35 protein-coding genes, 1 tRNA gene and 1 pseudogene (2 of these 37 only partly in view) are annotated in these 57,671 nt (G+C 71.6%); 26 read left to right on the top strand and 11 right to left on the bottom strand.

Translation table 11 applies throughout. From position 1 onward, the window contains the following. The 8 genes from AC230_RS29935 to AC230_RS29900 form a co-directional block, all read left to right on the top strand. A protein-coding gene (locus AC230_RS29935) for a hypothetical protein (protein WP_049719444.1) crosses the window boundary here: on the top strand, positions 1–612 show its 3' end. The gene continues 855 nt to the left of window position 1, outside the view; 612 of the gene's 1,467 nt are visible here — the last part of the coding sequence; its start codon lies off the left edge, out of view; the stop codon is at positions 610–612. Further along, entirely contained in the window at positions 609–1,649 is a 1,041-nt protein-coding gene (locus tag AC230_RS29930) for a glutamate ABC transporter substrate-binding protein (protein WP_049719443.1), read from the top strand. The genes AC230_RS29935 and AC230_RS29930 overlap by 4 nt, the downstream gene beginning before the upstream one ends. 147 nt (positions 1,650–1,796) lie before the next feature. Next, positions 1,797–3,125 (top strand): hypothetical protein, encoded by a 1,329-nt coding sequence (locus AC230_RS29925; protein ID WP_049719442.1) that lies wholly within the window; start codon positions 1,797–1,799, stop codon positions 3,123–3,125. Beyond that, positions 3,122–5,614 (top strand): tetratricopeptide repeat protein, encoded by a 2,493-nt coding sequence (locus AC230_RS29920; RefSeq protein WP_049719441.1) that lies wholly within the window; start codon positions 3,122–3,124, stop codon positions 5,612–5,614. Before AC230_RS29925 ends, AC230_RS29920 begins: the two co-directional genes overlap by 4 nt. Positions 5,615–5,617: 3 nt before the next feature. Then, positions 5,618–6,775, top strand: coding sequence for a PP2C family protein-serine/threonine phosphatase (locus tag AC230_RS29915; RefSeq protein WP_049719440.1), 1,158 nt, complete (start codon positions 5,618–5,620; stop codon positions 6,773–6,775). Between the two features lie 106 nt (positions 6,776–6,881). Continuing rightward, on the top strand, positions 6,882–8,192 hold the full coding sequence (locus AC230_RS29910; RefSeq protein ID WP_049719439.1) for a VWA domain-containing protein: 1,311 nt from the start codon (positions 6,882–6,884) through the stop codon (positions 8,190–8,192). Positions 8,193–8,257: 65 nt separating this feature from the next. After that, a complete protein-coding gene (locus tag AC230_RS29905; protein WP_049719438.1) occupies positions 8,258–9,103 on the top strand; it encodes an FHA domain-containing protein in 846 nt (281 codons plus the stop codon). A 106-nt stretch (positions 9,104–9,209) separates the two neighbouring features. Continuing rightward, positions 9,210–9,614 carry a globin gene (locus AC230_RS29900; RefSeq protein ID WP_049719437.1) on the top strand — a complete coding sequence of 135 codons (405 nt, stop codon included), beginning with the start codon at positions 9,210–9,212 and terminating at the stop codon, positions 9,612–9,614. Positions 9,615–9,665: 51 nt separating this feature from the next. Here the strand turns inward: AC230_RS29900 and AC230_RS29895 are convergent, their stop codons facing one another. From AC230_RS29895 to AC230_RS29865, 7 genes are all read right to left on the bottom strand, one after another. Then, on the bottom strand, positions 9,666–10,337 hold the full coding sequence (locus AC230_RS29895; protein WP_049719436.1) for a DUF8185 domain-containing protein: 672 nt from the start codon (positions 10,335–10,337) through the stop codon (positions 9,666–9,668). Further along, positions 10,334–10,753 carry an acyl-CoA thioesterase gene (locus tag AC230_RS29890; protein ID WP_049719577.1) on the bottom strand — a complete coding sequence of 140 codons (420 nt, stop codon included), beginning with the start codon at positions 10,751–10,753 and terminating at the stop codon, positions 10,334–10,336. Before AC230_RS29890 ends, AC230_RS29895 begins: the two co-directional genes overlap by 4 nt. A 41-nt stretch (positions 10,754–10,794) precedes the next feature. Continuing rightward, entirely contained in the window at positions 10,795–12,459 is a 1,665-nt protein-coding gene (ettA, locus tag AC230_RS29885; RefSeq protein WP_049719435.1) for an energy-dependent translational throttle protein EttA, read from the bottom strand. Between the two features lie 156 nt (positions 12,460–12,615). Continuing rightward, a complete protein-coding gene (locus tag AC230_RS29880; RefSeq protein ID WP_049719434.1) occupies positions 12,616–14,082 on the bottom strand; it encodes a Cys-Gln thioester bond-forming surface protein in 1,467 nt (488 codons plus the stop codon). A 263-nt stretch (positions 14,083–14,345) separates the two neighbouring features. Then, entirely contained in the window at positions 14,346–14,801 is a 456-nt protein-coding gene (locus AC230_RS29875) for a single-stranded DNA-binding protein (protein WP_049719433.1), read from the bottom strand. A gap of 170 nt (positions 14,802–14,971) precedes the next feature. Continuing rightward, on the bottom strand, positions 14,972–16,888 hold the full coding sequence (locus AC230_RS29870; RefSeq protein WP_049719432.1) for a GTPase: 1,917 nt from the start codon (positions 16,886–16,888) through the stop codon (positions 14,972–14,974). Further along, positions 16,885–18,540 carry a dynamin family protein gene (locus AC230_RS29865; RefSeq protein ID WP_049719431.1) on the bottom strand — a complete coding sequence of 552 codons (1,656 nt, stop codon included), beginning with the start codon at positions 18,538–18,540 and terminating at the stop codon, positions 16,885–16,887. Before AC230_RS29865 ends, AC230_RS29870 begins: the two co-directional genes overlap by 4 nt. A gap of 304 nt (positions 18,541–18,844) precedes the next feature. On the opposite strand from AC230_RS29865, the gene AC230_RS29860 reads away from it, so the two are divergent. Beyond that, positions 18,845–18,920, top strand: a tRNA-Arg gene (locus AC230_RS29860). A gap of 1,289 nt (positions 18,921–20,209) precedes the next feature. Here AC230_RS29860 and AC230_RS33225 read toward each other — a convergent pair. Then, positions 20,210–20,571 (bottom strand): annotated as a pseudogene (locus AC230_RS33225) (IS5/IS1182 family transposase); the annotation flags it as partial. Positions 20,572–21,394: 823 nt separating this feature from the next. Between AC230_RS33225 and AC230_RS29845 the strand changes: the two are divergent. From AC230_RS29845 to AC230_RS29785, 13 genes are all read left to right on the top strand, one after another. Continuing rightward, entirely contained in the window at positions 21,395–21,817 is a 423-nt protein-coding gene (locus AC230_RS29845; RefSeq protein ID WP_049719429.1) for an ester cyclase, read from the top strand. Between the two features lie 167 nt (positions 21,818–21,984). Continuing rightward, entirely contained in the window at positions 21,985–26,298 is a 4,314-nt protein-coding gene (locus AC230_RS29840) for a type I polyketide synthase (RefSeq protein ID WP_078871673.1), read from the top strand. Beyond that, positions 26,295–32,837 carry a non-ribosomal peptide synthetase gene (locus AC230_RS29835; RefSeq protein ID WP_049719427.1) on the top strand — a complete coding sequence of 2,181 codons (6,543 nt, stop codon included), beginning with the start codon at positions 26,295–26,297 and terminating at the stop codon, positions 32,835–32,837. The genes AC230_RS29840 and AC230_RS29835 overlap by 4 nt, the downstream gene beginning before the upstream one ends. Continuing rightward, on the top strand, positions 32,821–35,805 hold the full coding sequence (locus AC230_RS29830; protein WP_049719426.1) for a type I polyketide synthase: 2,985 nt from the start codon (positions 32,821–32,823) through the stop codon (positions 35,803–35,805). Before AC230_RS29835 ends, AC230_RS29830 begins: the two co-directional genes overlap by 17 nt. Then, positions 35,802–40,160 (top strand): non-ribosomal peptide synthetase, encoded by a 4,359-nt coding sequence (locus tag AC230_RS29825; RefSeq protein ID WP_078871672.1) that lies wholly within the window; start codon positions 35,802–35,804, stop codon positions 40,158–40,160. Before AC230_RS29830 ends, AC230_RS29825 begins: the two co-directional genes overlap by 4 nt. 35 nt (positions 40,161–40,195) lie before the next feature. Then, positions 40,196–41,038, top strand: coding sequence for a methyltransferase domain-containing protein (locus tag AC230_RS29820; RefSeq protein ID WP_049719424.1), 843 nt, complete (start codon positions 40,196–40,198; stop codon positions 41,036–41,038). Beyond that, a complete protein-coding gene (locus AC230_RS29815) occupies positions 41,035–41,244 on the top strand; it encodes an MbtH family protein (RefSeq protein ID WP_049719423.1) in 210 nt (69 codons plus the stop codon). The genes AC230_RS29820 and AC230_RS29815 overlap by 4 nt, the downstream gene beginning before the upstream one ends. After that, the gene (locus AC230_RS29810) at positions 41,241–43,007 is read left to right on the top strand and encodes a fatty acyl-AMP ligase (RefSeq protein WP_078871671.1); all 1,767 of its coding nucleotides are present in this window, start codon (positions 41,241–41,243) and stop codon (positions 43,005–43,007) included. The genes AC230_RS29815 and AC230_RS29810 overlap by 4 nt, the downstream gene beginning before the upstream one ends. A 53-nt stretch (positions 43,008–43,060) precedes the next feature. Then, positions 43,061–44,395, top strand: coding sequence for an aspartate aminotransferase family protein (locus AC230_RS29805; RefSeq protein ID WP_049719422.1), 1,335 nt, complete (start codon positions 43,061–43,063; stop codon positions 44,393–44,395). 98 nt (positions 44,396–44,493) lie between these two features. After that, on the top strand, positions 44,494–45,282 hold the full coding sequence (locus AC230_RS29800) for a thioesterase II family protein (protein ID WP_053161426.1): 789 nt from the start codon (positions 44,494–44,496) through the stop codon (positions 45,280–45,282). A gap of 74 nt (positions 45,283–45,356) precedes the next feature. Beyond that, positions 45,357–46,400 carry a TauD/TfdA family dioxygenase gene (locus tag AC230_RS29795; RefSeq protein WP_049719421.1) on the top strand — a complete coding sequence of 348 codons (1,044 nt, stop codon included), beginning with the start codon at positions 45,357–45,359 and terminating at the stop codon, positions 46,398–46,400. Beyond that, positions 46,397–47,440, top strand: a complete 1,044-nt coding sequence (locus tag AC230_RS29790; RefSeq protein WP_049719420.1) for a TauD/TfdA family dioxygenase — start codon at positions 46,397–46,399, stop codon at positions 47,438–47,440. The genes AC230_RS29795 and AC230_RS29790 overlap by 4 nt, the downstream gene beginning before the upstream one ends. Next, positions 47,440–51,294: a non-ribosomal peptide synthetase gene (locus AC230_RS29785; RefSeq protein ID WP_049719419.1), complete on the top strand. Its 3,855-nt coding sequence runs from the start codon at positions 47,440–47,442 to the stop codon at positions 51,292–51,294. The genes AC230_RS29790 and AC230_RS29785 overlap by 1 nt, the downstream gene beginning before the upstream one ends. A gap of 258 nt (positions 51,295–51,552) precedes the next feature. Here the strand turns inward: AC230_RS29785 and AC230_RS29780 are convergent, their stop codons facing one another. After that, positions 51,553–53,055, bottom strand: a complete 1,503-nt coding sequence (locus AC230_RS29780) for an MFS transporter (protein WP_157868688.1) — start codon at positions 53,053–53,055, stop codon at positions 51,553–51,555. Between the two features lie 156 nt (positions 53,056–53,211). On the opposite strand from AC230_RS29780, the gene AC230_RS30500 reads away from it, so the two are divergent. Next, entirely contained in the window at positions 53,212–53,922 is a 711-nt protein-coding gene (locus tag AC230_RS30500; protein ID WP_053161423.1) for a TetR/AcrR family transcriptional regulator C-terminal domain-containing protein, read from the top strand. Positions 53,923–54,024: 102 nt separating this feature from the next. On the opposite strand, the gene AC230_RS29770 is transcribed toward AC230_RS30500, so the two are convergent. Beyond that, complete coding sequence (locus tag AC230_RS29770; protein WP_078871697.1) at positions 54,025–55,050, bottom strand: threonine aldolase family protein; 1,026 nt, start codon at positions 55,048–55,050, stop codon at positions 54,025–54,027. A gap of 752 nt (positions 55,051–55,802) precedes the next feature. On the opposite strand from AC230_RS29770, the gene AC230_RS33220 reads away from it, so the two are divergent. Genes AC230_RS33220 through AC230_RS30490 form a run of 3 tightly spaced genes read left to right on the top strand, consistent with a single transcriptional unit; the run spans position 55,803 to position 56,907 of the window. Continuing rightward, entirely contained in the window at positions 55,803–56,174 is a 372-nt protein-coding gene (locus tag AC230_RS33220; protein WP_198535634.1) for a hypothetical protein, read from the top strand. After that, positions 56,149–56,556 (top strand): HNH endonuclease, encoded by a 408-nt coding sequence (locus AC230_RS33215; protein ID WP_053161421.1) that lies wholly within the window; start codon positions 56,149–56,151, stop codon positions 56,554–56,556. Before AC230_RS33220 ends, AC230_RS33215 begins: the two co-directional genes overlap by 26 nt. A gap of 39 nt (positions 56,557–56,595) precedes the next feature. After that, positions 56,596–56,907, top strand: a complete 312-nt coding sequence (locus AC230_RS30490; protein WP_053161419.1) for a hypothetical protein — start codon at positions 56,596–56,598, stop codon at positions 56,905–56,907. 314 nt (positions 56,908–57,221) lie between these two features. Here AC230_RS30490 and AC230_RS29755 read toward each other — a convergent pair whose 3' ends face one another. Further along, positions 57,222–57,671, bottom strand: the 3' portion of a protein-coding gene (locus tag AC230_RS29755) for an endonuclease NucS domain-containing protein (RefSeq protein WP_049719417.1). It continues 441 nt past the right edge of the window; the window shows 450 of its 891 coding nt (coding positions 442–891); its start codon lies off the right edge, out of view; the stop codon is at positions 57,222–57,224.

Genomic DNA, 57,671 nt, shown 5'->3' with positions numbered 1-57,671 from the left:
CTGACGGTGGCCCACGGCGTGGCCCGGGCGGACCTGGAGAGTTCGTACGACCACGGCGCGAAGTCGCTCCAGGTCCTCAACACGGCCCGGATCAGCTCCCTCCAGGCCCGCGGCGCGGAGAGCCTGACGCTCGTGGCGCGCGGCGCCGTCCTCACCCCCGAGGGCAAGGACGCCTACGAGGAGGGCTACCGGTCGACCATGCGCTCCCTGTTCGGCTCCGGCACCGGGGAGCCGGGCGAGGGCAGCCTGCTGGGCCGCGCCCGCTCCCTGGCGGACGGCGCCGCCGGCCGCGAGCCCGTGGAGCGGGCGATCGCCGGGGTACGACAGTGGCAGGCGCGGCACGCCGCCGCCCGGGCGACCGACGACGCGGGGGACTACGACCGGGCCCTGCCGCAGGTGATCGGCCCGTCGCACAGCACGGGCGAGGCGTCCGACCACGTGGACCGGGCCCTGCGGGAGGCGCTGGACCACGAGCAGCACGTCTTCCGCAGCGCGGCCGACGACGGCCGGGGCGCCCTGTCCGGCCTGGCCGTGGGCGCCGCGGTGCTCGCGCTGCTGGGCGCGGCCGGAGCCGTCCTGGGCATCGGCCGCCGGCTGTCGGAGTACCGATGAGCGCAGTACCGACGAGCGCAGTACCGACGAGGGGGGAGAACACGGCCGTGCGGCACCGGAGGACGACGAGGACGACCAGGAAGTCCCGGACGACCAGGGCGACGGTACGGGCCCTGGCCGCGGCGCTGGCCGCGTTCGCCCTGCCCGGCACGGCGGCCGCGCGCGGCACCCCGCACGCCCCGCCCCGCCCCGCCGCGGCCGCCACCTCCGCCGCCTCCGCCGCCGCGGCCGAGTGCGCCGACCCCGAGGCGAGCCTGCGCCCGTCCACCGCCGACGGCCCCGCCGTGCTCCGCATCAAGAAGCGCGGCCGCCTGATCGCGGGCGTCGACCAGAACAGCTACCGCTGGGGCTACCGCGACCCGGCCTCGGGCCGGCTCAAGGGCTTCGACATCGACCTCGTCCACGCGATCGCCAAGTCCCTCCTGGGCGACCCGGAGAAGGTGGTCTTCCTCGCGATCCCCACCAATCAACGCATTCCCGCCCTGAAGTCGGGCAAGGTGGATATCGTCGCCCGTACGATGACCATCAACTGCGCCCGGATCAAGGAAGTCGCCTTCTCCACCGCCTACTTCGAGGCGGGCCAGCAGCTGCTCGCCCCCAAGGGCTCGCCCGTCACCGGCTTCGACGACGGCAGCCTGACCGGACGGACGGTCTGCGCCGCCTCCGGCTCCACCGCCGAGACGGAGCTGGCGAAGAAGGGCCGTTCGGTCCGGGTGACGACCGTCCCCAACCAACTGGACTGCCTGGTGCGCCTCCAGCTCGGCCGGGCCGACGCCGTCCTCACGGACAACGCCCTGGCCGCCGGGCAGGCGGCCCAGGACCCGTCCGTGGGACTCGTCGGCAAACCGTTCACCACCGAGTACTACGGCGTGGCGATGAACCACGACTCCGCAGACCTGGTACGCCGGGTCAACGCGGTTCTGGACGACTACCGCAGGGGCGGCGCCGACAGCCCCTGGATGGTGTCCTACCGCACCTGGCTGGACCGGGCCAATCTCGGGATCACGGCACCGCCGGAGCCCAAGTACAGGGACTGACCCGGCCTGCCGCACACTGAGGACGAACGGGACGGGCAGAACGGGGAGGGAGACCGGCGGGACGGCCGCCCGCGCAGCGGCGGCCGGCGGGCAATCGGCACAGCACCGGCAGGAGCGGCGGCGCGCCGCGGACAGGAGAGGGGACCGATGGCGGTCGCGGGGCCCACCGGGCCGGTCTTGAGCCGCGAGGAGGTGGACCGCGCGCTGGCGCGGCTCGGCGCGGAACACGAGGCCGTCGAATCCTCGCTGCTCGCCCTCCAGGACCACGCCGGCCGCCGGCTGCTGGAGGGCGCCGCGCTCACGGGCGAGACCCACGACCGCTGGGCGGTGGCCGAGCAGCTCATCAACCGGCTCTGGACGTACTTCGACGCCTACACCGACGCCCTCACCGCGGCCCGCGAGCTCCGGGCCCGCCGCCGCTGGCCCACCCAGGCCGAACTGGGCGAGCTCACCGACCTGCTGACCGGCGCCCGGGTCACCCTGCCCGGCGGCGACCCGGCCGCCACCGCCGCCCTGGGCACGGCCGCCCGGCTCAGCGAGCAGCTGACCCTCCAGGAGCTCGTCGACCGGATGAACGGCTGGTACGCCCAGGCGCTGGACGTCGTCGTCATCGCCGACGCCGTCTGGTCCGCGCTCCCCGCCCGGATCGACCTGCTCGCCGCCGAACTGCGCCGCACCCGGTCCCTGGCCCACTCGGTCGGCGTGCGCCCGGGCGAACACCCGGCGGGCGACGACCTGGAGGACATCACCCGGGAGCTGGCCGCCCTGCGGGCCGCGGTGGTGACCGACCCCGTCGCCTTCTGGACCGGCGCCTCGCCGAGCTCCGCCCCGGGCGGCGGCCGGCCCGACACCGACCGCTACGACCGGGCCGCCCGCGCCCTGGAGGACGTCCGCCGGGAGATCGAGGCGGTGCTGACGGTCCGGCAGGACGCCGAGCAGCGGCTGATGCGGGTGCGCGACGTGCTCTCCCGGGCCGACCGCACGCTCGCCGAGGCCCGGCAGGCCCGCGTCGAGGTGCTGTCGAAGATCGCCGCGTCCGAGGTGCCCGCCGTCTCCGGCCCGCCGACCGCGCTCTACGAGCAGCTCTCGGCCGCCGCCGAGCACCGCAGAAGGGCCCGCTGGCACCGGCTGTCGCCGCTGCTGGAGGGGCTGGAGCAGCGCGCCGACGAGGAGCTGGCGCGGGCCCGCGAGTCGCTGACGGCCGTCACCGCGCCGCTGGCCGTCCGGGCCGAACTGCGCGGCCGGCTGGACGCGTACCGGGCGAAGGCGGCCCGGCACGGCCTCGCGGAGGACCCCGTCCTGGGCGAGCGGTACGACGCGGCCCGGCGCAAGCTGTGGAGCGCGCCCTGCGACCTGGTGGCCGCCGAGCAGGCCGTGCTGCGCTACCAGCACGCCCTGGCCGAGGCCCTCTCCCCGCCCGCGGGCGGAACCGGAGGCTTCGGCCCGGGTGTCATCGACCGCAGGGGGGATTCATGAGCGGCAACACCACAGGAGCCACACCGGCCGGCACCGCCGTCGGCGCCGGCTGCCAGCGGCCCGGCTGCACGGGCGTGTACGAGGACATGGGCGGCGGCGAGACGTACTGCGACACCTGCGGCCTCGCGCCCGTCGTCGCGCCGGACGGCACGGTGTCCTCGCCGCCCACCGGCATCACGCACGGTGCCCCGGGCAGCACGCCCAGCTCCCGCACCTCGGCCCGCTCCTCGTCCTCGCGCCGCTCGGTCCCGGGCCGGCTCTCGCGGACGGCCTCCGGCGAGGGCGGCTCCCGCTCGGTGTCCGTGCGCAGCGCCCAGTCGAACACCTCCTCGTCCGGCCGCAACCGGCTCGGCGCGGGCCTGGTCAGCGTCCCCGGCGTGCCGCGGCCCGACCCGCGCTCGGCGGTGCTGGCGAACCCGGAGGTCCCCGAGCGGAAGCGGTTCTGCTCGCGGAGCGACTGCGGGGAGCCGGTGGGCCGTTCGCGCGGCGACCGCCCCGGCCGCACCGAGGGCTTCTGCACCAAGTGCGGCCATCCGTACTCGTTCGTCCCCAAGCTGCGCCCCGGCGACGTGGTGCACGGCCAGTACGAGGTGGCGGGCTGCCTGGCGCACGGCGGCCTCGGCTGGATCTACCTGGCGATAGACCGCGCGGTCTCCGACCGCTGGGTCGTCCTCAAGGGCCTGCTCGACACCGGCGACGAGGACGCCCTCGCGGTCGCCCTGTCCGAGCGCCGCTTCCTGGCCGAGATCGAGCACTCGAACATCGTCCGGATCTACAACTTCGTCGAGCACCTCGACCAGCGCACCGGCAGCCTCGACGGCTACATCGTCATGGAGTACGTCGGCGGCAAGTCCCTCAAGGACATCGCCAACGAGCGCCGCCTGCCGGACGGCCGGCGCGACCCGCTGCCCGTGGAGCAGGCGTGCGCCTACGGCCTGGAGGCGCTGGAGGCCCTCGGCCACCTGCACAGCCGCAACCTGCTGTACTGCGACTTCAAGGTGGACAACGCCATCCAGCAGCAGGACCAGCTCAAGCTGATCGACATGGGCGCGGTCCGGCGGATGGACGACGACGAGAGCGCGATCTACGGCACGGTGGGCTACCAGGCCCCCGAGGTCGCCGAGACCGGCCCGTCGGTCGCCTCCGACCTCTACACCGTCGCCCGCACCCTGGCCGTGCTGACCTTCGACTTCCAGGGCTACACCAACGTCTTCGCCGACAGCCTCCCCGACCCGGACAACATCGAGGTCTTCCGCCGCTACGAGTCCTTCTACCGGCTGCTGGTGCGCGCCACCGACCCGGACCCGGCGCGCCGCTTCTCCTCCGCGGCGGAGATGGCCGAGCAGCTGACGGGCGTGCTGCGGGAGGTCGTGGCGCTGCAGACGGGCCGGCCGAGGCCGGCCCTGTCGCAGCTGTTCGGCCCGGAGCCGCGGGTGGTGGACACCGTCCTGTTCCCCGGGCGGACCGAGGACCCGTCGGCGCTGGGCGGGCGCTCCCCGCGGGGCCGCCGCGGGACGGCGCCGCCCCTGCCGGCCGCCGGCGCCGCCGCGCCCGCCGTCGCCCCCCTCGACGTCCCCGCGGCCGCCCTCGCGCTGCCCGTCCCCCTGACCGACCCGGCCGACCCCAACGCCGGCTTCCTCGCCGGCCTGCTCTCCTCCCAGCCCGCCGAGCTGTACGCCGCGCTCCAGGCGGCGCCGGTCGTCTCCCTGGAGCTGCGGCTGCGCCGCCTGCGCGCCGAGCTGGAGCTGGGCGAACTCGCCGGGGCGAAGCGGGCGATGGACGCCCTGGAGGCCGAGCACCCCGACGACTGGCGGATCGTCTGGTACCGCGGGCTGCACTCCCTGGTCACCGGGGACGAGGAGACCGCCGCGGTCTCCTTCGACGCCGTCTACGACGCGTTCCCGGGCGAGCCCGCGCCCAAGCTGGCGCTGGGCGTGTGCGCCGAGGTGCTCGGCCAGCTGGACAACGCCGCCGAGTACTACCGCCTGGTGTGGGCGACCGACCCCAGCTTCGTCAGCGCCGCCTTCGGGCTGGCCCGGGTGCGGCTGGCCGCCGGGGACCGCGCGGGCGCGGTGGAGACGCTGGAGTCCGTGCCCGAGGCGTCCATCCACTTCACGGCGGCCCGGGTGGCGGCCGTGCGCGCCCGGCTGCGCCGGCGCTCCCCCCGGGAGCCGCTGTTCGACGACCTGAGCGCCGCCGCCGGGCAGCTCGAGCGGCTCGACGCCCTCGGGCTGGACCCGGTGCGCCGCGAGCACCTCGCCACGGAGGTGCTGGGCACCGCGCTGGACTGGGTGCTCTCCGGCGGTACGGGCGCGCCGGCCGGCCCGGACGCCCGCCCGGCCCTGCTGGGCGGCGGCGTGGACGAGCGGAGCCTGCGCCTCGGGCTGGAACGCTCGTACCGTGTGCTCGCACGCCTCGCCCGGCGCGGGGAGGAACGGATCGAACTGGTGGAGCGGGCCAACCGTTTCCGCCCCAGGACATGGGTGTGATCGATGTCGCAACTGCCGCAAGCCGCCCAGCGGACGGCCTGCCCCGTCTGCCAGGAGCCGCTGGAGCCTGCCGACAACTACTGCGGCGGATGCGGTGTGGACCTCGCCGCGGCCCCCGCGTCCGCCGCCGGCGCCCGCCGGCCGGAGGGCGCCGTCCGGCTGCGCGAGGCGGAGGGCCACCGGCCGGCGCCGGCCGGCGTTCCGGTGCAGACGGCCCATGCCACGAGCGGCACGGCCGGCCGGCGCCCCTGCGCCGCCTGCCGGTCCGGCATGATCGACGACGACGGGTACTGCGAACACTGCGGGCACGCACAGCCGCGCGAACGGGATCACATGGAGCACGAGACGGCAGGCGTCGCCGCGGTCAGCGACCGCGGGCTGCGCCACCACCGCAACGAGGACGCCTACGCCGTGGCCACCACGGCCCTGCCGGACGGCGGCTCCGCCGTCCTCGCCGTCGTCTGCGACGGCGTGTCGTCGGCGGCGCGCCCGGACGAGGCGTCGGCCGCGGCCAGTTCGGGCGCCCTGGCCGCCCTGGAGAGCGCGCTCGGCGCCGGCACCCCGCCGCGCGAGGCCACCCAGCGGGCCATCCTGGCGGCCGCCGAGCGCGTCGCCGCGCTGGCCGGCGGCGGCCACCGCCCCCGCGAGCACCAGCGCTACCAGCAGGAGAACGCCCCGGCCTGCACCATCGTCAGCGCGGTGATCACCGGTGAGCTGCTGACGGTCGGCTGGGTCGGCGACAGCCGGGCCTACTGGGTGCCCGACGACCGCACCACCCAGCCGGCCCGGCTCACCGAGGACGACTCCTGGGCCGCCCAGATGGTGGCCGCCGGCCTGCTGTCGGAGGCCGAGGCGTACGCGGACGAGCGCGCCCACGCCATCACCGGCTGGCTCGGCGCCGACGCCTACGAGGTGGAGCCGCACACCGCCGCGTTCCACCCCGACCGGCCCGGCGTGGTGATCGTCTGTACCGACGGCCTGTGGAACTACGCCGAGACGGCCGAGCAGATGGCCTCCGTCATCCCGGCCGACGCCCGCGACCGGCCGCTGGAGACCGCGCGTCAGCTCGTCGGCTACGCCCTTGACGGCGGGGGCCACGACAACGTAACCGTTGCGGTACTGCCGTTCCCCGCCCGTACGGAAGGGGCTGCGGCCGACTGACGCCGCACGGCGTCACGGGGGGATCAGCACGCCGGTGCCGGGGGGCACCGGGCGTGCCCGTCCGCCCTGCCACCAGGATCAGGTGAGTTGCGAAGGAGCGGTACGGATGTCCCAGTTCTCCAAGCCGGACGCGCCGCGGTTCTCCGTCGACGTCTACCAGAACGAGTTCCTTCCCGAGGGCGGCCGGGAGGTCAACGCGATCGTCACGGCCACGTCCACCGGAGGCGGCACCTCCGCCGCGTCCGCCCCCGACACCGCGGTGGTCGTCATGGTGGACTGCTCGGGCTCCATGGACTACCCGCCCACCAAGATGCGCAACGCCCGCGAGGCCACGGCCGCCGCCATCGACGTCCTGCGCGACGGCGTCTCCTTCGCGGTGGTGGCCGGCACCCACCAGGCCAAGGAGGTCTACCCCGGCGCCGGGCGGCTGGCGGTGGCCGACGCCACCACCCGCGCGCAGGCCAAGGAGGCGCTGCGCAAGCTCAGTCCGGGCGGCGGCACGGCCATCGGCACCTGGCTGCGCCTGGCCGGCCGGCTGCTGTCCACGGCCGACGCCTCCATACGCCACGGCATCCTGCTCACCGACGGGCGCAACGAGCACGAGGAGCCGGACGCTCTGCGCGCCACCCTGGACTCCTGCGCCGGGCGGTTCACCTGTGACGCCCGGGGGGTGGGGACGAACTGGGAGGTGAAGGAGGTCACGGGCATCGCCTCGGCGCTGCTCGGCAGCGCCGACATCGTCGCCGACCCCGCCGGACTCGCCGCGGACTTCACGGGGATGATGGAGAAGGCGATGGGCAAGGAGCTCGCGGACGTCTCCCTGCGGCTGTGGACCCCGCAGGGCGCCGAGGTGCTCTTCGTCAAGCAGGTCGCCCCGTCCGTACAGGACCTGACGGACCGTCGGGTCGAGGCGGGCCCGCGCGCGGCCGACTACCCCACGGGCTCCTGGGGCGACGAGTCCCGCGACTACCACGTCTGCGTGCGCGTGCCCGACGCCGGAGTGGGCCACGAGATGCTGGCCGCCCGCGCCTCGCTCGTCAGCCCGCTTCCCGACGGCCCGCCGCGGGTGCTGGCGCAGGGCCTGGTGCGCGCGGTGTGGACGGACGACCTGGCGGCGTCGACCACCATCAACCCGCAGGTCGCCCACTACACCGGCCAGGCGGAGCTGGCGCAGGCCATCCAACAGGGCCTGGAACTGCGCAAGTCGGGCGATCTGGACGGGGCGACGGCCAAGCTCGGACGCGCCGTCCAGCTCGCCAACCGCTCGGGCAACGAGGACACCGCCAAGCTGCTGGCGAAGGTGGTGGACGTGGTGGACGCGGTCAACGGTACTGTGCGGCTGAAGACGAAGGTCTCCGCCGAGGCGGAGAAGACACTGGAGACGCGGTCCACGAAGACGGTCCGCGTGAAGAAGTAGCGCCGTTTCCGGCCCTGTTGAACGAATTCGTCGAACGACCGGCGCAAGAGGGGGAGACAACCGACATGCCGACCTGCCCGAACGGCCACCAGTCGGCGGCCGAGGACTGGTGCGAGGTGTGCGGGCACCGGATGTCCGGCACGCCCGCCACGGGGCCCGTTCCTCCCCCGCCGCCGTCCGTCCCGCCCGTCTACCCCGGCCCCGCCGCGGAGCCGACCATGCAGGCGGAGCTGTGCCCGCAGTGCCGTACGCCGCGCGAGGCCCAGGCCCCGTTCTGCGAGGAGTGCGCGTACAACTTCATGCTTCAGTCGCCCTCCCCGTATGTGCCGCCCCCGCGGCCCCAGGACCTCCAGTCGTCCCCTCCGCCACACCCCCAGTCCCCCGCGACCTCCGAGTACAACTGGTCCCGCCCGTCCCAGATCAACCGCCCGGCGGAGCCCCTCTCCCCGGGTCCGGACGACGGCGACTGGATCCTGCCGCCGCCGAGCGCTCCGGCGGCGCCCCCGGCCGGCTGGGTCGCGGTGATAGCGCCGGACCGCGACTACTTCCGGTCGATGATGAACCGCAGCGGCCCGGAGGCGGCCGGCCTGAACCTGCCCGCCTACTCGCCCGAGCAGCACTGCCGCCTCACCGGCCCCCAGGTCACCATCGGCCGCCGCCGGCACAGCACCGGGGAGTCGCCCGACATCGACCTCTCCCGGCCGCCGGAGGACCCGGGCGTCTCGCACCAGCACGCCGTCCTCGTCGAGCAGCCCGACGGAAGCTGGGCCGTCGTCGACCAGGACTCCACCAACGGCACCACGATCAACAACTCCGAGGACCCGATCCAGCCCTACGTCCCCGTCCCGCTCCAGGACGGCGACCGGGTGCACGTCGGCGCCTGGACGACGATCACCGTCCGCCGGGGCTGAGGGCACCGGGGCCGAGGGGGCCGGGGCCGAGGGGCGAGGGCCGAGGGGCGAGGGGCCGGGGTCCTACACCCCGGGTCCTCCTCCGGCCGTCTGCGACCATGGAGGGGTGAACGAGATTCCGCGCGGCACGCTTCCTGAGCAGACCTTCTACGAGCAGGTCGGCGGCGAGGCGACCTTCCGGCGTCTGGCCCGCCGTTTCTACGAGGGGGTGGCCGAGGACCCGCTGCTGCGGCCGATGTACCCCGAAGGGGACCTCGGCCCGGCCGAGGACCGCATGGCCACGTTCCTGATGCAGTACTGGGGCGGCCCCCGAACCTACAGCGAGAACCGCGGCCACCCCAGGCTGCGCATGCGCCACGCCCCCTTCACGGTCGACCGCGCCGCCCACGACGCCTGGCTCCGCCACATGCGCGCGGCGGTCGACGACCTCGGCCTGTCGCCCGAACACGAGCAGCAGCTGTGGAAGTACCTGACGTACGCGGCGGCGACGATGATCAACACCCCGGACTGACCGGTCAGCCCTCCGGCGTTCGGAGGGCGGGGGCGGACTCCCCCGTCACGCTCACGCGGGCGTGACGGACAACCCCGCCGTGAGCCCCCCGGTCCGCACCACCACGGACCCGTACGGCGTGCGCAACCGCAACCAGCCCGCCGCGGCGAACAGGACAGGCGGCTCCGCCGCGGACGCCAGGAACCCGAGGGACTGGGCGGCGTGCACCGCCCGCAGGGGCAACCCCGTCTCCCCCAGCGTCCGCGACCAGATCTCCCGCCCGATGCGGTCCCGCTCGGCCCGCGTCCGCCGCTGCTCCGGCAACGCCTCGTCCCGCGACCGGAATTCGGCGACGGCCGCGCCGACGGCGCCCCGTACGGATGCCACGTCCGGCATCCCGGCCACCCGCCGCCACCCGCCGCGCGGCGGCAGGACGCCCGTCCACGGCGGGCCGGTGACTCCGGCGGGCGGCTCGACGACGAGCCCGCCGTCCACCGCCGCACCGGCGTCGACCGCGTCGGCGAGCTGCCCGGCCGACACGGTCACGTCCACGACGCCCTCGTCGAGCAGCCGCGCCGTCCGGATGGCGAGCACCTCGAAGGACGGCGGCCGGCCGAAGACGGCGAGCACGCCGCCGCCGGCCTGGAGCCGCACGACCGCGGCCCGGTCGTAGTGGATCAGCCGGGCGAGGAAGGCGGCCAGATCGGCCGCCTCCCCGGCGTCGGCGAACCGCAGTGCCGTCATGCGGCGACGGCCTCCCCGGAATCCGGGTCCGGCTCCGCGTCCGGTCCGGGCGCCTCGTCCCGGTACTGCTCCAGCAGCTCCTTCTCCTCGGCGGTGAGCCGCCGCGGCCGCCCCGTCGCCAGATCGACCGGCACGACGACCGTGCTGGCCCGCACGTACGTCTGCTCCGCGTCCTTGACCTCGTACGAGACGGTCGTGGACGCGGTGCCGACCCGCGTCACCCACGTCTCGATCGTCACCGGCTCAAACCGGTGCACCAGCGGACGCAGGTAGTCGATCTCGTGCCGGGCCACGACGGACCCGCCCTTGAAGGACGGCCCCCCGTCACCCGGCGCCAGCCGGAACATGAAGTCGATCCGGGCCTCTTCCAAGTACCTCAGGAAGACGGCGTTGTTGACATGGCCGAAGGCGTCCATGTCCGACCAGCGCAGCGGGCAGGAGTAGATGTGGCGCACCCTCAGCCCCGGGTGAGCTTCTTGTGGCTGGCGCGGTGCGGACGGGCCGCGTCCGGGCCGAGGCGCTCGATCTTGTTCTTCTCGTAGGACTCGAAGTTGCCCTCGTACCAGAACCACTTGGAGTCGCCCTCGTACGCCAGGATGTGCGTGGCGACGCGGTCGAGGAACCAGCGGTCGTGGGAGACGACCACGGCGCAGCCGGGGAAGTCCAGCAGCGCGTTCTCCAGGGAGGAGAGGGTCTCGACGTCGAGGTCGTTGGTCGGCTCGTCGAGGAGCAGCAGGTTGCCGCCCTGCTTGAGGGTGAGCGCCAGGTTGAGGCGGTTGCGTTCGCCGCCGGACAGGACGCCGGCCGGCTTCTGCTGGTCCGGGCCCTTGAAGCCGAACGCGGACACGTAGGCGCGCGAGGGCATCTCGACCTGGCCGACGTTGATGTAGTCCAGCTCGTCGGAGACGACGGCCCACAGCGTCTTCTTGGGGTCGATGTTGGCGCGGCCCTGGTCGACGTAGGAGATCTTGACGGTCTCGCCGACCTTGATGTCGCCGGAGTCCGGCTTCTCCAGGCCCTGGAGCATCTTGAACAGGGTGGTCTTGCCGGCGCCGTTGGGGCCGATGACGCCCACGATGCCGTTGCGCGGCAGGGTGAAGGAGAGGTCGTCGATGAGGACCTTGTCGCCGAAGGCCTTGGAGAGGTTGTTGACCTCGATGACGACGTTGCCCAGGCGCGGGCCCGGCGGGATCTGGATCTCCTCGAAGTCCAGCTTCCGCATCTTCTCCGCCTCGGCGGCCATCTCCTCGTAACGGGCGAGGCGCGCCTTGGACTTGGCCTGGCGGCCCTTGGCGTTGGAGCGGACCCACTCCAGCTCTTCCTTGAGGCGCTTCTGGCGCTTGGCGTCCTTCTGGCCCTCGACCTTGAGGCGGGCGGCCTTGTTCTCCAGGTAGGTGGAGTAGTTGCCCTCGTAGGGGTGGGCGCGGCCGCGGTCGAGCTCGAGGATCCACTCGGCGACGTTGTCGAGGAAGTAGCGGTCGTGGGTGATCGCCACGACGGTGCCGGCGTACTTGGCGAGGTGCTGCTCCAGCCAGTTCACCGACTCGGCGTCGAGGTGGTTGGTGGGCTCGTCCAGGAGCAGCAGGTCGGGGGCCTCCAGCAGCAGCTTGCAGAGCGCCACGCGGCGCTTCTCGCCACCGGAGAGGTTGGTGACCGGCCAGTCGGCGGGCGGGCAGCCCAGCGCGTCCATGGCCTGCTCCAGCTGGGCGTCGAGGTCCCAGGCGTTGGCGTGGTCGAGCTCCTCCTGGAGCTTGCCCATCTCCTCCAGCAGGGCGTCCGAGTAGTCGGTCGCCATCAGCTCGGCGATCTCGTTGAACCGGTCGAGCTTGCCCTTGATCGTGGCGACGCCGTCCTGGACGTTCTCCAGGACCGTCTTGCTCTCGTCCAGCTCCGGCTCCTGCATCAGGATGCCGACGCTGTAGCCGGGCGAGAGGAAGGCGTCGCCGTTGGAGGGCTGCTCCAGGCCGGCCATGATCTTGAGGACGGTGGACTTACCGGCGCCGTTCGGGCCGACCACACCGATCTTCGCGCCGGGCAGGAAGCTCAGCGTCACGTCATCGAGGATGACCTTGTCGCCGTGCGCCTTGCGCGCCTTGCGCATGGTGTAGATGTACTCAGCCAAGAGAAACCGTCCGGCAGGTCGAGAAGGGCCAATGTGCGGCTCCGCCCGCGTGAGGGCAGACACACCCATCTTGCCGTACCGGCGGCCCCGGGCGAAAACGCGATATGCCGCGGCGGGCGCCCGGCCGTGCCGTGACCGGCCGCCCGCCGGCGGGGCTCAGTCGTCCACGGCCGTCGTCCTCCTCCTGCGGAGCAGGAACACCGCGGCGCCGCCGGCGACGACCAGCGCCGCCGCGACGCCCACGGTCACCGGCGTCGCGCCGCCGCCGGTGACGGCGAGGTCGCCGTCGGCCGCCGGGGCCGAGGGCCCGGACGCGCCCGGGGAGCCTCCGGAGCCGTCCCCCGGGCCGCCGCGGTCCGGTGACGCGGACGGGGAGGGGCCGGTGCCTCCGGTGGTGTCGCCCACGGCGGTGGCCGTGGTGATCTCGGGGACGCCCGTCCGGCAGTCCAGGACGCCGGAGAAGGTTCTGGTGAAGCCGCCCGGCCCGGTGACGGTGATCCGGTAGGGCCGGTCCTCGGCGGCCTTCACCAGCACGGTCCGGGAGCGGCCCGGCTCCACCCGCTGCCCGCGGCCGTCGATCACCACGGTGTAGGGCCGGTCTCCGTGGTCGGCCGCGGTGACCTCCAGCCCGCCCTCGGCGCACTTCTTCCGCGCGGACACCGCCGGGACGGCGCCCTTCCCCGCCCAGCGGACCGAGGCGACCGCGGTCGCGGCGCTCCGGCTGGATCCGGCCAGGATCATCGTCTGGGTCCGGATGCGGTCGCCTATGAACGCGCGGCCCACGGGGATCTCGGTGTCGGCGGCGGCGGTGAAGGAGGTGCCCCCGTCGGGGGTGCCGGCCGGGACGTCGAAGTAGAGCCGCCCGCCGTCGGTCGTGGTGGTGACGGGCTTGCCCGCCTTGTCGACGATCTTCACATTCCGGGGTCCGGCGTCACCGGAGGGGGTGATGGTGACGCCGTCCGCGTTGGTGCGGACGGTGACCGGGCCGATGCGTCCGCCGGGTCTGCCGGAGACGGCGAGGGGCGCGAGCGAGAGGGAGGCGGCGGGCTCCCCCACGTCCTCGGCGTTCTTGTACAGGTAGTCGGCGAGCTTCTCGGCCGCGGGGTCGTCCGCCTCGACGTCCACGCCGTCCGAGTAGCGCCAGATGGCGACCTGGGTGCCGGCGGCGGCGCGGTCGGCGTCGAGGGCGCCGGCCCCGGCCTTGCGGGCCAGCGCGGCGAGGTCGTCCACCCGGGGGTAGGAGTTCTGGAGGATCCAGCGGATCTTCCCCGCACGGGGGTTGTTCTGCAGCGACGACTCGCTCCAGCCGACCTCCTTGTAGGCGGCGCCGTTGACCGTGCCGGTGTTGACGTCCACGCAGTAGGTCTGGAGGGTGCCGCCGCCCTCGACCTTCATCTCGAACAGCCCGGCCATGATGGCCCCGGGTCTGTGGCCGCCCTTGATGTGCGCCCAGGCCTTGGCCGGCATCTCGCCGCCGAGCGTCGCGGCGACGCCGCCCGCGTCCTGCGGCCCCTCCTCCACCGCGGCGGCGCCGGCCGCGCCCGCCGCACCGGCCACGGCCAGGGCCGCCGCCAGGACGACCGTTGCGAGGCGCGCCGAACCACGCCTCAACACAGAGCTCATGACTTTCCTTTCGGATGGGCGCGGGCGGCCGGGACAGCACACACCACCGGCCTCACCAGGCAACCCAAGAAGCAGCAGCCCCCGTTGCTACGAACGGGATCCTAGGGAGCGCGTACAACCCGCTGAGCACACCGGCCTTTCCGGGGCCCGATCCGAATCGGAATCGTTATCGGAACCAGGTGTTCAGCCCGGCATTATCGATAAATCCCCGGGGACGAACCGCCCATTTCCCAGGGCAGTTGCGCCGGTCCGCCGACGACCCGTCACCTCGTGGCCAGGTCGGCCGCCGTCGGCTCCGGGGCGGCCGCGCGCGCCGCCGCCCCCGCCATGCGCACCGGCTCGACCGCCAGCGGCCGGGCCTGGGAGACCCGGCGGAACGCCGAGGTGCCCCGGGCGAGGTCATGGCCGAGGGAGAGCGCGTCGATGTCCGCCGACGTCCAGCGTTTCCCGTCCCGTTCCTGCGAGGTGATCCTCAATCTGCCCCGGACGATGAGCGGTTCGCCGATCGTCACGGACGCCACGACGTTGGACGCCAGGGTGCGCCAGGCCCACACCGAGTAGAAGCTCGTGTGCGCGTCCGCCCACTCCTCCCGCCCCCGGTCCCAGCGGCGCGCCGTCGCCGCGAGCCGGAAGTGCGCCACCGCCGAACCGTTCGCCGTCCGCCGGAAGTCCGGCTGGGTCGCCACATTGCCCACGACCGTCACCAGCGTCTCGTTCATCGCATGCCTCCCCCGTCGACCGGCCCGACCGCTCCCCGCGACCGGGTCCTGTCCCCATGGTGCACACCGTGCGCGACGCCCGCTCGGGCCTGTGGACGAGGCCCGGCGATGTGGACAACTCCGTCACCCACACGAGCCCCGGCCGGCTCACCCGGTCGCCCGAACCCCCGTCACATCTCCCCGGCCGCCACCACGAACTGCGCCCGGACCTCCCGGTACCGCAACAGCTCGGCCGCCACCGGCTCCAGCACCCGCTCCCGCCCCAACGACGCCGCCGCGCCGCGCAGTCGGCGCTCCGTCTCCAGCCCGTACCCCCGCGCCGGCCCCCGCGCCGCCATCCGGCAGCCCCAGGCCAGTACCGGCGCCCCCGCCCCGCTCCCCGCCGCCACCAGCCCCGGAATCCACCACTCCAGGTCGAGCGCCCCGCACAGAGCGGCCACCAGCCCCGCCGCCCCGAGCAGTTGCAGCACCACGAACGCCACCTGCGTACCCAGGGCCACCGCCCACCACCGGGGCCGCACCAGCCGCGGCGCCTCCGCGCCCCGCGTCCGCCCGGCCCCCGTGCGCCGCCCCACGGTCCGCCAGCCGCCCGTGCGCCACGCCCCGGTGCGCCACGCCCCGGAGCGCCGGCCGCCCCACCCGGGCCGGCGGCCCTCGACGCGCCACCCGCCCGTGTCGCCCTCGCGGCGCGCGGCCGGAACGGGGGCCGCGGCCCCCGCCTCGTCCAGGGCCTCCGCCAGCCCCACCGCCCCGCGCACCGCCGCCTCGCGCACCGCCTGCGCCCACGGCCCCGGCAGCCCCGCGGACGCCTCGTGCACCAGCGTCCGCACGGCCTGCTCCACCAGCGGCCGCGACGCCGTGCGCCGCTGCCGCGACGCCTCGTCCTCGTCCTCCGCCCCGGGCACCCCCGGCCGGTCGCGCAGCCGCAGATACGTCCGCCACGCCCGGCCCCACACCGTCCCGCACGCCCGCTCGGCGCCCCGCAGCCAGGTGCGTTCGGCCCGCAGCCCGGAGGCCCGGGCCCCGACCGCCTCCGCGAGCCGGTCCTCGAAGTCCAGCCTCATCCCGTCCGTCAGCCCCGGCCGCCCGTCGGCCACGTACGCCGGCCGGAGCCGCCGCGAGGCGCCGTCCACGTCGGCGGTCAGCCGCAGCTCCGCCGCGCACCGGCGGGCCGCGAACTGCCCCAGCGCGTCGCGCAGTTCACCGACCCCCTCGCCGGTGAGCGCGGAGAGGGCGAGCACCGTCGCCCCCGGCTCGCCGTGCTCGCCCAGCGCGAGCCCGTCCTCGTCCAGCAGCCGGCGCAGGTCGTCCAGCACCTGGTCCACCGCGTCCGCCGAGAGCCGGTCGAGCTGGTTGAGGACGACGAACGTCACCTCCGCGTACCCGGCCAGCGGCCGCAGGTACCGCTCGTGCAGCACCGCGTCCGCGTACTTCTCCGGGTCCACCACCCAGATCACCGCGTCCACCAGCCCCAGCAGCCGGTCGACCTGCTCCCGGTGGCCGGCCGCGGCGGAGTCGTGGTCGGGCAGATCGAGCAGGACGACGCCGGCGAGCTGCGGGTCGTAGGGGCGCGGCGGCTGCCGGCGCGAGCGGGCGGGGACGCCGAGGCGGTCCAGCATCCCGTCGGCGCGGTCGGCGAAGGCGCAGGCCACGGGCGCCGCGGTGGTGGGCCGGCGGACCCCGGCCTCCGAGAGCTGGGCCCGAGCGAGCGCGTTGAAGAGCGTGGACTTGCCGCTGCCCGTCGATCCGGCGATCGCGACCACGGTGAGGTCGAGCGAGTGCCGCTGCCGCGCGGCGGCCTCCTCCAGCACCCGCCCCGCCTCCGCCAGCATCGCGCCGTCCAGCCGCGCCCGGGACAGGCCGACCAGCTCGCGCAGGGCGTCGAGCCGGGACAGCAGCGGACCGCCGAGCGCGGTCGCGGGCCGGTGCTGCGGGGGCCGCGCGGCGGCCTCCTCGGAGCCGGCCTTCTCGTGTTCCGTACGGGCGCGGCGGGCGATCAGCCCGTCGTCCCAGGCACGGTCGGAGGCGTCGGACGCGGGCGGCGTCCGCTGCCCGCAGCGGCTGTCGGCGGAGTGCACCGCGGTCACCTCTCCTTCTGCAGTACGGACAACGCCGCGATGAGCTCCACCTGGTGGTCCGGCGTCACGTCGAGGTCCTCCAGCGGCGCGGTCCGGCGGTCCCGCTCCGCGTCCAGGACCCGCTCCAGGCACTCGTCGATCAGGGCGACGCCCCGTTCGCGCAGCCGCTGCGCGCTCCGCGCCCCGAGCGTCTCGGCCAGTCCCTCCCCGGCCGCGTGCGCCCGCCGGCCGCCCAGCAGCGCCGCGGCGAGCAGGGCGGTCACCCGCTCCGTGTCGGCGGGGGTGCCGCGCTCGACGGCCCGCGCCTCCTCCTCCACGATCTCCTCCAGACAGCGCCGCCAGTGGCGCACGGCCACCCCGATCCGGTCGGCGGCGCCCTCCGCGTCGCGCGGGGCGAGCACCGCCCCCACGGCCGGGTCGTCGGCGACGCAGGTGGCGATCTCCTCGTCGGCGGCGTCCACGGCGCAGCCGAGGAGGGCGGTGAAAGCGTTGGTCAGCGCGTTCAGCAGCTCCTCGGGCGTGCTGTCGCGGGGGTGGCCGCGCCAGTGCGTCAGCGCGTCCCCGGCCAGCGCCTCGCCCGCCGCCGCGTCGCGCCGCACCCGCTCGGCGGCCCGCGCGTAGGCGTCCTCGGCCCGCTGGAGCAGGCGGACGGCGGCGGCGTGCTGGACGGCGGCCGCCCCGGCGAGCCCCGGCAGCCGGGTGCCGAGCGAGGCGAGGACGCCGTTGGCGGTACGGGCGCGGGCGACGGTCCGCGAGGCGGGGTCCTGGGCCCGCTGGATCAGCCAGGACCGCAGCCCCGCGACGGCCGTCACCGGCAGCAGTCCGCTCCCGCCAGCGACGGACTCCGGCAGCTCGGGGATCGTGAACCGGGGGACGTCCCCCAGCCCGGCCGCCTCCAGCAGCGCCCCGAACTGCCGGGACACCTCCCCGGTGACCTGGTGCGGCACCCGGTCCACGACCGTGACGAGCGTGACGTCGTACTCCTTGGCCGCCCGCAGCAGGTGCCAGGGAACGGCGTCCGCGTAGCGGGTGGCGGTCGTGACCAGGACCCAGATGTCGGCCGCGCAGATCAGCTCCGCGGCCAGCTCGCGGTTGCGGGCCACGAGCGAGTCGATGTCGGGGGCGTCCAGCAGCGCCAGCCCGCGCGGCAGGCTGCGGTCGGTCTCGATCCGCAGCCCCGGCCGCTCGTCGTCCCCCTCCGCCCCCTGCATCCCCTGCATCCCCTGCGCCCCCTGGGCTCCCTGCGTCCCCTGGGCCGCGGGCGGCGGCTCGGCCGTCACCCCGTCCTGGGACGGCACCCAGACCCTGCGCAGCGTCGGCAGCACCCGGGGCCCGGCGAACCAGTGGTGGTCGTCGGGGTGACAGACGAGAACGGGGGTGTACGTGGTGGGCCGCAGCACCCCCGCCTCCGTGACCCGCCGCCCCACCAGCGAGTTCACCAGCGTCGACTTCCCCGCCCCGGTGGACCCGCCGACCACCGCCAGCAACGGCGCTTCGGGGGCGCACAGCCGGGGCACCAAGTAGTCGTCGAGCTGCGCCAGCAGTTCGACCCGGTTGCGACGGGCGCGGGCGGCGCCGGGAAGGGGGAGCGGGAAGCGTGCGGCGTCCACGCGGTCACGCAGTGCGGACAGCGCGTCGAGCAGTCGGGGCCGTACGTCCAAGGTCGCCACGTGTGCAGAATGCCCAATTCTGAGGTGTTTTTGAAGCGTATAGCCCTTGGCGCGCGAGGCGTGGCGTATGGGACCGGGGGATAACGAGTACACAACACCCGTCGCGTGAGGCGTCAAAAACGGTGCACGATTCGCACCCGCCTGCGATTATCAGGACCGCTTCACCGAACCTCCACATCGTGTCACGGAGGTGAAGCAACCGGGACGAGGTACGCGGAGCCCTATCCTTGTCCCCGGCAAGGTCACGGCACCACCGAGCCCGGGGCTTCAGCCGTCCGCGACCGCCGCACCACCGGCCCCCGTAGCTCAGTGGATAGAGCAGGCGCCTTCTAAGCGCTTGGCCGCAGGTTCGAGTCCTGCCGGGGGCGCCACTGACACGCCGTCAGGCTGGCGACGTTTTCGCAGGTCAGACTGCGTATGCCGGGTCTTCCCGATTAATCGGACTACCTCCCTCCGCCGTGTGCGGAGTCCGGCTGACACCGGCTAAAACCGGGTCTCTACGGCTGTCTGTCCCCCATGCGTCCCCCAGCATCCCCCGTCCTGGCGGTCCCCCAAGAGCGGCATGCCGGACATAGCGAAGGCGGTCGGGGCCCACTGTTCGTGGGCCCCGACCGCCTTACGCTGCTTCCGGGACGTACCGGATGGTCTTGATCTGCTTCAGGTAGTTGGCAAGCTGGCCAACGATGCACCGTGCATAGATCGACAGAAGGACCGGAACGCTGTTTCCCGCCCATTCGGCCACCTGAGCCGGGGGGATCCCCTTGTTCAGCCAGGCCGTGAGGCATGTGTGACGGCAGTCATACACGCGCTTGCCGGCAGGGGACTGGTACTCGTGAGGCGTGAGTACCGCCTTACGGGCCTTGTTCCAGACCCGCCGGAAGACCGATCCCGCCAACAGGTCGCCGCCCTCTCCAGGGAAGAGGAGGTCGGTCGGCTTGAGCTCGTACCGCTCGATGATGCCGCGCAGGAGGGCGACGAGGTCGGGGTGAATCGGCACGGTGCGCGTGTCGCCCTCAGCGCGTCCCTTCAGGTCACGCTCCTCGTGGGGCTTGCCCGTGTCCGTCCACTGGCTGCCGACCTCCGGCTGAGCCTCGTGCACCACGAACTCTCCCCACACTTCCTCGCCGTCCTCGTCCACGGCGCCCTCCTCGGGGAGCCACGCGTCACCGACACGAAGGGCGACCGCCTCCTCCGGACGGAGGCCGGCGTAGCAGAGCGTGGCGAAGAACGCCTTGTAGAGAGGACCGCGGCGCGGGCGTTTACCGATCCAGTCCAGCAACGCGGTGACCTGCTGCGGGTTCAGCAGCGAGCGCTTGTCGATGGCCTGGGCCACCTTCGGAGCACCCCCTCCTTCCCCCTTGCCCCTTCCCTTGGGAAGGGGGTTGGACCGGAGGATGCCGTGCCTGACGGCGTACTCCATGGCAAGGTTCATGATCCGGCGGTTGCGCATGACGGAGCTGGCTGCCGCGGCAGTGCCATCCAGGAGCGTTCCGAGGGCGGCGACGACGGTGTCGACCTTCTCGGTCTCCTCCCAGGCAGACATCGGCAGGGTGCTCCGCTGGACCCAATCGAGGATGACGCGGACGTCTTCCGGAATCGGCTTCTCGGGGTCGGTCCGGCGTTTCGTGTTGAACGCCCATTCGCGAAGCGCTGTGCGCACCTTGCCGGCGCACTCGCCGCCGGAGGGCGCCTTGGTGATGCAGCCGTCGGCGCTCAGGCGGTCGAGCTCGAGGCCGATCATGCGGTCGTAGGCGGCGAGCGCGAGCAGTCTCAGATCCTCCATCACGCCGGCGGCGATCCATTCGTCGCGGCGTCGGCGCAGGATGGTGCCGAGCAGTGCGCGTTCGCCGCCCGTTCGTATCCGCAGCCGAAGACCAGGACCTGCACGAGGCGGTCGAAGACGACGGCGTCGCTGATCCGCGGGTTGTGGCAGCCCAGCGGATGCCGGTCCTCGCGTACGGGCAGCAGCGCGAGGAACTGGTCGCGGATCGGGTCGAGAATGCATGATGGGACGGCAGGCACGGATCCCCCGGTGATCATGAAGCGTAGAGAACTCCATGATCAGGCGGCCCGTGCCTGTTCCGCTGTTACCGCCTACTGGCGGACGCCTTTTAGGTCGAGGAGTTCACGCGGTTCGACTGATGGGCTGGCCTTGCGGGCACTGCCGCCTCCTCGTCGAAGGTGCCGTGCAGGTGCGAGGATCATACGCCGTACTGTTCTCGTACAGTGGTCGATTGATGGCGCACAGCGCGAGTGTTTGACTCGATCGTTCGAGTGTCGTACAGTGTTCCGCAGCAGTACAGCTGACCACATGTCGGAGCTGCCTCGGGGAGCGGCCTCTCTCCAAGGCGGTATCAAATTCAATCAACCCTCCGCGTCGTTGTAAAAGGGCGAGGGTGTGATCGTCCGTCGCGTTGATCCGCTGATATGCTGCAGCTGCATCATTACGGGGCAACGGCCGTCCAATGAAGGCCGTTGGCATGGTGGAGGTTTAATACGAGATTCTCGTTGCGGGGAGCGGGACTTGTCGGGGGATGAATTCACGGGGCCCTGACCCAGGGATAAGGGTTTACTCATGCAGTAAAAAGTTGCTGCACCCTGTCCGGCTGTTGGTGCGATGACTTGCATCTTCGCAGGTCGTGCCGCTTGCCTGACGGGGATTTGTTCCATCGAGCTCATGGTTTGCACAGCTTCGCATGCTGCGATCGATGCGGCATGCCTTGCAGGACCGCTTCCTTTGTATTGCTGCCGGAGTCACACGCGAGGTGTGGCGTGAATGGCACGGTACGCCTCCTCTGTGCCGCGTCGACGACTTCCTCATGGCGTCACGAAAGGTATCGAGAAGATGGACAAGAAATCCCTTGAGGAATTGATCATCCGCTATCAGGATGAGGTTCTGAACGGGCACAATGACGACCTCATGGCCGAGATATTCCACCCGGACTTCCGGGGGGAAACGGACGAGTCGGCGCTGGAAATGGAGACGCAGGGGGACGACGTCCGGGCGGCCCGTGACTTCATGGTCGAACTGCGTTCGAAGGTCGCCGAACTGCGCTACACCTGCACCGAGATGCACTGGGACGGAGATGTCCTCCGTATGCAGTGGACGGTCGAGGGCATCCACACGGGGACCCTGATGGGCTTTCCACCCACCAACCGCCGGTTCGCCTTCAGCTACCCGAACTGGGCCCGTTTCAAGGATGGGCGGATCATCGCGGCCCGCAGCGAGTGGGACGAGAAGAAGCTCGCCGACATTCTCGGCGCCTGACCGCCACCGCCTCGTAACAGTACGGGGCCCGCATCCCGGCGGCGTACCGCGGCAGGAGACCGTCCTGCCGCGGGGCGTCCACCCGGCCGGAGGGCGGCACTGCGCCCTGTGGCTCCGGCCTGAACTTCCGTGACCCCGAACAACGGACTCTGTCCGACGGAGCGTCCATGTATGGCAGACAAGCCGATCAATCTCAACGCGCATCCGAGAAGCTGACCGACCCGACCGATCTGGCAGCGCGTCTCCGACATCGGGTGGGCGAACTGTTGGACATCCCGACCTCATCGGTGGACCCCGACGCCCCCCTCTCGGAACTGGGCCTCACCTCCTTCCACGCGGTCACCCTGAGCGAAGCGCTCGGGCAGTGGACTGGCGGTGAGGTGCCCGCCAGCCTGTTCTGGGAGGCGCCCACTCTTGCGAAGGTCGTGGAGCGGCTGCGTGGTCACCCCCGGCCGGGCGGGTACCGGGATGCGCCCGCGCACGTAGGCACGGCGGATGCCATGAACGGCCGGCGGGCCGGACAGTCCCCCATAGCGATCACCGGAATCGGCTGTCGTCTGCCCGGGGCCACCAGCCCCGAACAGCTGTGGCAACTGCTGATGGAAGGCCGGACCACGGCCGACGGCCTGGAGTTGCACACGGGCGACGGTGTCACCAGGATCCCGGGCGCCTTCCTGGAGGACGTCGACTCCTTCGACGCCTCCTTCTTCGGAATCTCGCCGCGCGAAGCCGTCAGCATGGACCCGCAGCAGCGTCTGCTGCTGGAGACGGCCTGGGAAGCGCTGGAGGACGCCGGCGAGGTCCCCGGCGACCTGGCCGGCAGCGCCACCGGTGTCTTCGTGGGCATTTCCGGCTACGACCACGGGCGGCTCCGCTTCGGTTCGCCCGACGCGGACCTGCATATCGGCACCGGCAGCGCACTGAGCATCGCGGCCAACCGGCTCTCGTACACCTTCGACTTCAGCGGCCCGAGCATGTCCGTGGACACCGCCTGCTCGTCGTCGCTGGTCGCGGTCCACCTCGCATGCCACAGCCTGTGGACGGGAGAGGCGGAGCTGGCGCTGGCGGCGGGCGTGAACGTCATCCTTGACGGTGCGGTCGGCGCGGCATTCGAGCGCGCCGGTTTCCTCGCACCCGACGGACGGTGCAAGACATTCGACGCGGCTGCCGACGGATACGGGCGCGGCGAGGGCTGCGCCGTTGTCGTCCTCAAGCCGCTGGAGCGCGCGCTCGCGGCCGGCGACCCCGTCTACGCCGTGATCAAAAGCACCGCGGTGAACCAGGACGGGCGCAGCAACGGACTTACGGCTCCCAACGGTGCGGCGCAAGAACGCCTGCTCACCGGTGCGTACCGGCATGCCGGGATCGCGCCCGGCATCGTCGGCTACATCGAGGCGCACGGAACCGGGACGCCGCTCGGCGATCCCATCGAGGCACGGGCGATCGGCCGGACACTGGGCGCAGGCCGATCGGCCGACCGGCCTTGCTTCATCGGCTCGGTGAAGAGCAACCTCGGCCACTTGGAGGCGGCGGCAGGTGTCACCGGCCTGGTGAAGGCAGCGCTGTGCGTACAGCGCCGGACAATCGTCCCCACCGCCGGTTTCCGGGCACCGAATCCCGGGATCGACTTCGAGGGACTCGGTCTGCGTGTGGCCGACCGGGCGATGCCCTGGCCGGAGGGATGCGAGGAGGCCGTTGCCGGTGTCAGCTCCTTCGGCTTCGGGGGGACGAACGCGCACGTCGTGCTCGGGGAACCGCCCCGCAGCCATGCCACGGACGGCGACGTCGGGGACGCGGCCCTGGGCGCGACGGTGCTGCTGCCCGTTTCCGCTCCCGACCCGGCGGGGCTCGCCGCCCAGGCGGATGCCTACCGGTCGGTGATCCAACGCCACCCCGAGCGGATGGCCGCGACGGCGTACTGCGCCGGCACCCGGCGCACCCACTACCGCCACCGCCGCGCCTTGGTGGTCGCATCCGCCGCGCAGGCCGACGAGTTGCTGGTCGGGATCGGCCAGGAGCCGCTCGACCAGTCGGCTGCCGCGGGGCGTGGCCGGGTCGCCTTCGTCTTCTCCGGCCAGGGCAACCAGTGGCCCGGAATGGGCCGGGGACTGCTTGAGGACGAGCCGGTGGCCGCGCGGCTGCTGGAGGAATGCGACGAGATCCTCGGCAAGCTCACCGGCTGGTCGCTGCTGGACCGACTCGCCTCCGACGGGGAAGCGGCCGGACTCGACGATCCCGGCGTGTTGCAACCGGTTCTCGTATCGGTCCAGTTGGCAGTGGCGAAGGTCCTCGAAGGCTGGGGCATCCGGCCGGACCACTGCGTCGGGCACAGCCTCGGTGAGGTCGCGGCAGCAGCTGCAACCGGTGCGTTGAGCATCGAGGAGGCGCTGTTCCTGGCCGTCACCCGCGGCGAGCTCATGCGCGAAGCGGTCGACAGCGGCCGTACGGCGCTCCTCGGGCTTGCCGCCGACGACGTGCGGCGTCTGACCAGCGGGGTGGGAGACGCGATCGACATTGCGGCGTGGAACGCTCCTCGCACCACTCTGGTCGCCGGGCCCGGCGCGGTGGTCGAGAAGCTTGTCGCACAGGCCGCCGCCGACGGCGCCTTCGCCCGCGTACTGCCGGGTACCACCGCGTTCCACAGCCGCCACGTCGAGCCACTGCGCGACCGGATGGCCGACCTCGTACGTGACCTGGTACCCCAGGAGGCCGCCGTCGACCTGGTCTCGACGGTGACCGGCGGTCCGGTCACGGGAAGCGCACTGGACGGCGTCTACTGGGGCAGAAACCTGAGGGAGCCCGTCCGGTTCACCCAGGCCGTCCGGCATCTGATCGACAGCGGCTGCCATACCTTCGTCGAGATCGGCGCGCATCCCACGCTGACCCCCGCTGTCCTGGAGACCGCCACGCACGCCGGTGCGGACGTCGTGGCCGTCCCCACGCTGCGGCGTGATGCGGCGGAGCGCCCCGCGCTGCTTCACACGGCGGCAGCGCTGTACGAGCAGGGCACCGACCTCAACTTCGCCGCCGTGAACCCGCGGAGCGCCGGGATCATCCGGCTTCCGGCGCGGCAGTGGCGGCGGGAGCGCTTCGGCGACCGCACCTCGGTGGCCCCCGAGGCGGCCACCGCTGCCCAGGCTGCACCCGACGGGCTGCTCGGCCGACGGCTCAGCGTCGCGGCGGGCAATGCGCACTACTGGGAAGGCGCCCTTGCCCCCGACGCGCCGCACTACGGCCACTCGCCCTCGGACCGCCATCGGCTGGACGGTGTGCCGCTGCACTTGGCGGACACCCTCACTGCCGCAGCACTCGACGCCGCCGCCCTCGTGCTCCCTGACGAGGACTTCAGCGTCGACGTGCGGCCGGCCGACGGCGCGGACCGGGTGGGGCGTGCGGTCACGACCCAACTGGCACTGACACCGGACGGGGACAGCGGGGCACGGATCACCCTGCACACCCGCGAGACCTCCGACGACACGTGGGCGCTGCACGCCACGGCGACCGTCAGCGTCCGGTGCCCGGCCACCACCACGCCCCGGCGTGCACACCGTCCCACGGAGCTTCTCGAACGCTTCACAAAGGACATGAGCGGCGCAGCGCTGCACACCGCCCTCGCCGCGACCGGGCTGGCCATCGCAGGGGCCGAGCGGGTCACCTCGGTCCATCACAAGCCAGGTGAGGCGCTGTACGAGTTCGAGGCAGCCGCCTGGAAGCGGCACACGGTGCTCCGCGGCATGATGCTGGCGGCCACCGCGACGGCACATCTGGAGGACGAGAGCAGGCACCCGCGGCTGCTCGCCGGGCTGGAGGGCGCCTGCGCGGTCGGCGGCACGGGACGGGCCGCGCGGGCCTGGGCTCATGTGGTCGCTCTGGACGCCGCCGCCGACGGTGACGAACGGCTGCTCCAGGTACGCCTCCTCGACGCCGAGGGGAGGGAACTGGGCCGCGTCGAGCGCATGAGCCTGTCTCGGCTCAGCGATGCCGAGTCAGCCTCGGCTGCCGAACTGCGCCACCCGGACGACGCCGTGCCCACTGCGGTCGGCGGGCCGCTGGACGGCCTGCTCGCTGCCGGTTCCGCGGAGCGGGCCGCTCTGCTGACCGACTACCTGTGCAAGGAGACGGCCCGGGTACTGCGCGCGCCCGTCTCCACGGTCGACCCGGCGATGCCGATGAACGCGCTGGGACTGGACTCGATCATGGGCCTGGAACTGCACCGCCGGCTCGAAGCCTCACTGCGGATCGAGGTGCCCGTCGTCCGCTTCCTGCGCGGCGCCACGGCGGCCGACATCGCCGCCGAGCTGGCCGACGCTTTGCAGGCCGACGCGGAGAGCGAGCGGAACGGGACCGCGGCATCCGGCCCGGCCGAGCTGGCGGACCCCCGGGACATCGAACGGCTTCTGGCCGACTTGGACGAATTATCCGAGGAGGAGGTGGATTCGCTGCTTCAGCAGCTCTCGGAGCCGGCAGCGGAACAGTCATGACGACCGAGCACATATCACCGGACCGGCGCCGTGAAGCGCTGCGCGCGCTGCTGCGCGACCGAGCCCGACGCTCCGCCGAGCCGCAGCCCGCGTCCCAGGGCCAACAGGCGCTGTGGACCTTCCACCAGCTCCACCCGGACAGCCCGGCCTACAACCTCAGCTTCGCCGCACGGGTTGAGGGCCCGCTGGACAACGGGGCGCTGCGCACCGCCCTGCAGCAGATCGTCGAACACCACGCCGGGCTCCGGACCACACTGATAGAGATCAACGGAGAGGTGAGCCAGCGGATCTCCCAGCAGGGCTCCCTGGAATTCGGCGCCTCGGACATGACGGGCCTGACCGCCGAAGAAGTCGACGCCGCCGTCACGCAGTTCTGCACCCGCCCCTTCGACCTGGCCGGTGGCCCGCTGCTGCGCGTGCGCACGATTCGCCGCGCCGACGAGAACCTCCTGCTGCTGTCGGCCCACCACGTGGCCATGGACCTGTGGTCCTTCGGCCTGTTCATGGACGACCTCAAACGCTGCTACCCGGCGGCGGCCGCCGGGCGGCAGGCCGAACTCGCCCGTTCTGGGCAGGGCTACCTGGACTATGTGCGCTGGCAGGCTGAGACGCTTCGGGGAGAGAAGGGCGCGGCGGACGCGGCGTACTGGGCGGACCGGCTCGCGGGCGCAGTGCCGGTGCTGGACCTGCCCACCGACCGTCCCCGCCCGGCCGTGCCCAGTCACCTGGGCGCCGTGCACACCTTCCGGCTGGGCCCGGAAATGACCGGCCGGGCCAGGGCGCTGGCCACAGAGCGCCGTACCACGCCCTATGTCGTGCTGCTGGCGGCCTTCCAACTGCTGATGCACCGCTGGACCGGGCAGGACGACGTGTGCGTCGGCTCGGTGTCCTCGGGCCGCAGCCGGGCCGCGTTTCAGGACGTGATGGGGTACTTCTCCAACCTCACCGTGCTGCGCACGTACATCGGCCGACAGCAGAGCTTCGACCAACTCGTCGACGAGGTGCGCGAGAACGCACTGGGCGCGCTGGAGCACCAGGACCACCCCTTCCCGCTGGTGGCCGAGCGGCTCTCCGGCCACCGCCGGGGCGGCGGTTCCCCCTTGTTCAACGTGGCGTTCTACTACGAATCCGCCTCGTGGTCCGCGCAGAGCGGCCTGTCGCTCTTCGGCACGGGGTTCACCGACGCACACTTGGAGCTGGGCGACCTCACGCTGCGGCCGTACGGGCTGAGCGTGCAGGGCACGGAACACGACCTCTCACTCTTCATCGAGGAGGTCGACGGTGACCTGTGCTGCTCCCTGCGGTACGCCACCGACCTGTTCGACCCGAGCACCGCGAAGCGACTGGCCGAGTCCTTCGCATCCCTGACGGCGGAGTGCCTGGCCTTTCCCGGACGGGACCACGCATTGCTCCGTGCCGTCCCGGACACCGATCAGCAGCTGCTCCAGCAGTGGAACCGGCTTGCGGAGGGCGCCAAGAGCAGCGACCGCTGCGCCCACCACCTGGTTCTCGAACAGGCCGAGCGCACGCCCGACGCCCTCGCCGTCGTCCACGCCGACCGTTCGCTGACCTACCGCGAGCTCGTGCGACGCGCCACCGACCTGGCCGCCGAGCTCCAGTCACGGGGCGTGGGGCCCGACGTGCGCGTCGGCCTCAGCGCGGAAGGCTCCCTGGAACTGATCGTCGGCATGCTGGCGGTGCTCTTGGCCGGTGGCGCCTACGTACCGCTCGATCCGGCCTACCCGCACGACCGCCTGACGTACATGCTCGACAACTGCCAGGCTGCGCTGCTGCTCACGCTGCGACGGCATGCCGGACAGCTGCCGCCCACCGACCTTCCCGTGGTGTTCCTGGACGAGCTGCGCCCCGCCTCCGGCGGACGGCTCACCGGTCCCGCGGCCGGCCCGGACGACCTCGCGTACGTGATCTATACCTCCGGCACCACCGGACGGCCCAAGGGCGCCATGATCACGCATCAGGGACTGGTCAACCTCGACCTGGTGCATCGCGAGGCGCTGCCGCCCCGACCGGGCCGGCGGGTCCTGCAGTTCGCGTCGATCAGTTTCGACTACTTCACGTGGGAGTGGATGCTCGCCCTGACCACCGGCGGTTCGCTGCACTTGGCCACGCGCGAAGAACTGCGCCCCGGGCCGCCACTGATCGGCCTGGTGGCCCGGGACCGGATCACCACACTCAATCTCACCGCCGGTGTCCTTTCCACCCTCGACCCGTCGGACCTCCCCTCCGTCACCGAGGTCACCTCGGCCAGCGAGCCGTGCTCGGCGGCTCTGGTGGAGCGCTGGGCCCGGGACGGCCGACGCATGGTCAACGCGTATGGCCCCACGGAGATCTCGGTGTTCTGCACGACCATGGCGCCTCTGGTGGCCGATGGCAGCACCCCACCGATCGGACGCACGGTGCCGGGAACGGAACTGCACGTCCTCGACGAGAACCTGCAGCCCGTGCCCATCGGCGCGGTCGGCGAACTCTACATCGGCGGTCTGGGCGTCGGCCGTGGCTACCAGAGCCGTCCCGACATCACCGCCGACCGCTTTGTGCCCGACCCGTTCTCCACCGAGCCGGGCCAACGGCTCTACCGGTCGGGCGACCGGGTGCGCTGGGACGGCAGCGGCGTCCTGCACTACCTGGGCCGCAACGATCACCAGGTCAAGATCCGTGGTGTACGTATCGAGCCGAGCGAGGTCGAAACCGTGCTGGCCGACCATCCGGCCGTACGCCGTGCCGTGGTTCTCGCTCGTCCCTCCCGGGCCGGCGACCTCCACTTGGTGGGCTACGTCACCCTGCGCGAAGGAATAGCGCACACCGTGGACGGCGCCGCACTGCGGACGTATGTCGCCGAGACCCTGCCGGCTGCCATGGTGCCCGCCTTCGTCGTCGTACTGGACCGTTTTCCCCTCAACCCCAACGGCAAGCTGGACCGCGAGCGGCTCCCCGAGCCGGATCTGGAGCGCGCCGCGGAAACGCTGGCCGGCGGAGAACCCCGCACGCCGGTGGAACGGGACATCGCGGAGATCTGGAGCGAGGTCCTGGGCGTGCAACGGGTCGGCATCCGGGAAAACTTCTTCGAACTGGGCGGGCACTCCCTGCTCGCCACACGTGTTGCGGCCCGGCTGCGGGACGTCCTCGGTGTCGAGCTGCCGCTGCGCGAACTGTTCGAGGCGCGAACCATCGAAAGTCTCGCGGAGCGGGTGCAGCACCAAGTGGCCGCGCTCGACGGCGACGGGCGCAGCGAGGGACCCGGCGGCGCCATCGAAGCCGCGCCGCGCGACGAGCGCGGAACGGAACTCTCCTTCGCCCAGCGCAGGCTGTGGTTCCTCGAACAGCTGCAGCCGGGTGACCCCGCCTACCACGTGGCCGGAGAGCTGCACCTGCACGGCGAACTGGACGTCACGGCACTCCGCACCGCCATGACCGAGGTGGTGCGTAGACACGAGGCGCTGCGCACGGTGTTCACCGCCACAGCGGGCGAGCCCCGCCAGGTGGTCGCGCCTGTGCCGGACGACGTGATGCCACTGAGCGAACTCACCGACGCACAGGAGCTGGCGAAGCGCTCCGCCGCCTTCGCCGCGGAACCGTTCGACCTGACTCGCGCCCCGATGCGAGCCGCCCTTGTCAGACTCGGCGCCACCCGCCACGTGTTGCTGCTGGCCCTGCACCACATCGTGTCGGACGGCTGGTCCATGCGCATCCTGCTGCGCGAACTCGGGGCCCTGTACGCCGCGTTCGCGGCAGGACGCCCCTCACCGCTGCCGGAGCCGGGTGTTCAGTACGCCGACTTCACCGTATGGCAACGACAACGCCACAGCGCGCCCGAGGCAGCGGCTGCGCTCGCCCACTGGCAGCGCCGGCTCGCCGGCAGCCCGCCCGCCCTGGAACTGCCCACGGACTTCCCGCGCGGTGAACTCTCCGGGCGGACGGCCGGAAGCGCCGCACACAGCCTGGGCACCGAGCTGACCGCAGCCCTCACCGAGCTGGCGACGCGCCACGGCGCCACCCCGTCGATGGTTCTGCTGGCGGCCTTCAACCTCCTGCTCTCCCGCTGGTCGGGCCAGCAGGAGGTCCTTGTCGGCATGCCGGTCGCGGGGCGAGTGCGCCGCGAAGTGGAAGACACCATAGGGCTGTTCGTCAACACGGTCGTCATCCGGACCGACATCTCGGGGGCGCCGAGCTTCACCGAGCTGCTCGCACGGGTGCGGCGCACCGCGCTGGACGCCGACGCCCACCAGGACGTGCCGTTCGAGGAACTGGTGGAGCGCCTCGCCCCGCGACGTGACATGTCCCGCACCCCGGTGTTCCAGGTCATGTTCAACATGCACAACCTGGACGACTTCGAGGCCGAACTCCCCGGCCTGCGCACCCGGCTGGTCGAAGCCCGGGACACCACCTCCAAGTTCGACCTGACCCTGTACGCCAAGCCCCGGGACGGCCGCATCGACCTCGAACTGGTCTATTCAGCGGACCTGTTCGCGGACGACTCCATGCGAGCCCTCCTCGATCAGCTGTGCGCGCTGCTCGTTCAGGCCGTGGCGGACCCGGACCGGCCGATCGAGACATTGCGGGCCGATGGCCTGCCCGCCGGATCTACCCGGCCCGCCGCGGAAACGCCCGCCCTGCCTGTAGCCGTGCCCTGGTCGGGTGCCGTACACGAGAAGTTCCTCCGGGCCGCGCGGCGCACCCCGGACTCCGTCGCACTGCTGCACTCCGCAGGCAGCCTGAGCTACGCGGAGTTGGAACGCCGCTCGGCAGCGCTGGCCGAGCGGCTGCAGGCCGCCGGCGTCAGCCGGGGTGACCGGGTCGCCGTCCGCAGCGCACGCTGCGCGGGGCTCGCCGTGGCACTCCTGGGCACCCTGCGGGTCGGGGCCGCCTTCGCGGTCCTGGACCGTAGTCACCCGGCCGCCCGCCAGTCGGTCACCGCTCGGAAGGTGGCCGCCCGCGTCTGGGTGGAGGTCGGCGGCAATGGGGACGCACCCGAGGTTCCCGGACCGCGTCCGGCGACCGTACTGCACATCGAGAGCGACGGCACGGTGCCCGCCGCCAGCGCCGAGGCGTTCGCCGACCCGTCCGCCCGGCCTGAGGACACCGCCTACATTGCCTTCACCTCAGGCTCGACCGGAGTGCCCAAGGCAGTCGTGGGCCCCCATGGCCCGCTGGCCCACTTCGTGGACTGGTACGCCCGGACCTTCGCGGTCGGACCGCAGGACCGCTTCGCGCTCACCTCCGGCCTCAGCCACGACCCGCTGCTGCGCGATCTGTTCGTGCCGCTGGCCCTCGGTGCCCCGGTCGGGATTCCCTCCCCGGAGCAACTCGCAGCTCCGGAAACCCTGGCCGCCTGGCTGGCGGACAACGAGGTGACGGTGCTTCACCTGACGCCGCCCATGGTGCGTTTCCTCGCGGGCCTGCCCAAGGGCTGCTTGCCGGCATTGCGCTACGCGTTCTTCGGCGGCGACGTGCTGACCGCACACGAGGTACAGGTGATGCGCAGGCTCGCGCCGGGCGTCACCGTCGTCAATTTCTACGGAACCACCGAGACCCCGCAGGCGCACGCCTACCACATCGTGGGCGACCACCCCGCAGGACAGCAGCCGCTGGGCCGCGGCATCGACGGCAGCGAACTCCTCGTGCTGCGCGGCACGGAGCGGGCCGCCGTGGGCGAGCTGGGCGAGATCGCGGTACGCAGCACACACCTGGCCGACGGCTACCTGGACGACCAAGAGGCCACCGCGCGTGCCTTCACCACCGGTCGGCACACCGGTCCGGGCGAGCGTCTCTACCGCACCGGCGATCTGGGCCGGCTGCGGGCGGACGGCACCGTGATGTTCGCGGGCCGTGCCGACCGTCAGTTCAAGGTGCGCGGTTACCGCGTGGAGCCGGCCGAGGCGGAGGCCGTGCTGCGCACGCACCCCGGAGTCGGCGATGTCCGGATCCTGGCCGGAACCGACTCCGGCGGCGAGACCGTACTGCACGCCTACGTCGTCGCCGGAGGCGACGACGCCCCCGGCCTCGACGCGGGCGTGATACGGGCCTACGCGGCACAGCGCCTTCCGGAGTACCTCGTCCCCACGACCGTCAGTGTCATCGACGGCCTGCCACTGACACCCAACGGCAAGGTCGACGAGCGCGCGCTGCGGGACCTGCGGGCTGACCGGACCGACCGGGTCACGGCACCGGGCACCGCGCCGACGCCGGGCCTGGAGCAGCGGCTGGCGGAACTGTGGCGCGGCCTGCTGCAGATCGACCACGTGGGACGCGAGGACAACTTCTTCGACCTCGGAGGCCATTCCCTGCTTGTCGTACGCCTGCAGGCACTCCTGGAAGGCGAACTGAGACGCACGCTCACCGTCGTCGAACTCTTCCGCCACCCCACGGTCGCCGCGCTGGCCAAAGCGCTCGGCGACGACGAACAGGACACCGCCCGGCGGGCACACGACGCGGCCGAGAAGGCCGCGTACCGCAACGACCGACGGGCGCAGCGGCGCCGCCGTCTGAGAGAGGAGCACAGCGGTGGACACCACGCCTGATGATGGACCCGACCGCATCGCGGTGGTCGGACTGGCCTGCCGGGTGCCGGGCGCCCAGGACGCCGACGGACTGTGGGACAACCTCCTGGCCGGACGCGAGTCGATCGTGCGGCTCTCCGTCACGGGGGACGAGCCGGACGGCTACGTCCCCGCCGCGGCACCGCTGGAAGGCCCCGGAGACTTCGACGCGGAGTTCTTCGGGATGACGCCGCGCGAGGCCGAGCTGACCGACCCCCAGCACCGGCTGTTCCTCGAACACTGCTGGACGGCGCTGGAGCACGCCGGATGCGACCCCGCGCGCTACGACGGCAGGATCGGCGTGTGGGGCGGCTGTGGCGTAAACACTTATCTGGCGCTGAACGTGCTGCCGCACTACCGGCGTTCGAACCTGCTGCGGGAGTACCCCGCGGCGCTCCTGCACGGCAATGACAAGGACTACCTGGCGACCCGCACGGCCTACCGGCTGGGGCTGACCGGCCCGGCGATGTCCGTGCAGACCGCGTGCTCCACCTCCTTGGTGGCGGTGGCCCAGGCATGCCAGTCTCTGCTGGACTTCCAATGTGACATGGCCCTGGCCGGGGGTGCCGCCCTGAAGCTGCCGGAGGACTGGGGCTACGTCCACGAGGACGGCGGGATCCTGTCCCCCGACGGCCACTGCCGGCCCTTCGACGCCGACGCCCGGGGCACGGTCTTCGGCAGCGGTGTCGGGGTCATCGCTCTCAAACGCCTGGAGGACGCCCTCGCGGACGGGGACACGGTGCACGCCGTCATCCTCGGCGCGGCGGTCAACAACGACGGTGCGCGCCGGGTCGGTTACACCGCCCCGAGCGTCGACGGCCAGGCCGAAGTGATCGCCGAGGCGTACCGAGTCGCAGGCGTCGGGCCCGAAACCGTCGGCTACGTCGAAGCGCACGGAACGGGCACACCAGTCGGCGATCCCATCGAACTCGCCGCCCTGGACGAGGTGTTCCGCGCCGCGGGAGCCCCCCGCGGGTCCGTGCTGGTGGGGTCGGTCAAATCCAACCTCGGCCACCTGAACGCGGCTTCCGGCGTGATCGGACTCATCAAGGCCGTACTGGCCGTCCGGCACGGCCAGGTGCCGCCCACCGTGCACTACCGCACCCCCAACCCGCGGGCCGCGTCCGACAGCCCCTTCGCGGTCAACGCCGACGCCCGGCCGTGGCCACGCCGAGACGGACCGCGCCGGGCCGGTGTCAGCTCCTTCGGGGTCGGCGGCACCAACGTCCACGTCGTGCTGGAGGAGCCCCCGGCACGCGACCGGGCTGACGACCGCCGGGTGCGCGAGTACCAGGTGCTTCCGGTGTCGGCCCGTACCCCCGAAGCCCTGGAACAGGCCCGTCGGCAGCTGGTGACCGCACTGCACGGTACGACCGCGTCCGATCTCCCCGACATCGCGCACACACTGCAGCGCGGGCGGCGCGCCTTCGGCCACCGTACGGCCGTCGTCTGCCACGACCCGCAGGACGCGGCGGCGGCGCTCGGCACCGCCCCGGCCCGGCCCGTGACGGAAGGGGCCGGGGTGGCCTTCCTCTTCCCTGGGCAGGGCAGCCAGTACAGCGGCATGGCGGTGGATCTGCTGCGCACCGAACCCGCCTACGCCGAGGAGATCGGCCGCTGCGCACGGATCCTGCACCCGGAGATCGGCCAGGACCTGCGTGATCTGCTCACCTGGGCGGCCGACGGCGCCGGTCCCGACCCGCTCACCGCGACTGAGCTGGCGCAGCCTGCCCTGTTCGCGGTCGAGTACTCCCTCGCCCGCTCCCTGGTCACGTTCGGGGTGCGTCCCGCCGGAATGCTCGGTCACAGCCTGGGAGAGTGGGTGGCTGCCTGCTTGGCGGGGGTCTTCGACCTGCCAGACGCGCTGCGGCTGGTGGCGGCCCGCGGCAGGATGATGTCCCGGATGGCGCCGGGCGGCATGCTGGCCGTGCAGCTCGGAGAGGACGAGGCGCTGGCGCTGGAGCGGCCCGGGCTCGTCCTCGCAGCGGTCAACTCCCCGCGCCAGTGCGTGCTGTCGGGTACCCACGAAGCGGTCGCGGCCGCCGCAGGGGAACTGGACGCCTGCGGTGTGCAGACCCGGATCCTGCAGACGTCGCACGCCTTCCATTCCCCCGCGCTGGACCCGATGCTCGAGCCCTTCGCAGAGCTGGTGGCCCAAGTGCCCCGGCGCGAGCCGGCCATCCCCTTCGTGTCCGGCCTCACCGGCACCTGGATCACGGGCGCGCAGGCGACCGACCCGGGTTACTGGGCCGAGCAGGCACGTCGACCGGTGCGCTGTGCCGACGGCCTGCGCACGCTCTCCGGCGCCGGGAACCCGCTGCTGCTGGAGGTCGGCCCCGGCCGTGCCATGAGCCGGTTCGCGGCCCAGGTGGCGGGGCCCGGCACGGTCACGGCCCACACCGTCCGCGGAGCGCGGCAGAACGGCTCCAACGGCCGGATTCTGCTGAGCGCGGTGGCCCGGCTGTGGGAGCACGGCGTCGACGTGGACTGGGCGGCATTCGCCGCCTGTGAGGAACGGCGTACCGTCCCGCTGCCCACGTACCCCTTCCAGCGGCGCACCCACTGGGCCCGGCCGTTCGAGGAACCGCCGCTCCTCGGTGGTGATGACCAGGCCGCCTCACCCACGCCGGCCGCCGCCTCCGCCACTGCCCCCGCCGTGGCGCCCGCGCCCGGCGACGCGCACCTCGATGGAGTCACAGCGCGCATGAGCCGGCTGTGGAGCGAACTGCTCGGCGTCACGGACATCGCCCCGTGCGACGACTTCCTCGCCCTCGGCGGCGACTCCCTGCTCGCCACTCAGCTGGCCACCCGCATCCACCGCATCTTCTGCGTCCGGGTCCCGCTGGACGACCTGCTCGACGACCCGTCCCTGGAGCGCATGGCCAAGCTCGTTACGGCACTCGGCGGCGAGGCCGGCCGCAGCTCCACGGACCACACGGAGGGACGATGACCCCGTCTCCAACTGCCCCCCTGTCCTTCTCCCAGGAACGTATCTGGTTCCTGGAACAGCTGACCCCGGGGACGGCACTCCAGAACATTCCCTTGGCCGTGCGACTGACCGGCGACCTGGACGTGGCCGCGCTGACCGGCGCGCTGCGCGGCATACTGCGCCGGCACGACGCGCTGCGTACCGCGGTCACCGTGGTGGACGGGCATCCCGTACAGCAGGTCTCCGACGCCGTCGACCTGTCTGTCCCGCTCACCGACCTGAGCGGCCCCGACGCCACCCTGGCAGAGGCGTCCGCCCAGGACTGGCTGCGGGAGCAGGCCCGGACCCCCCTCCATCTCGACCGGGCGCCCCTGATGCGGGCCGCCCTGGCGAGGCTCGGCGAGCGCCACCACATCCTCGCGGTGACCGTGCACCACATCGCCTTCGATGGCTGGTCGGTTGGGGTGCTGATGCGGGAACTGGGCGAGCGCTACACGGCGGCGCTCGAAGGACGCGCTGTCACCCTGTCCGAACTGCCGCTGCAATACGCGGACTTCGCCGCCCGGCAACGCGCGGCGTTCGCCTCGGGCGACATGGCCGATGATCTCGCTCACTGGCGCGGCGCACTGGCCGGGGATCTGCCGGTCCTCGAACTGCCCACGGACCGCACCCGACCGGAGACCGCCACATACCGAGGCGCCACCGTCAGCCGGGTCCTCCCCGACGACTGCGCCGATGCCGTCGCGGCGCTGGCCCGGGCCGGCGGTGTCACCCCGTACATGGTCCTGCTCGGCGGGTACGCCGCTCTGCTGGGCCGCTGGGGCGGACAGCGTTCCGTGGTCGTCGGCAGCCCGATCGCCGGGCGCACCAGCGAGGACCTGGAGAAGCTGATCGGCTTCTTCGTCAATTCCGTGGCGCTCCACATCGACCTGTCCGGCGATCCCGGGTTCGGCGAGCTGCTGCGCCGGGTGCGCAAGAAGGCCCTGGGTGCCTACGCGCACCAGAGCGTGCCGTTCGAGAAGGTCGTCGAGGAGCTGAGCCCCGGCCGGGAGAGCAACCGTGCCCCCCTCTTCCAGACCATGTTCGTGCTGCAGAACGCCCCCGCCGACGGGCTGCGGCTGCCGGGCCTGGAGGTCCAGCCGCTGCACGTGCACAACGGCACCGCCAAGTTCGACCTGCTGATGTCGGTCAGCAAGCTCCCCGAGGGCCTGACCGTCACGCTGGAGTACGACACCGCGCTCTTCGAAGAAGGCACCGCAGCGCGCCTGCTGGAGCAGTACGAGACACTGCTGCGGGGCGCGGCCGCCGCTCCGGACACACCGCTGTCCCGGCTCCCGCTGATCGACGCGACGGAAACCGCACGGCTGCTCGCGCTGGGCCAGTCCGGCGCATGTTTCCCCGTCCAGGGCACCCTGCACGGCACGTTCGAGGAGCAGGCACGTCGACGACCGGACGCGACCGCGCTCACCTTCGAGGGACACCACCTCAGTTACGCCGAACTGGACAGCAGGGCCAACGCGTTGGCGGCGCGACTGCGCGACCTCGGCATCGACACCGAGAGCTTGGTGGGCCTCTACCTGAACCGCAGTCCCGACACTGTCGTCAGCATCCTCGCGGTACTCAAAGCGGGCGCCGCCTACGTTCCCATGGACGCGGCCTACCCAGGGCCGCGGGTGGCTCGAATCCTCTCCGATGCCCGGCCGTCGGTGCTCGTCGTCCACGACGCGCTGCGTGACCGCCTGCCGGAGTACGACGGACACCTCCTGGTGGTCGATGGGCAGGACGTCCCCGCCCAGAGCCCCGCCGCACCCCAGGCCGCCGCCCCCCTCGGCCCGGACAACGCGGCGTACGTCATCTACACCTCCGGGTCGACCGGCACTCCCAAGGGAGTGCAGATCACCCACGCCAATGTGCTCAGGCTCTTCGCCGCGACCCGGGAGCAGTACCGCTTCGACCACCACGACGTGTGGCCGCTGTTCCACTCGTACGCCTTCGACGTGTCCGTGTGGGAACTGTGGGGAGCGCTACTGCACGGCGGGCGGCTCGTCGTGGTCCCCGACGCCACGGCCCGCGACGCGGAGGCGTATCGCGAGCTGGTGCGCGCCGAAGGTGTCACCGTCCTGAACCAGACCCCGTCCGCGTTCGTCCACTTCTCCGCCGCCGACGCCCGGTGTGCCCCGGACGAACTCGCTCTGCGCTGGATCATCTTCGCCGGGGAGGCACTGGAACCGGGCTCCCTCAAGGGGTGGTTCGCCCGCCACGGCGACCGCACCCCACGACTGGTCAACATGTACGGCATCACCGAGACCACGGTGCACGTCACCGTGCGCGAGATGACCAGGGACGACCTCACCCCGGCGCGCCGCAGCCCCATCGGCCGCCCCATGCCCGACCTCGCCCTGTACGTCCTGGACGGGCACCTCCAACCGGTACCGGTCGGCACGACGGGTGAGCTGCACGTCGGTGGTCCCGGGCTGGCACGCTGCTACTTCGGCGCGCCCGCTCTGACCGCGGACCGCTTCGTACCCGACCCCTTCGGCGCTACGCCGGGCGGGCGCCTGTACCGCAGCGGCGACCTGGCACGGATCACCCCGGAGGGCGAGATCGAGTACCTGGGCCGCGCCGACCACCAGATCAAGGTGCGCGGCTACCGCATCGAGGCGGGCGAGATCGAGTCCCAGCTGCTCGACCACCCGGCCGTCGACTCCGCGGTGGTGATGCCCCAGCGGGACCCCGGCGGCGACCTGCGGCTGATAGCCTACGTGACCTACCACGGACAGCAGGTGAGCGGCGAGGCGCTGCGGGGCCTCCTCGCCGAGCGGCTTCCCGGCTACATGCTTCCCTGGCGAATCGTCGTGCTGGACACCCTGCCGCTCACCGTCAACGGCAAGGTGGACCGTGCCGCGTTGCCGGAACCCGGCAGTGAGCGGCCGTTCGCGACCACCGCCTATGCCGAGCCGCGCGACGCCACCGAGCGCGCAGTGGCCGACGCCTTCGCGGCCGTCCTCGGCCTGGACCGGGTGGGCGTGCAGGACAACTTCTTCGACTTGGGCGGGCACTCGCTGCTGGCCACCCGGCTCGTCTTCCGTCTGCGCGAGGACCTGTCGACCGAACTGCCGCTGCGCACCCTGTTCGAGATCCCCACGGTCGAGGGCATCGCCGCGGCCGTCCGCCGATCGGGCGGCTCCGGAGTCCTGCCACACGACCTGGCCCGTGTCTTGGCCGCGGAGGCCCAACCACCCGGCGGCCTCACCGGCTTTCGCACCCCCGATCCGCAGGTGCTGACCAAGCCCGCCGATGTGCTGCTCACCGGCGCCACCGGCTTCCTTGGCGCCTTCCTCCTGCGCGAGCTGATCCGCACCACCGATGCGGACGTCCACTGCCTCGTCCGTGCCGAGGACGGCTACCGGGCGCGGCAGCGTATCGAGGCCACCGCGCGCCGCTACGGAGTGTGGGACGAGGAGACCGCTCGCCGTATCCGGCCGGTCGTCGGCGACCTGTCCGCCCCGGGGCTGGGCCTGGCCGCACCGGAGGCCGACCGGCTCGCGCACACCGTGGACGCGATCTACCACTGCGGCGCCTCGGTCAACCTCGTCTACCCCTATGAACAGCTCAGGGCCGCCAACGTCGACGGAACCAAGGAGCTGGTGCGGCTGGCCGACCGGTCGGGGCGGGCCCCGCTGCACTACATCTCGACCGTCGGGGTCTTCGCAGCGCCACCCGCACACGGCGGCGCTGCGCGCGAGACGGATGTGACCGGACCCGCCGGCCAACTGCGGCAGGGATATACCCAGAGTAAGTGGGTGGGCGAGCAGGTCGTGCTCAAGGCTGCCGCGGCCGGCCTGCCGGTGACCGTCCACCGGCCCAGCCGCATCGCGGGGGACAGCCGCAGCGGCGCCTGCCAGACCGACGATTACCTGTGGCGGGTGATCAAGGGCTGCGTCCAGGCGGGCGCCTATCCTGCCGACGCCCGCGTGCTGACCGACCTGGTGCCGGTGGACCACGTCAGCGCCGCCGTCGTCGCCCTCTCCCACGACCCCAGGGCCATCGGACGGGTGCACCACCTGGTCAACCCGCACCCGGTGCCGCTGAGCGAGGTACTCGGTCACGTCCGTGCCTTCGGCTACGAACTGACCGGGCTGACCTTCGCCGAATGGGCCCGTGCCATCGCCGCCGATACGGACAACGCGGCCTACCCGCTGCTGGGTGTGCTGGAAGCCGGCTCCGGCTCGGACGGCGGCCTGCGTTTCGACCAGGGCGACACGGCCGCGCTGCTCGACGCCACCCCTCTCCGGTGCCCGGTCCTCGACGCAGACCTGATGCACCGCTACCTGACCCACTTCGTCCGCACCGGGTTCCTGCCCGCGACGGCGTGACCCCACCCCGACAACGAGAAAGCGTGAGAACACCGATGACCACAACAACCCGGTCCTCCTACTACAGCGCCGGCGAACACCCCCATCCCGAATACGAGTTGAACCGGCTGCGCGAACAGGCTCTGGTGTTCTGGCCCAAGGAGCTGCGCAACCTCCAGCGGCTGGGCCTGCGCCCCGACATGGACGTCCTCGACGCCGGCTCCGGCCCCGGCTTCATCACCGAACAGCTCCTGCAGAACGTGCCCGAGGGCTCGGTCACCGGTCTCGAACTCGACACGGGCTTGTTCGAGCAGTCCCGCTCCTACCTGGCCTCGTACGAGGGCCCGCGGCTGAACCTGGTACGTGGCTCCATCACCGACGCGCCGCTGCCAGACGCACGGTTCGACCTGGCGCTGGCCCGGCTCGTCCTGCAGCACATCGCCGAACCGGCCCAGGCACTGTCCGAACTCGGCCGCGTACTGCGCCCCGGTGGCCGCCTCGTGGTGGCCGACGCCGACGACGCCCTGTGGGGCAGCATTCACCCTGACATCCCCGGGCTCGCCGAGGTCATGGAACTGCGCCGTCGCCACCAGGCCCAGCGTGGCGGCAACCGCTACGTCGGCCGCGCCGTGCCCGCCATGATGCGGGCCGCCGGATTCACCGACATCACCGTCGAAGCCATCGCTGTCACCAGTGACGAGCTGGGCATGGCAGCCCTCGCCGGGCATCTGGATGTGCGTGCGCGCACTGCCCTGATGGTCAAGGAGGGCGTGATTTCCGAGGAGTTGGTGGCCCGCACCGAGAGCGAGGTGACCGCATTCCTAGACGATCCGGTGTCGTCGTTCATGTTGCTGATGTTCCTCTACAGCGGCACCAAGCCGGCCGGTGAGCCCCGATGAGCACCGAAGAACGCGCCCAGGAGTGGGCCGTCGTGGTCAACGACGAGGAGCAGTACTCGGTATGGCCCGCCGACCGGCCCGCCCCCGCGGGCTGGCACGAGACCGGCCGGCACGGCACCCGTGAGGAATGCCTGGAGCACATCGCGCAGGTATGGACCGATATGCGACCACTGAGCCTGCGTAAGAGGCTGGAGGCACAGAAATGACCGCCGAACCCCACGGTACCCTCGTCTACGAAAACCGTGACGAGACAGACGAGATAGCGGACTTCGCTCCGCGCACCCTGGTGGAGGCGCTGCGCACCCGCAGCGGGAAGCAGCCGGACCGGGTGGCCTACACCTTCCTCCTGAACGGTGAGGAACCCGGTGAAGAGCTGACCTACCACGATCTCGACACGGCGGCCCGCGCCCGCGCCGTCGCACTGGAGGAAGCAGGACTCGGCGGGCGCAGCGTCGTCATGCTCCACGGCCCCGGGCTGGAGTTCGTGAAGGCGTTCACCGGGTGTCTGTACGCCAGGACCGCCGGTGCGCCCCTCCAGGCACCGCAGAACACCGCCGGAGTGGAACGGCTGCTGAGCGTCGTCCAGGACACCGGCTGCACCGTCGTGCTTACCGACACCGAGACCCGCGACGACATGCTCGGCCGGTTCCCGGAACACCCCGAACTGACGCGTCTGACCTGGTTCACCACGGACACCGTGGACACCACGGGCGCCGAACGATGGGTCGAACCGGATCTGGACCCAGAGCACACCGCCATGCTGCAGTACACCTCCGGCTCCACCGGACGCCCCAAGGGCGTGATGGTCTCCCACCGCAACTTCTGCGTACAGGCCGCGGAGAACCAGGAGGTCTGGAACGTCAGCGACGACGACATCGCCGTCTCCTGGCTGCCCACCTTCCACGACATGGGGCTGATGTACGGAGTCGTGATGCCGCTGTGGCGTGGCATGCGGGTCTACCTCATGGCTCCTCAAGCATTTGTGCGGCGCCCCCGCCGCTGGCTGGAGGCGATTAGCCGCTACCGAGGCACCCTGTCGGCGGGCCCCAACTTCGCCTATGACATGTGCAGCCGGGTGGCCGACACCGAGGGCACCGACGGCCTGGACCTGTCGAGCTGGCGGATGGCCGTCTGTGGCGCTGAGCCCGTCCGCATGCCCAGCATGGAACGCTTCGCCCGGGCCTACGCACCCGCCCGGTTCGCGTACCGCGCGCTGGCCCCCGGTTATGGGCTGGCCGAGAACACCCTGAAGGTGTCCGCCACCCCCGCCGACCGGGACTATCGCACCCTGTGGGTCTGCGGCACCGCCTTGGCGGCCGGGCGCGTCGAGACGGCCGTACAGGACGCCCCTGGCTCCGTACCCGTGGTCTCCAACGGCCCCCACCAGAGCGGCACGACCGTGCGCATCGTCGACCCGGTCACCCGCCGTGCATGCCCGGACGGCGAGGTCGGCGAGATCTGGGTGCAGGGCGGCAGCGTGGCGAAGGGGTACTGGCGGCGGCCGGTCGAGACCAGGGAGACCTTCCGGGCCCGCATCGCCGACGAGGACAGTGGAGAGTTCCTGCGCACCGGAGACCTCGGCTTCCGCCACGAAGGCGAGCTCTACCCCACCGGGCGCTGGAAGGACCTCATCATCGTCGACGGCCGCAATCTGTACCCCCAGGACATCGAGTACACGGTGGAGAAGTGCCACCCGGCCCTGCATGCCACGTGCGCTGCCGCGTTCGCGGTCGAGCGGGACGGACGGGAGCAACTGGTGGTGCTCGTGGAGACCAACGCCGAGGTGGCCGCCTCAGGCACGGACCTGCCCGCGCTCGTCAGGTCCGCCGTCGGGCGGCGGCACGAGGTGCTGCCCGCAGACATCGTCCTCGTACGCCGCCGCACCCTGCACAAGACGACCAGCGGCAAGATCCGCCGCCGCGCCTGCAAACAGAGCTACCTGGACGGATCGCTCCAGTACGCCCGGTAGCCCCGCGGCACAGCTACAGCGCAGTACGGCACAGCACAGAAAGGACGCATTCCATGGATGCCGACTCCTCCTCCGGCGGCGGCCGGCACGTCTTCCGACCGTGGTCCGCACAGGGCGGCGAGGCACCGCTGACCGTCGCAGGCGCCCAGGGGAGCTGGTTCTGGGACCGCGACGGCAACCGCTATCTCGATCTGGCGTCACAGCTGGTCAATGTGAACCTGGGACACCAGCACCCTCGGCTGCTGGCAGCCATCGCCGAGCAGGCCCGGGAACTGTGCACGATCGGGCCGAACTTCTCCAACGACACCCGCGACCGGCTGGCACTGCTGATCGCCGAACGCGCCCCCGGTGATCTGGACCGCGTCTTCTTCACCAACGCCGGTACCGAGGCGAACGAGCACGCGGTCCGCATGGCCAGGCTGGCCACCGGACGTTCCAAGGTCCTGACCGCCTACCGCTCTTACCACGGCGCGACCGCCGGATCGATCACCCTCACCGGGGACCCGCGACGCTGGCCGAACGAACCCGGTCTGCCGGGCGTCGTGCACTTCTTCGGGCCCTACGCCTACCGCACGGCCTTTCATGCCGAGGACGAACGGCAGGAGTGCGAACGGGCGTTGGGCCACCTGGAGCAGGTCTTCCAGATGGAGGGCCCGCACACGGTCGCCGCCGTGCTGCTGGAGACTGTGGTCGGCACAAATGGCGTACTGGTCCCGCCGGACGGCTACCTCGCGGGCGTGCGCGAACTGTGCGACCGGCATGGCGCACTGCTCATCTGCGACGAGGTCATGGTCGGCTTCGGCCGCATCGGCGAGTGGTTCGCCGTCGACGCATGGCAGGTCGTCCCCGATCTGATCACCTTCGCCAAGGGCGTCAACTCCGGTTACGTGCCCTTGGGCGGCGTGGTGATGTCCGAGCGGGTGGCGGCCGCGTTCGACGACCGGGTCTATCCGGGGGGCCTGACCTACTCCGGGCACCCCCTGGCCTGTGCGCCGGGCATCGCCACCATCGAGGTCTTCGAGGAGACCGGCATGCTGGAGCACGTACGGCGCCTGGGCCGGGAAGTGCTCGGTCCCGGACTGGCGAAGCTGGCGGACAACCACCCCAGCGTCGGCGAGGTCCGCGGCCGCGGCCTGTTCTGGGCGATCGAGCTGGTCCGCGACCGCGCCACCCGGGAGCCCCTGGTGCCGTTCAACGCGTCCGGTGCCGCGGCCGGGCCCATGGCCGCGGTGATGAACTCCTGTGTGGCGGAGGGTGTCTGGCCCATGTGCCAGATGAACCGTATCCACCTCGCACCGCCCCTGGTGATCACCGAGGACGAACTGCGCCGAGGGCTCGACGCCATCGACGCAGCCTTGCGCACCGCCGACACATACGTGACCGCCTAGGGCGTCGTGCCGCGTCGGGGCCGGACAGACCGGCCCCACACCGGAACCTTCACTGATTCCTCCCTCTCATCCCGCCTTCAGGAGGGCGAATTCTCCCCATGAGTGCCTCATTTTCCGGATCCCCGGCCGTCCACGACTGGCTGCGCCGCTACGGCGAGGCACGCCCGCGCGCCGCAGCGCGCGTCATCTGCTTCCCGCACGCCGGCGGCGGTGCCAGCTTCTACCGGAACTGGGCGTCACTGCTCCCCGAGACCTACGACCAACTCACCGTGCAGTACCCGGGCCGCGAGGACCGCATCAGCGAGGAATGCATCGGCGAGATGCCCCGGCTCGCCGATCGGATCGCCGAGGTTCTGCTGCCGCTCACGGACCTGCCACTGATCCTGTTCGGCCACAGCATGGGCGCCTCGGTCGCGTACGAGGTGGCCCGGCGGCTCCAGGAGAAGGGCCGCACCCCCCACCACCTCGTAGCCTCCGGACGGATGTCCCCGACCTGCCAGCGGCCCGGGACGGTCCACCTCTTGGACGACGACGCGTTCCTGAAAGAACTGACGGCGTTCGGCGGCATCAGCGAGGAGTTCCTGCGCCACCCCGAGCTGCGCGATCTCGTACTGCGGCCGATGCGCAACGACTACCGGCTCATCGAGACCTACGAGCCCCAGGACACTCCGCCGCTGGGCTGCCCGGTCACGGCTGTGCGTGGGGGCCAGGACCACGCCCATCCGGAGCACGAGTCCCGCGCCTGGGCCGACGTGGCCGACGGCGACTTCGTGTGCCTCACGCTGCCCGGCGACCACTTCTACCTTGCCTCCAGGGCCTCTGAGTTGATCGATCTGCTGCTGCCGCGCTTCACCGCCCGCCCGCTGCCGCGCCGGACCAGCGCATGAGCGCTGCCGCCCGCGCTGCACCGCCTGCCCCACCACGACGCCCGACCACACCACCGCACGACGAAGGAAGATCCGTGGCACAAACGCAACCGGCCCTCGCCGCCCCGGTCATCAAACGCCGCTCGGCCGGCCGCCCCCTGGTGTCCGTGTCCGAACAGTGGGACGGCACGTCCCTGCCCGCACTGGTCCGCGCCAACCTGCCGGGCGCCGACCTCGCCGCATGGATTGGCCGGAACAAGGACACCGTCGACGACCTGGCGCACCGCGCCGGCGCCGTGCTCTTCCGGGGTTTCGAGGTCCCCGGGGCCGAGGCGTTCCGCGCGGCCATGAGCGCCCTCTCGCCGAGCGTCCTGGACTACGGCGAACGCTCCTCACCGCGCACCGAGGTCAGCGCCGGCGTCTACACCTCCACCGAGCACCCCGCCGACCAGCACATCCTGCTGCACAACGAGCAGTCCTACACGACGAACTGGCCGGTGCGCATCGTCTTCTGCTGTGAACGGGCGGCCACCAGCGGTGGCCGCACCCCCCTCGCCGACTCCCGCAAGGTGCTGGCGCGGCTGAGCGCGGCGACGGTGGAGAAGTTCGAGCGGCTGGGCGTGGCCTACGTCCGCAACTACCTGCCTGGCATCAGCCTTTCCTGGCAGGAGGCGTTCCAGACGAACCGCCGCGAGGACGTCGCGGAATACTGTGCGCGCGCCAACATCAGCGTGGAGTGGGTGACCGAGGACCACCTGCGCACCCGTCAGGTCCGTCCGGCCGTGCGCACCCATCCGGTCACCGGCGAGCGGACGTGGTTCAACCACGCCGTCTTCTTCCACGTCACCTCGCTTCCGGCAGAAGTGACGCGGGGACTGCTCGGCTCGCTGCCCGCGCACGACCTGCCGTACAACACCTACTACGGCGATGGGACGCCCATCGAGGACCACACGCTCGCCGAGATCCGTGCCGCCCTGGACGCCGAGACCCGCTCGTTCGCATGGCAGCCCGGTGACGTCCTCCTGGTGGAGAACATGCTCAGCGCGCACGCCCGCGAGCCCTTCGAGGGACCGCGCCGCATCCTGACCGCCATGGCCGACCCGATCAGCGACTTCGAGACGTACGGGAGCACCGTATGAGCGCGACCACATCTCTCACGCCCGTCGGCGGGCCGGGCCCGCGCCGCCGCCGTGGCGGGGCCGTGGCCGCCACGGAACTGGTGCGCAGCCGCCCGCTGCACGACGAACCGTTCCTGCTGCGGGTGGACGCGGCGGTCAAGGGATTGGAACTGGACCGGTGGATCGCCGACAACCACCAGCGGGTGACGGCGGATCTCGACCGGTACGGCGCCGTCCTCTTCCGCGGCTTCGCCGTCGACGGGCCCCAGGCGTTCGCCCGGGCCGCCCGGGCCGTCTCCGACGACCTCCTGGACTACCTGGAACGTGCCGCGCCCCGTACCGAGGTCGCCGACAAGGTCTTCACCTCCACGGAGTTCAACGAGGACCAGTGGATCCCCTTCCATCACGAGATGTCCTACTCCCACAACTGGCCGAGCCTGCTGTACTTCTACTGCGATGTGCCGTGCGCCGACCGCGGGGCGACACCGGTGGCCAGCGAGCGGGCGGTGGTTCCCCGTATCCCGGCCGAGGTGCGGGAACGGTTCGAGCGGTACGGGGTCCACTACGTACGCAACTACGGGCCCGACCTCGATCTGCCCTGGCAGGAGGTGTTCCAGACCACCGACCGGGCCGAGGTCGAGGCGTACTGCCGGGCCTCGTACACCGAGTTCAGCTGGATCGGCCGAGACGGGCTGCGCACCCGGTCCGTCCGCCAGGCCACCGTCCGCCACCCGCGGACCGGCGACACCACGTGGTTTAACCACGCCCACCTGTTCCATGTCTCCAACCTGCCCGACGAGGTGTCCGGCGCACTGATCTCTGAGTTCGGCTTGGAGGGGCTGCCCCGCAACGCCTATTACGGCGACGGTTCCCCCATCGAGGATGAGGTCGTCGGACTGATCCGCGGCCTGTATCGCGATGCCGCGGTGTCCTTCCCCTGGGAGCGCGGCGACGTCCTCGTCGTCGACAACTTCCTTGCCACGCATGCGCGGGAGCCGTTCTCCGGTGACCGACGCATTCTCGTCGCCATGTCCGACCTGTACGTGAATCGAGGTAACTGATGACCAGCGTCGAGGGCTACCGCCTCTCGCCCGCCCAGCTTCGGCAATGGGAGCGCGGCGGCGACCTCAGCCTGCTAGCGCGGGTACGCCTGGGCAGCGCCGTGGACCGGCACAGACTCGGCAAGGCGCTGGCCACGGTCGTCGGCCGGCACGAGGTGCTGCGACTGCGCCTGCTGCGCTACCCCGGTGTGCGGGTACCACTGCAGGGCATCGACGAGGCCGCGACGGTCGTTCTGGAGGACACCGAGCCGGCTGAGACGGATGACCTCTTCAGCGGCCCGCTCTTCCGGGCCGCCCTGGTCGACTTGCCCGACGGCGGCCAGGAACTGGTCCTGCGCGCCTCCGCCATGCTCACCGACGCCACCGGACTGCGCCTGCTGCTGGACGATCTGGCGGCGGCGTACCAGGGCGACACCCTTGAGGACGACCCCGAACGGCTGCAGTTCCTCGACGTCTCCGAGTGGCTGCTGGAGCAGGCGGATGCCGGGGACGCGGAGTCCACCGGCCCGGCCGACGGGGGCACGGTGATCGAGCGGCTGTCCCTGCCCTTCGGCGACGGGAAACCGGGAGCGGCGACCGCCGTGCTGAGCGCGACATTGGGCGAGGGGGCCACCGAGGCCCTGCACCGCCGCGCCACCGTCCAGGGTGTCCCAGTGGCCTCCCTTGCGCTGGCAGCCTGGGCACTGGCCCTTTCCCGGCACTGCGAAGCGGCGGCCGATGACGCCGTGTTCCTGCTTGGGCTCCACGACGACGGCCGCTCGGTGCCCGGAACCGAGTCGGTGGTCGGGACACTGGCCGGATACGCCAAGGTCGCCCTGCCGCTCCCGCTGCCCGCGGCCCCCAAGAAACTGCTCGATGTGGTCCAGGGCGAGGTCACCCGGGCGCTGGAAACAATCCGTGCCACCGGCCCCGTCCTGGGAGGCGAACTCGCCGCCGGTTTCACAGCCCTCGGACCGCACCACAGGGCACCGCTGCCGGGCCTGCCCGCCACCGACGTGACCGTGGACGGCCCGGAGCCCGTCTCCGCGCTCCACCTGAGCGCCGAGATCTCCCCGTCAAAGACCGCCCTGGAACTGCGCTACGACGCCTCTCGCTACGGCAGCGACGCCGTACAGCGGCTGCTTGACGCCACCGTCACCGTGCTCACGACGCTCCCCGCCGCCTTCGAGGAGGAGCGTGCCCTGAAACTGTGCGGGGACGAGGAAGCGTCTCTGCTGGCGCGATGGGGCACCGGCGCCGAACTCGATGACGGCCCGGAGACCCTAGTCCAGGCGTTCGACGCGGCTCTCACGGCCGGCGGCGCGGCCCCGGCCGTGGTGGCGGCCGACGGCACGGTCTCCTTCGCCGAACTGGACCGGGCCGCGTCCGCCGTCACCGCCACGCTGCTGGCCGCCGGCACCGCCGTCGAGGAGCCGGTGGCCGTCGCCGCCGAGCGGTCCTGGCGCACGGTCGCCGCGATGATTGGTGTGCTGCGGGCTGGCGCTGTCTACGTACCGCTGGATACCGCGGCCCCCGCGGCGCGGCAGACCGCCCTGCTGCGGTCCGTGTCCGCGCGACGAGTGATCACCGGTCAGGCCGGAGCGTTGCCGGAGGAGGTAGCCAAGGAGTTCGAGGTCCTCATCCCGGATCGCATCGCCGCACCGGCGAACGCAGGGCTGCCCAAAGTGAAGCCGCAGCAGGCTGCGTACATCATCTTCACGTCCGGCTCGACCGGTGCGCCGCAGCCCGTAGTAGTGGAGCACGGCTCGGTGGCGCACCTGTACCGGGCGCTGAAGCAGACGGTGTATGCCGGCACCGAGGCGCGACTTCGGGTCGCGGTCAACGCCCCACTGACCTTCGACGCCTCCGTCAAGCAGCTCGTCCAGCTCGCAGGGGGGCACACCTTGTGCCTGATTCCGGAGGAGACCCGCTACAACGGCGGTGAGCTGCTGGCGTACCTCGCCGCGCAGCGTGTTGACGTGTTCGACTGCACGCCCTCCCACCTCCGTGTGGTCCTAGCGGCTGCGCAGGACACGGCCGCGACGCTGCCCGCCGTCCTCCTAGTCGGCGGCGAGGCGATCGACCAGTCGCTCTGGGACACCTTGGCTGCCCTTGAAGGGGTACGGGCCTTCAACGTCTACGGCCCGACAGAGTGCACCGTGGACGCGACGGTCGCAGAGATCACCGAGGGAAACGGGCCCATGATCGGCGGTCCTCTGCCCGGTACCGACGTCATGGTGCTCGACCAGGACCTGTTTCCGGTGCCAGCGGGCTGCGCGGGTGAACTGTGCATCGCTGGACCGCAGGTGGCCCGCGGTTACCTCGGGAACGCCGACGCCACCGCGCAGCGCTTCGTGACCGCCGGGACCCTGCCGGGCGGCGAGCGACGCGTCTACCGCACCGGCGACCGGGTGCGCTTTCGGGCCGACGGCACCCTCGCGTATCTCGGGCGGACGGACGACCAGGTCAAGCTCCGTGGCTACCGCGTCGAGCCCGGCGAGGTACAGGCGGTCCTCGGCACCCACCCGGCCGTCGGACAGGCCCTGGTGGTGGCGCGCAAGGACGAGGACGGTGCCGGGCTGACCGGTTACGCCACTCCTGTCGCCGGCGCGGCCGGACTCGACCTCGGCCGTGTCTCGGGGGTCAACCCCCATGAGACCCGCTACCTCTACGACGAGATCTTCCTGCAGCGCACGTACCTCCGCGGAGACACGGTGCTGCGGGAGGACGCCGTGGTGCTCGATGTCGGGGCGAACATCGGGATGTTCTCGCTGTACGTCCACCAGCTGTGCCCCAGCGCTTCCCTCTACGCCTTCGAGCCGCTGGCGCCGGTGTACGGACACCTGCGGGACAACATCGGGCGCTTCGGGGTGCCAGCGAAGACCTTCCCCCACGGCCTGGGAGCCACGGAGGAAGAGCTGTCGTTCACCTACTACCCGGGCTACTCCATGATGTCCGGCGTCAGCGCGTACGCCGACGCGGCCTCCGAGGTCGAGGTCATCAAGCGCTACCTGGCCAACGAGCGGCAGCAGGGGCTGCAAGACCGTGATCAGCTCCTGGACCGGGCGGACGAGCTGCTGGCGGAACGGTTCCGGGAAGAGGAGCTGCACAATCGGATACGCAGACTGTCCGACGTCATCACGGAGGAGGGCCTCACCCGAGTCGATCTGCTCAAGATCGATGTGCAGCGGGCGGAACTGGACGTGCTCCGAGGTATCGACGACCACCACTGGAGCATGGTGCAGCAGGTCATCATGGAGGTCCACGACGGCGCCGGTACCACCACCGAAGGACGCCTCGCCGAGATCGTCGCGATCCTCAAGGCGCGGGGCTTCGCCGTCACCGCCGAGCAGGACGGCCTCCTCGAAGGCACCGACCGGCACTCGCTGTACGCGGTGCGCCCCGAGTACGCCGACGATCCGCGCCCCGTGCTCGCCGATGCCCGCACTCCGGCCCCCGCGGACGGTGACGCGCTGCGTGAATGGCTGACCGAGCGACTGCCGGCCCACCTCGTCCCCGGGGCCGTCGTCGTTCTCGACACCTTCCCGCTGACCCGCAACGGCAAGGTCGACCGTGCCGCGCTGCCGGAGCCCGTCGAACGGGACCGTGCGGCGGGTGAGGTGGTACTGCCCGCCAATCGTGCCGAGGAGGTGCTGGCCGAAGTGTGGCGGGAGGCCCTCGCGGTGGAGCGGGTGAGCGTCTCGGATGACTTCTTCCGCCTCGGCGGGGACTCGATCCGCGCGATCCAGGTGCAGGTGGCGGCCGGCCGGCGCGGGCTCACCGTTCAGCTGCGCGACATCTTCCGGTGTCCGACGATCCGTGAACTGGCCGCCGCAGAGGGCACCGTACTGATGGAGGGCGCGGCGGCTCGCTGACCGGTTCATCCAAGCGGTCGGCGGAGCGGCCGGTGGGGGCAGTTGATCCCACCGGCCGCTCGCGTGCTCCCGCGCGATCACGGGGGGAGGCGCGTCGGGAGCAAGGCGGGGCGGTGGCGGAGCGGCACGGTACCGTAGCGGCCTCTACGGCCGCCGTGCGTACGCTTCCACGCCACCGCCCGGCCAGCCGGCTCGGTGTGCGGTATACGGGGATGGCACACCGGCCGGCGTCGGAGGCCCGCCGGTCCGGCGGGCGGTTCAACTGGAGAGCGATGCGGCCTGTGCTGGATCTTGTGAGGCGTCACTCTCCACGCACGGCGTGCTCTTTTTGCCCTTCGAACCTGGGATAAGGAACAGTGCGACCACAGCACCGAGCAGGGCGGTCGCCGCGCACACCCCCAAGGACCAGGTCATACCGTGGCCGAAGGCGTCTCGGGCCGCCCCGAGGACGGAACGAGCCTGTGCCGCGGGCATGGCGTGTGCGGCTTCGGTCGCCTCACCCAGGGAGTGCCGAACGGCTGCCGGCACCGTGCCGGGCAGTGCGTGCCCATACGCCAGCGCCAGCACGCTGCCGATGACGGCCACGCCGAAGGCCGAACCCAGTTCCTGCACCGTGTCGTTCATGGCGGACAACCGTCCCGAGCTCTCCGCGGGGCCGGCGCTCATGAGGACGTCGTTGACGGGAGCCACGGCGAGGCCCATGCCGAGTCCGAGCAGCACCAGGCCCACTGCGACCGGCGGATAACCTGCGCCGGGGGCGAAGAAGGCCAGTACGCCCAGGCCGATGGCCATCGTGGTCAGGCCGAGCGTAATGGTGAGGCGGGCACCGATCGCCTTCGCGAGGGCGGGCGAGAGCGGGGAGGCCACGACAACGACGACGGCGAGGGGCACAGTGGCCAAACCTGCGGACATGGGAGACAGCCCCAGCACCAGTTGGAGCTGCTGTGTGACCACAAAGGATCCCCCTATAAGGGAGAACATCAAGAAGGCCATGGTGCTGCTGGCGCCCAGGAACTGACGCGAGAACATCAGTCGCAGGTCGAGCATGGGCTCCTTGGCACGCACTTGGTGCAGGAAGAAGATTGCCAGCACCACCAGCCCGCCGATCAATGCGGTGAGCACCACACCGGAGCTCCAGCCGCGGGCCGGCGCGGAGATGACCCCGAAGAGAACGGCGCCCATAGCGACGCTGGACAGGATGGTGCCCGGGATGTCAGCTCGGCGTGCGACCGGGTCCGAGGACTCCGGCACGATCGCGCCGACGCCGACGAGAGCCAACACGACGACCGGAACGTTCAGGACGAAGGCGGCGCCCCACCAGAAGTGCTCCAGAAGTACGCCTCCGAGCAGCGGGCCGAGCACCATGCCCAGGGCGGTGAACGCCCCCCAGCGGCCGATCGCGGTGGCACGCTCCTCCTCGGAGAAGACATGGACGAGGATCGACAAGGTGCCCGGCATGAAGAACGCCCCTCCGGCGCCCATCAGCCCGCGCGCGGCGATGACCTGCCACGGCTCTTGGGCGAATGCGCCCAGCGCGGAAGCCACACCGAAGAGGGCCAGGCCGAACATGAGCATCTTCTTGCGGCCGTACCGGTCCGAGAGGCTTCCGGCCATGAGTAGTACGCCCGCCAGCCCCAGCGTGTATGCGTCGACCATCCACTGGAGTTGATCCATGCTCGCGCTCAGCGCACGGCTCATGGTCGGCAGGGCGACATTGAGCACGGTGGTGTCGATCGACACCACGAACACAGCAAGGCACATCACCCCCAAGATGGCCCACCGGCGCGGATGACCCCGATCCATGACTACCCCCTCCGGTACGACGTTCCATTGACGGTACACTGTACGACTCTCGGGCACTGTACCCTAGGTGGCGCTCCGGCAGCAAACACCACACGGGCCCACGGAGGGGCATTGATGGACGGCAGGACCAAAGTCAGCGCGGCCTGGGTGGCGGACAAGCCGCCCCGCAGGCAACAGCCGCTCTCCCGCGAGCAGATCGTGCGCGGAGCGGTGACTTACCTCGAACAGCACGGGCTTGAGGACCTGAGCATGCGCAAGCTCGCCTCCCACCTGGGCACGGCGGCGACCTCGCTGTACTGGCACGTGGCCACCAAGGACCAGTTGCTCGACCTGGTGCTGGACGAGATCTTCGGCGAGGTGAGCCTGCCGGAGGAAGAGGGGGAGGCGCTGGCGGACCTGCGCCGGGTGTTGCACGAGGTGCGCCGGGTTCTCAGCCGTTACCCGGAGGCCGCGCGACTGGCGGCGAGCCGGCCGACTCTGGGGCCGCGTGCGCTACGCGTGGTCGAGTACACCCTCGGGGCGTTTCTGCGGTGGGGCTACCCGGAAGAGTCCATCGCCTACGCGTACAATCTCGTCGCGAATTACACCATCGGCGGCGTGCTGGTGGAGCTCTCCCGGCAGCGGGTGGCCGGGGCGGACAGCACGACTGACGGTGTCTCCGAAGACGCCGACACGATGCGTGAGTTCGTGGAATCACTGCCGAGTGAGGAGTTCCCGAACTTCGTCCGACTCAGCGGCCTGCTCGTCAAGGCGAACGACGACGAGAGCTTCGAGTTCGGGCTCGACCGTTTGCTGGCCGGTATCAGTAACGATCTAGCGAAGTGACACCTGCGGTGTCCCGGCCCTCGCCGAGGCGACCAGCCATGAGACGCTGGTGCCCGGCGAGCCGACACACCGCAGGACACCAGTGGTCGGAATGGTCGGAGATTAGCCGTGCGCTCGACCGGCTATCCGCCGCAGCGCCTCACCGATCTCCTGGCGGGACACGTCCCGGTGCGTGACGAACCGGACGCAGCCGTCCATCGACGACGCCAGCACCCCCGCTTCCCGTAGCCGACCGAGCCACTGGTGGAGGTCGTCCACCTCCGCCAGCACGATGTTCGTGTGAGGCTCGCGTACCTTCCAGCCGAGTTCCGCCAGGCCAGTGGCCAGTTGGCGCGCGGCGTCATGGTCCTCGTACAACCGATCCAGCCGGTCGAGGGCCACCAGCCCCGCCGCCGCCAGGACACCGCCTTGGCGCACACCTCCACCGAGCATCTTCCGTACCCGCCGCGCTTCCTCAACGAACGCGCGGGAGCCAGCCACCAGCGAACCGACAGGCGCTCCGAGTCCCTTGCTGAGGCACGCCTGCACACTGTCCACGCCGACGGTCAGCTCGGACGGCTTGACCCCGAGCGCCGCCGCGGCGTTCCAGATCCGCGCACCATCCAGATGTACCCGTAGATCCGCAGCCCGAGCCGCTGCGACGAGGGCTGCCTGCTCCTCGGGCCCGGTGACCGCGCCACCAGCGGCGTTGTGGGTGTTCTCTAGACAGAGCAACGGCGTGCGGAGCCGGTAATATGGGCCGTTGGTGCCCGCAGCCTTCGTCACAGCCTCCGGCGACGGGCGCCCCGGCGCAGCGTCCCAGGGCAGCGGCTCCGGTATGCCTCCCGCCAGCCAGGCGGCGGCGCCCAGTTCATTGTCCAGCACATGGGCCGCGCGGGTGGCCAGGAATCGGTCCCCCCGCTGCAGATGCAGCATCAGCGCGATGGTATTGCCCATACAGCCGCTCGGAACCCACAAGGCGGATTCCATACCGAGTAGTTGCGCCACCCGCTCCTCAAGCTCACGCATAGTGGGGTCGCCGTCGAGGACGTCGTCACCCACTTCCGCGGCGGCCATGGCCGCGCGCATCTCGGCATCAGGGCGGGTGACGGTGTCGGACCGTAGGTCAATAGGTCGTGATTCGTTCATGGGCACCAGCACAACACGACCCGGCATCCGAGTGGTGGATCAACGCGCCTGTCTGGGTGGGACGTTGGTCGCGGTCAGGTTGCCAGATCGTCATCTCCAGGGCGTCCAGTGCGAAGACGGTCTCCTTGACGGTGGCCGCCGACCAGCCCACGATCCGACGGGAGAAGGTGTCCCACGACGAACTCGACGTAGACGATCGCCGACCAGGTCTTCACGTGGGTGAAGTCCGCCACACAACACCGGCTGGAGGCCGCAGCGACGAAGTCGCGGTCGAGACGGTCGGGAGCTCGCTCGACCTGCCCGCCGGAGCGTGGTGATCATACCCTTCCCGCGGACCGCCCGCCCCTGCCCGACTTGCCTTGAAGCCCGCCCGTTCGGCGCTCAGGGCCACTTCCGTCGCAGCTGGCCCAGGAGCCTCCTGTGCGCAATGGCATCGAAGAGCCGCTGCGTTCACCTGGTCAAAAAGACCAGACAGGTGGTGGGCGCCATGAGAAATACGGCGATTCGCGCGCGTCACGTCTGGGAGACGCGGCGTGTCGGAAGAGGGCTGAGCGCGGGGCGGCGCGCCAGCCGTTCCCGCTCAACCCAAGGAGCGGACATCAGGGAACTGATCGGCGAACTCGGCACCGTGCTGACACAGGCGGTACAGGACAACCGCCCACGAACAGATATGCATCCGCCGAACGGACAAACCGTCCTGCGGGCAGGGCGCATTCCTCACCTGGTATGCCTTCGCGCTGGAGTACCTGCGGATGCGCTGGCCGCAGATTGCGGCCAAGTCCCGGGACGAGACCAACGACGCCTTGTGCGCGATCACGCTGGCGATGTTGCGGGACGCGCGGGGCCGCCCTGACGAGCGGCTGCTGCGGCGTGCGCTGCGGGACTGGGCTTTCGTGGTGCCTCAGCTTGATCAACGCCGGGTTCCTGGCGAGGTGCAGCTGGCGCTGCGCTGGGTGGCCGCTTCCTCTCGCCCGTTGACCGACCTACTCGATCCCGCCGTGATGCGGGCTGTGCTGGAGGCTCTGCGCCTGAAACAGGACGGCACGGCCCGCGGCTGCCGAGACCCAGCGCCACAAGCACAAGGTCCTGGTCAACGCTGTGCACTACGCCATCGAGCAGTGTGATCTCCCCGCGGACCCGCTGGCCCCGATCAACTGGCGCGTGGCCGAGACCGTCCAGCAGGTCGACCCGCGAGTGGTCGCCAATCCCACCCAAGCCCGTTCCCTGCTGTGCGCGGTCTCCTACGTCGGCGGCTACCAGCGCGCACGCGGACGACGGCTCGTGGGACTGTTCGCCAACGAACTCTGCCCACTGTGCGGGATCAGCAAGGTGACGACCATTGACCACCAGCTCCTCAAGGGCAGGTACCCGCTTCTCGCGGTCGTCCCGGTCAATCTCGTGCCCGCCTGCCGGGACTGCAACACCGGCAAGGGCGAGGAAGCGCCGGCCACTGCGGAGGACCAGCCCCTCCACCCGTACTACGACGACCTCTTCCACGTTCCCTAGCTGGCCGCCCGCCTCATCAAAAAGACCGGCTCGAAGCCGATGACAGCACGGTTCTACATCAGCGCGCCTGACGACTGGGACCCGACGCTCGTCGCCCGGCTCGAAACCCACCTGCGCGTGTTCGACCTCGACGGACGCTACCGCCTCCAGGTCGCGAACCACCTCTCCACGCTCTTCCACATGTTCACCGGCCGACCCCGCAGCGGCATAGCGGACCACCTCGCCCGAAGCGCTGAGGGCTGGACGAAGACGAACCCGAACAGCTGGGAGAGCGCTCTGTACCGGACCCTGGCCGCCGACACCTGGTACATCAACGGTGGCTGGAAGGAAGCCTCACCGCCACACCTCTAGGCGAGCCCGCGCGGCACCGAGGCTGGCAGCGTCCTCATCGAGGTCGCCGTGCACACGTCATGGACACCGCGGAGCCCCAGGCCGATGGATGCTCGGAAGGGCCCAGGAGGGGGCCGTGGCAGCGAGCAGCCTCGATCGGCCGCCCGGCCCCGTATACCAGTGGATCCCCGGTTACCGAAACCGGGGATCCACCCCCATCGTTAGAGATCCACCGCCATTCCCTGACCGATACGTCGAAGGGGCAACACACGACGACAACCCCCAACTTCAACTGTGCTTCCTGGCCGTCCACGACCAGGAGCCTCGCGAGCCCCCTACGCCGCGGCGTAGCTGAGGCGGAACAGGTCCTGGGCACGCTCCAGGTCCCGCTCGGTGCGCAGCTGCACCTCCAGGTCGCCCGTGCCGTGGTGGCCGAGCCCCGTGACATCCCGGGTGAATCCGGGGATGAGGTCGACCTTCTTCGGGTCGGCCTTGAGGTAGACGAGCAGCTTGCTTTTCTGCGGCGGGCAGACGCAGGCGAAGTTCCGCAGGCGCTGGTAGGCCGCGTACTGCTTGCGCTGGACGCGGGTGATGCCGTCCCCGAGGCCGAGCAGCACCTCGTCGGCCGCCTCGGCCAGCTCCGCCATCGCTCCGCCCTGCCTGCGGACAGGCGGCAGCCCGGCCGCGCGCCGGCGCACCCGCTTGGCCGTGGCCGAGTGCCCCGTGACGGAGGCGACGGTCTCAAGGCCGATGTGGTCATTGCCGAAAAAGCGGTAGCGGACCAG

Origin of the sequence: Streptomyces caatingaensis, assembly GCF_001187435.1 — a bacterium.
GTDB lineage: Bacteria > Actinomycetota > Actinomycetes > Streptomycetales > Streptomycetaceae > Streptomyces > Streptomyces caatingaensis.
Note: the sequence above shows the minus strand (reverse complement) of the source record. Positions and strands in the feature narration are given on the sequence as shown.

Bases quoted from the DNA above. Each gene is read 5' to 3' on its own strand.
- AC230_RS29930 (WP_049719443.1), top strand. From the start codon at position 609: ATGAGCGCAGTACCGACGAGCGCAGTACCGACGAGGGGGGAGAACACG.
- AC230_RS29925 (WP_049719442.1), top strand. From the start codon at position 1,797: ATGGCGGTCGCGGGGCCCACCGGGCCGGTCTTGAGCCGCGAGGAGGTG.
- AC230_RS29920 (WP_049719441.1), top strand. From the start codon at position 3,122: ATGAGCGGCAACACCACAGGAGCCACACCGGCCGGCACCGCCGTCGGC.
- AC230_RS29915 (WP_049719440.1), top strand. From the start codon at position 5,618: ATGTCGCAACTGCCGCAAGCCGCCCAGCGGACGGCCTGCCCCGTCTGC.
- AC230_RS29910 (WP_049719439.1), top strand. From the start codon at position 6,882: ATGTCCCAGTTCTCCAAGCCGGACGCGCCGCGGTTCTCCGTCGACGTC.
- AC230_RS29905 (WP_049719438.1), top strand. From the start codon at position 8,258: ATGCCGACCTGCCCGAACGGCCACCAGTCGGCGGCCGAGGACTGGTGC.
- AC230_RS29895 (WP_049719436.1), bottom strand. From the start codon at position 10,337: ATGACGGCACTGCGGTTCGCCGACGCCGGGGAGGCGGCCGATCTGGCC.
- AC230_RS29890 (WP_049719577.1), bottom strand. From the start codon at position 10,753: ATGGACGCCTTCGGCCATGTCAACAACGCCGTCTTCCTGAGGTACTTG.
- AC230_RS29880 (WP_049719434.1), bottom strand. From the start codon at position 14,082: ATGAGCTCTGTGTTGAGGCGTGGTTCGGCGCGCCTCGCAACGGTCGTC.
- AC230_RS29875 (WP_049719433.1), bottom strand. From the start codon at position 14,801: ATGAACGAGACGCTGGTGACGGTCGTGGGCAATGTGGCGACCCAGCCG.
- AC230_RS29845 (WP_049719429.1), top strand. From the start codon at position 21,395: ATGGACAAGAAATCCCTTGAGGAATTGATCATCCGCTATCAGGATGAG.
- AC230_RS29840 (WP_078871673.1), top strand. From the start codon at position 21,985: ATGTATGGCAGACAAGCCGATCAATCTCAACGCGCATCCGAGAAGCTG.
- AC230_RS29835 (WP_049719427.1), top strand. From the start codon at position 26,295: ATGACGACCGAGCACATATCACCGGACCGGCGCCGTGAAGCGCTGCGC.
- AC230_RS29825 (WP_078871672.1), top strand. From the start codon at position 35,802: ATGACCCCGTCTCCAACTGCCCCCCTGTCCTTCTCCCAGGAACGTATC.
- AC230_RS29820 (WP_049719424.1), top strand. From the start codon at position 40,196: ATGACCACAACAACCCGGTCCTCCTACTACAGCGCCGGCGAACACCCC.
- AC230_RS29815 (WP_049719423.1), top strand. From the start codon at position 41,035: ATGAGCACCGAAGAACGCGCCCAGGAGTGGGCCGTCGTGGTCAACGAC.
- AC230_RS29810 (WP_078871671.1), top strand. From the start codon at position 41,241: ATGACCGCCGAACCCCACGGTACCCTCGTCTACGAAAACCGTGACGAG.
- AC230_RS29805 (WP_049719422.1), top strand. From the start codon at position 43,061: ATGGATGCCGACTCCTCCTCCGGCGGCGGCCGGCACGTCTTCCGACCG.
- AC230_RS29800 (WP_053161426.1), top strand. From the start codon at position 44,494: ATGAGTGCCTCATTTTCCGGATCCCCGGCCGTCCACGACTGGCTGCGC.
- AC230_RS29790 (WP_049719420.1), top strand. From the start codon at position 46,397: ATGAGCGCGACCACATCTCTCACGCCCGTCGGCGGGCCGGGCCCGCGC.
- AC230_RS29785 (WP_049719419.1), top strand. From the start codon at position 47,440: ATGACCAGCGTCGAGGGCTACCGCCTCTCGCCCGCCCAGCTTCGGCAA.
- AC230_RS29780 (WP_157868688.1), bottom strand. From the start codon at position 53,055: ATGTGCCTTGCTGTGTTCGTGGTGTCGATCGACACCACCGTGCTCAAT.
- AC230_RS30500 (WP_053161423.1), top strand. From the start codon at position 53,212: ATGGACGGCAGGACCAAAGTCAGCGCGGCCTGGGTGGCGGACAAGCCG.
- AC230_RS29770 (WP_078871697.1), bottom strand. From the start codon at position 55,050: ATGAACGAATCACGACCTATTGACCTACGGTCCGACACCGTCACCCGC.
- AC230_RS33220 (WP_198535634.1), top strand. From the start codon at position 55,803: ATGCGCTGGCCGCAGATTGCGGCCAAGTCCCGGGACGAGACCAACGAC.
- AC230_RS30490 (WP_053161419.1), top strand. From the start codon at position 56,596: ATGACAGCACGGTTCTACATCAGCGCGCCTGACGACTGGGACCCGACG.